This window comes from Bradyrhizobium sp. Ai1a-2 (genome assembly GCF_000426245.1).
GTDB lineage: Bacteria > Pseudomonadota > Alphaproteobacteria > Rhizobiales > Xanthobacteraceae > Bradyrhizobium.
In genome coordinates, this window is record NZ_AUEZ01000047.1 from 1 (window position 1) to 57,307 (window position 57,307).

52 protein-coding genes (1 of these 52 cut by a window edge) are annotated in these 57,307 nt (G+C 63.4%); 19 read left to right on the forward strand and 33 right to left on the reverse strand.

Translation table 11 applies throughout. The features are described 5' to 3' along the window. Positions 1 to 169 precede the first annotated feature (169 nt). Together K288_RS0126280 and K288_RS0126285 are read right to left on the reverse strand one after the other, a co-directional pair. On the reverse strand, positions 170 to 1,756 hold the full coding sequence (locus tag K288_RS0126280) for a DHA2 family efflux MFS transporter permease subunit (protein WP_027582254.1): 1,587 nt from the start codon (positions 1,754 to 1,756) through the stop codon (positions 170 to 172). Between the two features lie 43 nt (positions 1,757 to 1,799). Next, positions 1,800 to 3,095, reverse strand: coding sequence for an HlyD family secretion protein (locus tag K288_RS0126285; protein ID WP_027582255.1), 1,296 nt, complete (start codon positions 3,093 to 3,095; stop codon positions 1,800 to 1,802). A gap of 185 nt (positions 3,096 to 3,280) precedes the next feature. Here K288_RS0126285 and K288_RS0126290 point away from each other — a divergent pair, with 185 nt between their 5' ends. Beyond that, positions 3,281 to 3,919, forward strand: a complete 639-nt coding sequence (locus K288_RS0126290) for a TetR/AcrR family transcriptional regulator (protein WP_027582256.1) — start codon at positions 3,281 to 3,283, stop codon at positions 3,917 to 3,919. A 172-nt stretch (positions 3,920 to 4,091) separates the two neighbouring features. On the opposite strand, the gene K288_RS0126295 is transcribed toward K288_RS0126290, so the two are convergent. The 7 genes from K288_RS0126295 to K288_RS0126325 all read right to left on the reverse strand — a co-directional run bounded on the left by K288_RS0126295 (position 4,092) and on the right by K288_RS0126325 (position 9,668). After that, positions 4,092 to 4,322, reverse strand: coding sequence for a hypothetical protein (locus K288_RS0126295; RefSeq protein WP_027582257.1), 231 nt, complete (start codon positions 4,320 to 4,322; stop codon positions 4,092 to 4,094). A 154-nt stretch (positions 4,323 to 4,476) separates the two neighbouring features. Next, entirely contained in the window at positions 4,477 to 5,532 is a 1,056-nt protein-coding gene (locus tag K288_RS0126300) for an ABC transporter substrate-binding protein (protein WP_027582258.1), read from the reverse strand. Positions 5,533 to 5,536: 4 nt separating this feature from the next. Next, the gene (locus K288_RS0126305; RefSeq protein ID WP_027582259.1) at positions 5,537 to 5,869 is read right to left on the reverse strand and encodes a hypothetical protein; all 333 of its coding nucleotides are present in this window, start codon (positions 5,867 to 5,869) and stop codon (positions 5,537 to 5,539) included. Beyond that, positions 5,866 to 6,624, reverse strand: coding sequence for an ABC transporter ATP-binding protein (locus K288_RS0126310; RefSeq protein ID WP_027582260.1), 759 nt, complete (start codon positions 6,622 to 6,624; stop codon positions 5,866 to 5,868). Before K288_RS0126310 ends, K288_RS0126305 begins: the two co-directional genes overlap by 4 nt. Beyond that, entirely contained in the window at positions 6,621 to 7,427 is an 807-nt protein-coding gene (locus K288_RS0126315) for an ABC transporter permease (protein WP_027582261.1), read from the reverse strand. Before K288_RS0126315 ends, K288_RS0126310 begins: the two co-directional genes overlap by 4 nt. Then, positions 7,424 to 8,245, reverse strand: a complete 822-nt coding sequence (locus K288_RS0126320) for an ABC transporter permease (protein WP_043160746.1) — start codon at positions 8,243 to 8,245, stop codon at positions 7,424 to 7,426. Before K288_RS0126320 ends, K288_RS0126315 begins: the two co-directional genes overlap by 4 nt. Before the next feature lie 223 nt (positions 8,246 to 8,468). Beyond that, positions 8,469 to 9,668 (reverse strand): extensin family protein, encoded by a 1,200-nt coding sequence (locus tag K288_RS0126325; RefSeq protein WP_027582263.1) that lies wholly within the window; start codon positions 9,666 to 9,668, stop codon positions 8,469 to 8,471. A 403-nt stretch (positions 9,669 to 10,071) separates the two neighbouring features. Here K288_RS0126325 and K288_RS0126335 point away from each other — a divergent pair, with 403 nt between their 5' ends. Continuing rightward, positions 10,072 to 10,902 carry a tetratricopeptide repeat protein gene (locus K288_RS0126335; protein ID WP_244443260.1) on the forward strand — a complete coding sequence of 277 codons (831 nt, stop codon included), beginning with the start codon at positions 10,072 to 10,074 and terminating at the stop codon, positions 10,900 to 10,902. 110 nt (positions 10,903 to 11,012) lie between these two features. On the opposite strand, the gene K288_RS0126340 is transcribed toward K288_RS0126335, so the two are convergent. Then, positions 11,013 to 13,901, reverse strand: a complete 2,889-nt coding sequence (locus K288_RS0126340) for a winged helix-turn-helix domain-containing protein (RefSeq protein ID WP_244443261.1) — start codon at positions 13,899 to 13,901, stop codon at positions 11,013 to 11,015. A 209-nt stretch (positions 13,902 to 14,110) separates the two neighbouring features. On the opposite strand from K288_RS0126340, the gene K288_RS0126345 reads away from it, so the two are divergent. The 6 genes from K288_RS0126345 to K288_RS0126370 all read left to right on the forward strand — a co-directional run bounded on the left by K288_RS0126345 (position 14,111) and on the right by K288_RS0126370 (position 19,579). Then, the gene (locus tag K288_RS0126345) at positions 14,111 to 14,371 is read left to right on the forward strand and encodes a hypothetical protein (RefSeq protein ID WP_152535678.1); all 261 of its coding nucleotides are present in this window, start codon (positions 14,111 to 14,113) and stop codon (positions 14,369 to 14,371) included. Between the two features lie 218 nt (positions 14,372 to 14,589). Next, positions 14,590 to 15,573, forward strand: coding sequence for an MBL fold metallo-hydrolase (locus K288_RS0126350; RefSeq protein ID WP_027582267.1), 984 nt, complete (start codon positions 14,590 to 14,592; stop codon positions 15,571 to 15,573). An 82-nt stretch (positions 15,574 to 15,655) separates the two neighbouring features. Further along, positions 15,656 to 16,093, forward strand: coding sequence for a DsrE family protein (locus K288_RS0126355; RefSeq protein WP_027582268.1), 438 nt, complete (start codon positions 15,656 to 15,658; stop codon positions 16,091 to 16,093). Between the two features lie 275 nt (positions 16,094 to 16,368). Next, the gene (locus K288_RS0126360; RefSeq protein ID WP_027582269.1) at positions 16,369 to 18,717 is read left to right on the forward strand and encodes a TonB-dependent siderophore receptor; all 2,349 of its coding nucleotides are present in this window, start codon (positions 16,369 to 16,371) and stop codon (positions 18,715 to 18,717) included. A 123-nt stretch (positions 18,718 to 18,840) separates the two neighbouring features. After that, positions 18,841 to 19,101: a GlsB/YeaQ/YmgE family stress response membrane protein gene (locus K288_RS0126365; RefSeq protein WP_027582270.1), complete on the forward strand. Its 261-nt coding sequence runs from the start codon at positions 18,841 to 18,843 to the stop codon at positions 19,099 to 19,101. Between the two features lie 187 nt (positions 19,102 to 19,288). Next, positions 19,289 to 19,579, forward strand: coding sequence for a hypothetical protein (locus K288_RS0126370; protein WP_027582271.1), 291 nt, complete (start codon positions 19,289 to 19,291; stop codon positions 19,577 to 19,579). 19 nt (positions 19,580 to 19,598) lie between these two features. Here K288_RS0126370 and K288_RS0126375 read toward each other — a convergent pair whose 3' ends face one another. The 8 genes from K288_RS0126375 to K288_RS0126410 form a co-directional block, all read right to left on the reverse strand. Then, entirely contained in the window at positions 19,599 to 20,297 is a 699-nt protein-coding gene (locus tag K288_RS0126375) for a hypothetical protein (protein WP_043160762.1), read from the reverse strand. A gap of 78 nt (positions 20,298 to 20,375) precedes the next feature. Then, positions 20,376 to 20,564, reverse strand: a complete 189-nt coding sequence (locus K288_RS0126380) for a hypothetical protein (protein WP_027582273.1) — start codon at positions 20,562 to 20,564, stop codon at positions 20,376 to 20,378. Positions 20,565 to 20,720: 156 nt separating this feature from the next. Further along, positions 20,721 to 21,416, reverse strand: a complete 696-nt coding sequence (locus tag K288_RS0126385) for an ABC transporter ATP-binding protein (protein ID WP_027582274.1) — start codon at positions 21,414 to 21,416, stop codon at positions 20,721 to 20,723. Further along, positions 21,416 to 22,165, reverse strand: a complete 750-nt coding sequence (locus K288_RS0126390) for an ABC transporter ATP-binding protein (RefSeq protein ID WP_027582275.1) — start codon at positions 22,163 to 22,165, stop codon at positions 21,416 to 21,418. The genes K288_RS0126385 and K288_RS0126390 overlap by 1 nt, the downstream gene beginning before the upstream one ends. Next, positions 22,162 to 23,466, reverse strand: a complete 1,305-nt coding sequence (locus K288_RS0126395) for a branched-chain amino acid ABC transporter permease (RefSeq protein ID WP_027582276.1) — start codon at positions 23,464 to 23,466, stop codon at positions 22,162 to 22,164. The genes K288_RS0126390 and K288_RS0126395 overlap by 4 nt, the downstream gene beginning before the upstream one ends. After that, positions 23,463 to 24,410: a branched-chain amino acid ABC transporter permease gene (locus K288_RS0126400; RefSeq protein ID WP_027582277.1), complete on the reverse strand. Its 948-nt coding sequence runs from the start codon at positions 24,408 to 24,410 to the stop codon at positions 23,463 to 23,465. The genes K288_RS0126395 and K288_RS0126400 overlap by 4 nt, the downstream gene beginning before the upstream one ends. A 256-nt stretch (positions 24,411 to 24,666) precedes the next feature. Next, complete coding sequence (locus tag K288_RS0126405) at positions 24,667 to 25,899, reverse strand: branched-chain amino acid ABC transporter substrate-binding protein (protein WP_027582278.1); 1,233 nt, start codon at positions 25,897 to 25,899, stop codon at positions 24,667 to 24,669. A 238-nt stretch (positions 25,900 to 26,137) separates the two neighbouring features. Beyond that, positions 26,138 to 26,851, reverse strand: coding sequence for a hypothetical protein (locus K288_RS0126410; protein ID WP_027582279.1), 714 nt, complete (start codon positions 26,849 to 26,851; stop codon positions 26,138 to 26,140). A gap of 358 nt (positions 26,852 to 27,209) precedes the next feature. On the opposite strand from K288_RS0126410, the gene K288_RS0126415 reads away from it, so the two are divergent. Beyond that, positions 27,210 to 27,932: a DUF2147 domain-containing protein gene (locus K288_RS0126415; protein WP_027582280.1), complete on the forward strand. Its 723-nt coding sequence runs from the start codon at positions 27,210 to 27,212 to the stop codon at positions 27,930 to 27,932. A gap of 203 nt (positions 27,933 to 28,135) precedes the next feature. Continuing rightward, entirely contained in the window at positions 28,136 to 29,434 is a 1,299-nt protein-coding gene (locus K288_RS46595) for a FecR domain-containing protein (protein ID WP_043160751.1), read from the forward strand. A gap of 15 nt (positions 29,435 to 29,449) precedes the next feature. Here the strand turns inward: K288_RS46595 and K288_RS50210 are convergent, their stop codons facing one another. After that, entirely contained in the window at positions 29,450 to 30,187 is a 738-nt protein-coding gene (locus tag K288_RS50210) for an NUDIX hydrolase (protein ID WP_043160753.1), read from the reverse strand. A gap of 174 nt (positions 30,188 to 30,361) precedes the next feature. Beyond that, positions 30,362 to 31,231, reverse strand: coding sequence for an archaetidylserine decarboxylase (gene asd / locus K288_RS0126430; RefSeq protein WP_027582281.1), 870 nt, complete (start codon positions 31,229 to 31,231; stop codon positions 30,362 to 30,364). A gap of 34 nt (positions 31,232 to 31,265) precedes the next feature. Here asd and K288_RS0126435 point away from each other — a divergent pair, with 34 nt between their 5' ends. Further along, on the forward strand, positions 31,266 to 32,930 hold the full coding sequence (locus tag K288_RS0126435) for an aminotransferase class III-fold pyridoxal phosphate-dependent enzyme (RefSeq protein WP_027582282.1): 1,665 nt from the start codon (positions 31,266 to 31,268) through the stop codon (positions 32,928 to 32,930). A 263-nt stretch (positions 32,931 to 33,193) separates the two neighbouring features. On the opposite strand, the gene K288_RS0126440 is transcribed toward K288_RS0126435, so the two are convergent. From K288_RS0126440 to K288_RS0126450, 3 genes are all read right to left on the reverse strand, one after another. Beyond that, positions 33,194 to 33,823 carry a membrane protein gene (locus tag K288_RS0126440; protein WP_027582283.1) on the reverse strand — a complete coding sequence of 210 codons (630 nt, stop codon included), beginning with the start codon at positions 33,821 to 33,823 and terminating at the stop codon, positions 33,194 to 33,196. A gap of 281 nt (positions 33,824 to 34,104) precedes the next feature. Next, positions 34,105 to 34,797, reverse strand: coding sequence for a methyltransferase domain-containing protein (locus K288_RS0126445; RefSeq protein WP_027582284.1), 693 nt, complete (start codon positions 34,795 to 34,797; stop codon positions 34,105 to 34,107). Positions 34,798 to 34,924: 127 nt separating this feature from the next. Continuing rightward, positions 34,925 to 35,980, reverse strand: a complete 1,056-nt coding sequence (locus tag K288_RS0126450) for a glycosyltransferase family 1 protein (protein WP_027582285.1) — start codon at positions 35,978 to 35,980, stop codon at positions 34,925 to 34,927. A gap of 135 nt (positions 35,981 to 36,115) precedes the next feature. Between K288_RS0126450 and K288_RS46605 the strand changes: the two genes are divergently transcribed. Further along, a complete protein-coding gene (locus K288_RS46605) occupies positions 36,116 to 37,552 on the forward strand; it encodes a TAXI family TRAP transporter solute-binding subunit (protein ID WP_084799736.1) in 1,437 nt (478 codons plus the stop codon). A 97-nt stretch (positions 37,553 to 37,649) separates the two neighbouring features. On the opposite strand, the gene K288_RS0126460 is transcribed toward K288_RS46605, so the two are convergent. From K288_RS0126460 to K288_RS0126480, 5 genes are all read right to left on the reverse strand, one after another. Next, positions 37,650 to 38,357, reverse strand: a complete 708-nt coding sequence (locus K288_RS0126460) for an ABC transporter ATP-binding protein (protein WP_043160757.1) — start codon at positions 38,355 to 38,357, stop codon at positions 37,650 to 37,652. After that, positions 38,344 to 39,087 carry an ABC transporter ATP-binding protein gene (locus tag K288_RS0126465; protein ID WP_027582287.1) on the reverse strand — a complete coding sequence of 248 codons (744 nt, stop codon included), beginning with the start codon at positions 39,085 to 39,087 and terminating at the stop codon, positions 38,344 to 38,346. Before K288_RS0126465 ends, K288_RS0126460 begins: the two co-directional genes overlap by 14 nt. Further along, positions 39,084 to 40,013 carry a branched-chain amino acid ABC transporter permease gene (locus K288_RS0126470; RefSeq protein WP_027582288.1) on the reverse strand — a complete coding sequence of 310 codons (930 nt, stop codon included), beginning with the start codon at positions 40,011 to 40,013 and terminating at the stop codon, positions 39,084 to 39,086. The genes K288_RS0126465 and K288_RS0126470 overlap by 4 nt, the downstream gene beginning before the upstream one ends. Further along, on the reverse strand, positions 40,013 to 40,867 hold the full coding sequence (locus K288_RS0126475) for a branched-chain amino acid ABC transporter permease (RefSeq protein ID WP_027582289.1): 855 nt from the start codon (positions 40,865 to 40,867) through the stop codon (positions 40,013 to 40,015). Before K288_RS0126475 ends, K288_RS0126470 begins: the two co-directional genes overlap by 1 nt. Positions 40,868 to 40,961: 94 nt before the next feature. Beyond that, positions 40,962 to 42,176, reverse strand: coding sequence for an ABC transporter substrate-binding protein (locus tag K288_RS0126480; protein ID WP_027582290.1), 1,215 nt, complete (start codon positions 42,174 to 42,176; stop codon positions 40,962 to 40,964). 292 nt (positions 42,177 to 42,468) lie between these two features. Between K288_RS0126480 and K288_RS0126485 the strand changes: the two genes are divergently transcribed. The 3 genes from K288_RS0126485 to K288_RS0126495 all read left to right on the forward strand — a co-directional run bounded on the left by K288_RS0126485 (position 42,469) and on the right by K288_RS0126495 (position 46,470). Continuing rightward, entirely contained in the window at positions 42,469 to 43,155 is a 687-nt protein-coding gene (locus K288_RS0126485; RefSeq protein WP_027582291.1) for a L,D-transpeptidase, read from the forward strand. A 291-nt stretch (positions 43,156 to 43,446) separates the two neighbouring features. Next, complete coding sequence (locus tag K288_RS0126490; protein ID WP_027582292.1) at positions 43,447 to 45,015, forward strand: DUF4403 family protein; 1,569 nt, start codon at positions 43,447 to 43,449, stop codon at positions 45,013 to 45,015. Between the two features lie 243 nt (positions 45,016 to 45,258). After that, a complete protein-coding gene (locus tag K288_RS0126495) occupies positions 45,259 to 46,470 on the forward strand; it encodes an ABC transporter substrate-binding protein (RefSeq protein ID WP_027582293.1) in 1,212 nt (403 codons plus the stop codon). Positions 46,471 to 46,518: 48 nt separating this feature from the next. Here the strand turns inward: K288_RS0126495 and K288_RS0126500 are convergent, their stop codons facing one another. From K288_RS0126500 to K288_RS0126515, 4 genes are all read right to left on the reverse strand, one after another. After that, the gene (locus K288_RS0126500) at positions 46,519 to 47,436 is read right to left on the reverse strand and encodes an MBL fold metallo-hydrolase (protein ID WP_027582294.1); all 918 of its coding nucleotides are present in this window, start codon (positions 47,434 to 47,436) and stop codon (positions 46,519 to 46,521) included. 122 nt (positions 47,437 to 47,558) lie between these two features. Then, positions 47,559 to 48,773: an acyl-CoA dehydrogenase gene (locus tag K288_RS0126505; protein WP_027582295.1), complete on the reverse strand. Its 1,215-nt coding sequence runs from the start codon at positions 48,771 to 48,773 to the stop codon at positions 47,559 to 47,561. A 173-nt stretch (positions 48,774 to 48,946) separates the two neighbouring features. After that, entirely contained in the window at positions 48,947 to 50,023 is a 1,077-nt protein-coding gene (gene ribB, locus K288_RS0126510) for a 3,4-dihydroxy-2-butanone-4-phosphate synthase (protein WP_027582296.1), read from the reverse strand. A gap of 107 nt (positions 50,024 to 50,130) precedes the next feature. Further along, a complete protein-coding gene (locus K288_RS0126515; protein ID WP_027582297.1) occupies positions 50,131 to 51,861 on the reverse strand; it encodes a cation:proton antiporter in 1,731 nt (576 codons plus the stop codon). A gap of 88 nt (positions 51,862 to 51,949) precedes the next feature. Here K288_RS0126515 and K288_RS0126520 point away from each other — a divergent pair, with 88 nt between their 5' ends. From K288_RS0126520 to K288_RS0126530, 3 genes are all read left to right on the forward strand, one after another. Next, complete coding sequence (locus K288_RS0126520; protein ID WP_043160758.1) at positions 51,950 to 52,453, forward strand: DUF3124 domain-containing protein; 504 nt, start codon at positions 51,950 to 51,952, stop codon at positions 52,451 to 52,453. Positions 52,454 to 52,602: 149 nt separating this feature from the next. Next, positions 52,603 to 53,844 carry a PLP-dependent aminotransferase family protein gene (locus K288_RS0126525; protein WP_027582299.1) on the forward strand — a complete coding sequence of 414 codons (1,242 nt, stop codon included), beginning with the start codon at positions 52,603 to 52,605 and terminating at the stop codon, positions 53,842 to 53,844. Positions 53,845 to 54,084: 240 nt separating this feature from the next. Beyond that, positions 54,085 to 54,297: a hypothetical protein gene (locus tag K288_RS0126530; RefSeq protein ID WP_027582300.1), complete on the forward strand. Its 213-nt coding sequence runs from the start codon at positions 54,085 to 54,087 to the stop codon at positions 54,295 to 54,297. A gap of 222 nt (positions 54,298 to 54,519) precedes the next feature. Here K288_RS0126530 and K288_RS0126535 read toward each other — a convergent pair whose 3' ends face one another. Then, entirely contained in the window at positions 54,520 to 55,341 is an 822-nt protein-coding gene (locus tag K288_RS0126535) for an aldo/keto reductase (RefSeq protein ID WP_027582301.1), read from the reverse strand. A gap of 316 nt (positions 55,342 to 55,657) precedes the next feature. Here K288_RS0126535 and K288_RS0126540 point away from each other — a divergent pair, with 316 nt between their 5' ends. After that, on the forward strand, positions 55,658 to 57,307 hold the 5' portion of the coding sequence (locus K288_RS0126540; protein ID WP_160169001.1) for a hypothetical protein. Its footprint extends 69 nt past the window's final position; only the first 1,650 of its 1,719 coding nucleotides appear in the window; it begins with the start codon at positions 55,658 to 55,660; the stop codon falls past the right edge of the window.

Genomic DNA, 57,307 nt, shown 5'->3' on the forward strand with positions numbered 1-57,307 from the left:
GCGTCAAACCCCGAAAGCTTGCAATCTCAAACCCCCTCACGACCGAAAAATCGACTCCACATCAATGGCTTGGGCGATTCTTCACGGACGACAAATTCCGCTTATTTTTCAACGATGGGCAGCTGGGAAGGCGCAATCCGCCCCTGGACCACGCTACGCTTTTTGTACGCTAATGTCCGTCGCCCGCGGGTGCCGCCGCCGACGGCTTGTTCAGCAGGAGGACGAGAAGACTGAGCCCGACATAGAACACGGTCAGCATGAAGAAGGCGTCGCCATAGCCCATCACCGCGGCCTGGCGGTGCACGATCTGCGACAATTGCTTCAGCGCCATCATCGCGGAATCGCCCATGCCATGCATGCGCTGCGTGAACATGTTGAGCGTCTCGACCGCCGTCGCATTGCCCCAATGCACCCGATCGTGCAGACGCGAGATGTGCAGATCGGTGCGGTCGTTCAGCACCTGGTTGATGACCGCCAATCCCACCGCGCCGCCGAGGTTCCGCATCAGGTTGAACAGGCCGGAGGCGTTCTTGACCAGATGCGGCGCCAGCGTGCCGAGCGCGATGTTGTTGGTCGGCACCATCGCGCACATCATGCCGATGCCGCGCAGGATCTGCGGCACCAGGAGATCGTAGAAGTCAAAGTCGCGAGTGATCCAGGTCATCTGCCAGGAGCCGAGCGCGAAGGTGACGAGGCCGAAGGCGATGATGTAGCGCAGGTCGACCTTCTGCATCAGCTTGCCGACGACCGGCGCCATCAGGAACATCGTGATGCCGGAGACGAACATGGTCTCGCCGATCATCAGCGCGCTGTAGCCGCGGATCTCCGCCAGATAGCGCGGATAGATATAGGTCAGGCCGTAGAGGCCGATGCCGATGCAGAACTGCAGCACGCAGCCGATCGCGAAGTTGCGGTTACCGAACGTCCTGAGATCGACGATCGGCTCTTCAACGCTGAATACGCGCCAGAAGAAGGCGATCGCGGAGACGAAGCCGACCGCGGCGAAGATCGCAACCGACGTGTCCTGCAGCCACTCATACTGAGGCCCCTCCTCCAGCACATATTCCAGCGAGCCGAGGAAGCCCGCCATGAACAGGAGGCCCCACCAGTCGAAGCGCTCGAGCAATGCGAAATTCGGCTGGTCGAAATCGATCAGCGCGAGCACGCCGATGGTGATGCCGATGCCGGGCACGATATTGATGAAGAACAGCCAGTGCCACGACATCAGGTCCGTGATGTAGCCGCCCACCGTCGGACCAATCGTCGGCGCCAGCGTCGCGACGAGGCCGATGATCGGCGCGACGATGTGAAACTTGGAGCGTGGAAAGATCGTGTAGGCGGAGGCGAACACGGTCGGGATCATGCCGGCGCCCAGAAATCCCTGCAGCGCGCGCCAGAGGATCATCTGCTCGATCGAGGTGGCGAAGCCGCACAGGAAGCTCGAGACGGTGAAACCGAAGGCGGAGATCGCAAACAACAGCCGCGTGCCGAGCGCGCGCGACAGGAAGCCGGACAACGGAATGGCGATGACCTCGGCGATCAGATAGGCGGTCTGCACCCAGGAGACTTCGCTCGAGCTCGCCGAGAGGCCGGCCTGGATGTCCGAGAGCGACGCCGAAACGATCTGGATGTCCAGGATCGACATGAACATCCCGAACACCATGATGACGAAAGCGACCACCCGCTTCGGCTCGATACGCTCGCTGGCGGCCGCGGCGTTCATCATGTTCGGCGAAGCGGTGGTGGCGTCGGCCATATCTGCTCACCTGCGCCCGGGATTTTCTTCCGGACTCAAAATATCACTGCGGATGAATCATCATCGGTGCATCGAGATCGGCGTCATTGTCCGCGTCGTGTGCGCCTTCGCTTGTGTCCACGGTGGTGTAGACCGACATGCCGGCGCGCAGCAGATTTTGTCGCGCGACGTTCTTCGGCACGCGGATGCGGATCGGCAGCCGCTGCACGATCTTGGTGAAATTGCCGGTGGCGTTGTCCGGCGGCAGCAGGGTGAACACCGAGCCCGCGGCCGGTGAAATGCTGTCGACCACGCCCTTGAACTTGCGGTGGCCATAGGCGTCGACCGAAATCGTCACCGGCTGGCCCGGGCGGATGCGCTTGAGCTGGGTCTCTTTATAGTTGGCGTCGATGAAGACGTCGTCGAGCGGCACTACATTGCCGAGCCGTTGGCCGACCTGGATGAAGTCGCCGACATTGACGAGACGGTTGGAGAAGGTGCCATCGACCGGCGCGCGCACCGTGGCGAAATCGAGGTCACGCTCTGCCTTGGCGAGCTGGGTCTGCAGTTCAGCGAGGGTGGCGCGGGCTTCATTCTGCTGCGCCCTGGTCACCTCGACATTGTCGCGCGCGGCATCATACGCGGCCTGCGCCGACTTCACCGCGGCGACGCCCTGGTCACGGCTTGCCTCCGAGACTTCGAAAGTGGCGCGCGAAGCAAAGCCCTTGGTGCTCAGCGCCTGCTGGCGGTCGAAATCGAGGCCGGCGCGCTTCAGGTTCGCTTCGGAGGACGCGAGCTGTGCCTGCGCCTGCTCGACCGCGCTTTCAAGCGCGGTGACCTGGCGGCCGATGCGCTCGATGGTCGCCTGCTGGGTGGCGATCTTGCTGCGCGCCGCGTCGACCGCGATCCGGTAGTCGCCGTCGTCGATCCGGAAGATCACTTCGCCGGCACGGACGATCGTGTTGTCGGCAGGCAGGATCGCCGCCAGATGGCCGGAGACACGCGCGCCGAGCATGGAGTTGTTGGCGCGCACATAGGCGTCATCGGTCGATACGTAGAAACGTCCGGCCACGAACCAGTAGACGCCGTAGCCGACCGCGGCGAGCGCGAGCAGGCCCATCACTCCCATCATGACGAATTTGCGCTTGGCGGGCTTTGGTGCGGCAGCGGTTTGTGCTTGCGCCGCCGGCTGCTCCGGTGCGGGCGCGGCTGGCGTTTCGACAGGCCGGCGCTTGGCTTCTTCGGCAGCGGGGCCACGAAGCTGCTCTGCTGGCTGAGCTGATGTGTTGCGCACGGACTCGCCCTCGACCTCCGGATCAGAGCGAACGACGCGTGCAGCCTGATCTCTCGCCGCGGCCATAGCCGGACTCCTCATTTACCCCGTCACGACGCAAGCGAGGCCCTGCGGCCGGTGCGGCATCGTGTCTTTACATCTATCATTGACCGAACGGTTCGGTCAAGTTACATGAGTTTGGAGGAACCCTAAGGAGAAAATCGCTTCCGGACAGTACCCCGGATGGAAATGTTCTCCGAGAGGCTAAACCAATGGTTGCAGGTCAGACATTCCCTCTTCACATCGTCGCCGAGGAGGACTCCTCCAAGCGGCGGCAAATTCTCGACGGCGCCCGCAAGGTGTTCCTGGAATTGGGTTTCGACGGCGCCAGCATGGGCGAGATCGCCCGTGCCGCCGGGGTCTCCAAGGGCACGCTTTACGTCTACTTCGACGACAAGTGCCGGCTGTTCGAGGCGATCGTCGAGGAAGAGAAGATCGAGCAGAGCAAGACCGCGTTCACCTTCGATCCGGAGCGCGACGTCGATACAACCCTGCCGGAATTCGGACGCGCGTATGTGGCGCTGCTGTGCCGGCCGGGCGGCGGCTCGGCGATCCGCACGGTGATGGCGATCGCCGAACGGATGCCTGAGGTCGGCAGCCGATTTTACGAGCAGGTGATCGCGAGCAACGTCAAACGCTTTGCGACCTATCTCGAAGCTCGCGCCGACCACGGCGAGCTCGTGATCGACAATTTCGAGCTCGCCGCCTGGCAATTCATGCAGATGTGCCAGGCGACGCTGTTTCAGGCTTTCATCTTCCAGGCCAAGCCGTCACCCTCGCCCGAACAGATCGCCACGGTGGTGGACAGCGCGACGCGGGTGTTCTTGGCGGCGTATCGCGGGAAGAAGTGAGGCGCTTGCTCCCCTGTCGCAATGACGAAATCAATCGCCGCCTCCGGCGACAACAGCCGCAAGCTGGTCGTCTCCGACTGCAATTGATGAGACATGGCACATCCACGTCCGGCAAGATCAACGAGTGGCCCTGTCAGGGCCGCTCATCGCTTCGCTGATGACGCTTGGTTCCCTAATAGCGCTTGGCGGCACTGCCGGTGGTCTGGCCCGGCTCGGAGGCGCCCGGCGCCTTCGATTTCTTCGCGCTCTTCATCTTGTGTTTCGGTGCCGCCTGGGCCGTCGACTTGGTCGCCTTCTGCATCTGTTGCCCGGTCGTCTGGCCCGCAACACCCTGAGTGCCTTGCGCGAACGCGGGAACGGCAAACACAAGCAGCGCTGCTGTCATCGCTGACTTGAGGTACATGATTTTCCTCCTCTTCAGAGAAGGCATAACCACTACGATTGCAGCGCAGTTCCGAGGAACTGCCCTGCGATTGCATATTTTTCCCGAATTTACGACGGAGTCGTCATTCCGGGGCGAGACGGAGCATCGAGCCCGGAATGACATCAGAGGTGCCTCACGGCGCGAAGGTGTACCCCGGACCGATGGCCGCGGCCTCCGGGATTGGCGGCAGGTCGGAGAACAGCTCGGGGTGATTCTTCATCACCTTCAGGATGTATTTCGGCTCGATATGCTTGTTGACGTCGAAGGTCGCCTTGATGATCCCGAGCCGCGAGAGACGGTCTTCGGCACTGTAGAGCGCGCGATAATTGTTCGCCGACAGACGGCGGTCCGCCTGCTGGATGTTGAACTGCATCGCGGCTTCGGCGATTTCCTGCTTGAGGCCGGGGATCCAGCGGGTCGCGACCTGCCCCGCCTGCTTCGGGTTCTTGCGCATCCACTGATCGGCTTCGGAGACCGCAGCCAGGAATTTCTCGATGGTGTCGCCGTTGGCCTGCACCCACGGACGAAGCGCAACGTTGAAGCCGAGATAAGAGATCACGTCGCCACCGCGAACGAGCTCGACCGCGCCCGGCACGTCCTTGCCCGCCACGATCGGCCACGGATCCCAGCCGGAGAAGGCGTCGATACCCTTGGCGAGCAGCGCGACCGTCATGTCCGGCGGCGGCGTATTCACCAAGGTGACCTCCTCCGGCTTCAGCCCGGCCTTCTCCAGGATGGCGAGGATATAGAGGTGATTGATGGTGCCGAAGGACGCCGCGATCTTCTTGCCCTTCAGGCTCGCAAGGTCGCCCTTGGTGATCCCCGAGCCTTCGCGCGCGATGACCGCCATGGTCGCATCCGAGCCGGCCTTGGTGGCGTTGCCGCTATAATTGCCGAGCGCGACCAGATCCATGCCGCGCAGCACCGCGCCGATCATGGGCACGCCGACCTGCACGATCTCGCTCTCGCCGGCCTGCAGCGCGTTGAGGGCGTCGACGCCGGTTGCGTAGGGCCGCGCGATGGTGACATCGAGGCCGTATTTCTCGAAGAAGCCGCGCTCGAGCGCGATCGGCAATCCGATCTGATCGATGCCGGTGACCATGCCGGCCTTCAGCTTGGTCAGCGTCTGCGCGCCCGATGGCGTGCAGAGCAGCGCGAACGCCATCGCGAGCAGCAATAATCGTTTCATTCTCCTACCCTCCCGGTTTTATCGGCCCCACCGCCGTCACCCAGTACGGCCGGGCGACGGCGTTGAGGTCCGTTCGTTTGACGCCACGTAATTCAATGGAATGCTCGTCGGTGCCCGAGACGCGTCCATATTGCTGGAATGCGAGCACGTGAAAGCGCTCGGGCGTGAATGGCAGCTCGATCTGCACATTGACCTTCTCGGACGTGCCGGCGAGTTCCGGCGCGATCTTGCCAGGCGCGGCCAAGGTCAGCCAAAGCTGAAAGCCAGCCCAGGCGGCAATGACGCCGAGCACGATACGGCCCTTGGTCGATCGCAAGGCTTCCGTGACGAGGCTCATGCGGCGCGCACCATCTGCAGCACGCGCGCGGAGAGCTGCTTGAACTGGTCGTCCTTGACCAGATCATCCCACACCCGCGGGCGCGGCAGGTCGATCTCGATCTGGTCGAGGACCCGCCCCTTCGAAAGAACGACGACGCGGTTGGCGAGGAACACCGCCTCCGGCACGTCATGGGTGATGAACAGCACGGTCGGCTTGCGCTCCTGCCAGATCCGCGTCAGCTCTTCCTGCAAGGTCATGCGCGTCTGCGCATCGACGCTGGCGAAGGGCTCATCCATCAGCAGCACATCCGGATTGTTGGCGAGCGCGCGCACCACGCCGACGCGCTGCTGCATGCCGCCGGACAATTCGTTGGGATAGCGGTGCGCCGCGTGCGAAAGGCCGGCGAGTGCGAGATATTCGCGCGCGATGCGGTCGCGCTCGGCCTTCGGCACGCCGCGCATCTTCGGGCCGAAGCCGACATTGTCGAGCACGGTCTTCCAGGGAAACAGCGCAAACGACTGGAACACGACGCCGCGCTCCGGGCCGGGTCCCTTGACCGGCTTGCCGTCGAGCAGGATCTCGCCGCCGGTATAGGGGATGAAGCCCGCGATCATGTTGAGGATGGTGGTCTTGCCGCAGCCGGACGGGCCGACCACCGAGACGAACTCGCCCTGCTCGACCTCGATCGAGACGTCGTGGACGGCGTTGACATGCGAGCCGGCATACGGATCGAAATAGGTCTTTGCGAGGTTCTTGAGCGAAAGCGTCTTCATGATGTCACCAATCCCCAGCGCTGGCCGGTCGCGCGCTCGAGCGGCGCGAGGATCCAGGCGTCCACGATGTACCAGAGCAATCCGAGAATGATCATGCCGAGCAGGATCTCGACGGTGGAGCCGGAGCGGCGCGCATCGAACATCATGAAGCCGATGCCGCTGGTGCCGACGATCATCTCGACCGCAATCAGCGCGCGCCAGCCATAGCCGAGGCCGTTGCGCAGGCCGGTGATGATGTTGGGCAGCGCACCCGGCAGCGTCACCTCCCACAGCACGCGCGCCGGCGATGCGCCGAGACTGCGGGCAGCACGCGCGAGATCGCGCGGCACGGATTCGACGCCGAGCACGGTGTTGAGCACCACCGGGAACAGCACGGTATAGACGATGACGAAGGTCATCGTCGTGAGCCCGAAGCCGAACCAGATCAGGAGGATCGGCAACCACGCGATGTCGCCGATCGCCTGGAAGAACAAAAGGATCGGCCAGCAGATGCGATGCGCCCAGCGGCTGGTGCCGATCAACACGCCTAAGGGAATGCCGAGCGCCATGCCGACGGCGGCGCCGGTGAACAGGCGGATCAGGCTGTCGCCGAGATAATCAGGCAGGATGCCTTTGTAGGTCAGCGTGAAGAAGGAGTTCACGACATCGACCGGGCCGGGGAAGAACGCGCGCGGGAAGATGCCGGCGGCGGCAACCGCGCTCCACAACGCCACCACCGGAATGAACGGGATGATGGCCGCCAGCGACGGCCAGCGCCGCGTCATCCGTGCGTAGCCGCTCCAGAACTGCAAGAGAACATTCATGCGCGCCTCACCATGCCCCAGCGCTCGATGGTCGCGCGCTCCAGCGGGACCAGCAGCAGACGGTCGATCAGAAGCCACAGCACGCCGATCACGATCATGCCGAACACGATGACCTCGGTGCGATAGAAATCGCGGGCGACGAACAGCATGTAGCCGAGCCCGACATTGGTCGCGATCATCTCGGCCGCAATCAGGCCGCGCCAGGCGAAACCGAGCCCGGTACGGACGCCGGTGACGATGTTCGGCAGCGCGCCCGGCAACAGCACTTCCGTCAAGAGCGCCCAGCGGCCGGCGCCGAGCGAGCTTGCGGCGTTGCGCAGCGTGTGCGGGATGGTTTTGACGCCGAGCAGCGTGTTGTAGGCGACGACGAAGAACACGGCGTTGAAGATCACGAAGACGATGGCGCCGAAGCCATAGCCGAACCAGAGCGTGGCGATCGGAATCCAGGCGATGCCGGCGAGCACGGAGAAGAAGCGGAACAGCGGCGTCAGGAACGCTGCGACTGTCGGGCTCACGCCCATCGCGATCCCGAGCGGCACGGCGGTGATGATGCCGATCAGCGTGCCGAGACCGACGCGCAGCAGGCTCGCGCCGATATGGGCAAACAGCGTGCCGTCACGGATGGAATCCATTGCAGCCGTGCCGACCGCGCCGACCGAGGGGAAGACGCGCGGATTGATATCGAACAGCGGGACGACGATGGCCCAGATCGCAACCAGAGCAAGCAGCGGGGCGACGAACATCGCGGCCCCCGCGAGCGAACTGACGCTGCGCGTGAGCCACGGCGATCGCCGCTTGAGACTGCGCGTCACCTCCATGTCGCCTCCCCGATATCGACGCTGCCTTTGCCGGCATTTATTGTCGTTTATCGCGTCCGTGCCTGCTTAGACACGCGACGCCATGCCTCATGTTGCGCAAATTATACGCTCACGCAATCGCCTATCGCGGAGTTGTTCGTTGTCCAGACAATCAAAAGATGTGCCTGACGCCAGAATACCTGCAAGATGACGACGCGCGCGCTGCCAGATAACAACGCCGACGCTACTCGTCGGTGAACTCGTCTTCCTCGTTGACCTTGGCCTTGCGGCTGAACCAGGAGGACTTCTTGCCGCCGAGCGAGCCCGTCACATTCGGGTCACGCGAGGCGTAGGGGTTGCGCGAATTGGCGCGCGCGGCGATCTCCTCGCCGGAGACGGCGGCGGGCTCGCAGATGACGCGGCGGCTGGCGCGGCGCATCAGGTCAACGTGAATGTGATCGTAGTGGAAGCGGTTGGAGCCCGGCGCCAGCACGGTGTTGAACTGCTGGCAGGCCGCACCCTGGACGTCGCGCAAGAAGCCCTGCTCTTCCGGCAGTCCGCGCCAGCCATCCTTCACCGAGATGCGGCGGCCATCGGCGAGCGTGAAGCCGGCGATGTCGAGCGCATTGCCGAAGGCGTGCTCGGAAATATGCGCGCTCGGATTGCCGTTCATGCCGCGGCAGGAATAGGCGGAGATCTGCTTGATCTCGACCACGCGCGCGCCGAACCAGCGCATGGCCGCGGGCTGCACGGAATCGGCAAGCCAGCGGTCGAGCACAGAGACGATCGGACAAGCCAGCGTCGCGGTCGGCTTCAGCGCGACCGGGCCGACCGCGGTGACAGGATTGCCGCGCTCCGGCCCAAGCCGCGGCAGCGGCGCGGCTGCGCCCTGCGATGGCGAATAAGGTGCGGAACCACGGTCGCGCTGCGGATAGCCTTGCGGTGCGCCATAGGCCGGGCCGCCCGGTGGCTCCGGCGTCCCCTCCGCCGGCAAATCGATGTCGTCCTGGTGCGGCGCGACGCCCGGAGCGCTCAGCGAGATCGGCCCGTTCGACGGCGCACCATAGCCGGGCTGGCTTGCCGCCGGATTCGGATAAGGGGCCGGCCGCGGCGCCGGTTGCGGCGCGATCGGCCAGCGCGGCTGGCTGCGGGTTGAGCCGATATCGGCCGGCGGACGCAAATCGTCGGCAAAGCCAAAACTCTGGCTGCTCTCGCCGAGCGCTGCGACCTTGAGCGGGAATTGCGCACCGCACGCGCCGGGACCCGTGATCGGGTCGATGCGCACGAGGTCCGGCCCTTCCCTGACCGCGCCGGATTTCAGGCAAGCGACTTCGGCCTCGGCCCGCCAGGGTTCACGCTCGGCCTGGAAGAAACCGCGACCGCAACCTGCCAGCGAAACAAGGACGACGGAGCCGACGAGATACAAACGAACTCCACGCGTCATGCGCGGCAGAGTCGGCGAATTTATTTAAAGACTCTTCAACGCGTTGTTTTTACTTATCTTTAACCATACGGCCGCCGGCTCGGGACGGGCGCGCGCCGGACGGACAGCATCGCTGGCTTTTTCGGCGGGGAACGGTTTGGTAAATTCACGCGTTCTGTGCGGGCAGGCGCAAACGCTGGGAGCGTTCTGATGGCTATGAGTCTTCTCGTCAGCCGGCTGAGCGTCGTCGCCGCCTATGTTGCGCTCGCCTTTGTCGGCGCGATCGTGCTTGGCCTGTTGTAGGCTTCCCCTGATAAGCTGGATTGGACTTGCGCCCGGCGGTTCTTCCGCCGGGCGCTCAGTTTGATAACAGCGCGTTTGTGTGCAAGACCTGCGCTGCAATTGCAACGAGCGAACATCTCACTTGTCTTCGAAGCCTGAACGACCCGGCGTCGCCGACCAGACATTGCAACGCGCCGCGTTGGCGCTGCAGATGCAGCGGCCAGACGAGGCCGAGCGATTAGCGGCGGCGGTGCTCAAGGCGAACCGCGGCAACGTCGCGGCTGCGGCGCTGTTTGGCCGCGCGTTGATGCTGCAGAACCGCTTCGACGAGGCGATTGCGCCGTTACAGAAGGCCTCGCGCCGCGGCGACGACCCCGCCGCCGAGACCCTGCTCGCGACCGCGCTCGCGGCCACCGGCCGGCGCGACGACGCACTCGATCTCCTGCGCCGCGTGATCACACGACGGCCCACCTTCCCGCCGGCTTTCCTTGAATATGCCGGCCAGCTCGCATCGGGCGGAAAGATCGACGAGGCGATCGCCGCGCTCGAGCAGGGTCTTGCGCTAACGCCTGGAATCATCGAGCTGCAACTTCGTTTGGCGACGCTTTATATCGGCCGCAACAAGCGCGCCGAGGCGCGCGCGTTGCTGCAGCAGGCAGCAACTGCCGCGCCTGCGCGCCCCGACGTGCTGGCTGAACTTGCCCGCGTGATGGTGCTGGACGGCGACTACGCCGCGGCCGTCGCCATCTTCCGCCGCGCGCTTGCGCTGCGGCCGGACGATCCGCCAACGCGCGCCAATCTCGGCATCTGCCTGATGGAGATGGGCGAGCGCGCCGCGGGCGAGGCAAGCGTTCGTGAAGCCGCGCGCGGCAGGCCCGAGATGACGGGTCGCGCCATCATGTCGCTCGCTGCCGCCTCGCGCGGCCGCTTCTTCCTGCGCCCAAGCGCCGCGGTGAAATTTTTGACCGGCTAGAGCATTTTCGGTCCTGATTGAATCAGAACCGAAGCTCTAGATTCTTGTTTTGGCGCGTTTTCTTCACGCGAACCGGTATCCACTTCGCTCGAAAACGCTCTAGCGTCCAGTCAACGACTTGAGTCCTGCGCTTCGTCGGCTGATACAGTTTCGAGTATCGCGCGCGCAGACCGCAAATCCGCTGTCTCGAATCCCTCGGTGAACCGGCTATAGACCGGTGCGAGGACCTGCCTTGATTGTTCATGACGGCCTTGCGTTGCCATCAAGCGCGCGAGGCTGGTAGCGGCGCGCAATTCCCAGGCAGGAGCGCCCTGTTGCCTTGCCAACGCCAGGGCTCGCGAGAAGATCCGCGCGGCGGGCTCAGCTGCTGCACCCCCACTGTCCTGCAGCGTCAGCTCGCCCTTGATGCGAAGGAGCTCGGCAAAGCACCACAATTCCTCATCTCGCTCCGACTTGGCGAGCGCCAGCTCTATCGTGCCCGCTGCTTCCGCCATCTGGCCCGAATTCGCCAGCCCTTCAGCCAATATCCCGAGAAACTCGGGCGTGCGCATTGCCCAGCCCATCTCGATCAATGCGTCGATCGACGCGCGCAGGAGCCTGGAGCCGCTCCGGGCGTCGCCGCGTCTGATCAGCAGCACTCCGTTTAGACAACGGCCCCAATTGCTCCAGAACGTCAGCGCGCGGCTCCCCGCGAGATTGATCAGCGTTGCGATATGCCGTTCTGCAAGGGCCAGATCGCCAGACATCAGCGCGATCGGACATGATGCCTCGGCAAGGGCGTAGCAGAGCGACAATGTGTGACCACCTGCGCTGGCTTCGTCGAGGTTGGCTTGCGCTGCGGCCATTGCGTGTTCGGAAAGGCCCTGCACCCAGAGCACTCGCGCCAACATCGCGCGCGCAAGCACGCGCTGATCGAAATGAAATCGGCGGATGTGCTCCTGGCTCCGCGCAGGAGCATAGTTCTTCAATACATTCTCAAGGCAACTGCGCGCATTTGCCTGCTCGCCAAGATAGTGCAGCGCCGTTCCCATCAGCCTTTCGCCCACGAGCCGGTCGGCTGGCGCCGAGGCGCGGTCGGCCAGGTTCAGGAAGCGCTCGGCAAGCGCTCGCGCAATCCGGTTCTCGCCATTGTTGAATCGTTGCGTCCACATGCCCCAGAGCACGCGCAGTTGGTAATCGACATCGCCGAGCTGCTCGGCGATTGCCAATGCATTCGTGAATGCCGCATCGGTCTCCTGCTTCGGGCCGGCGGTGTTGAGAAGCGCGAAACCAAGCGCGGCGTGCAGTTGCATTGCTGCGCGCGACGCCGGAGGCAAGCCGGCGCGCAGGCTGGCAAGGGCAACGTTGACGCGACGACGGCACTCGGCGAGCAGCGACAATTGGAACCAAAGCCGTAAAAAGGCGACCGTAAGCGCCACTCCGATCGGAGCATCGCCTTCCGACGAGAAGGCCCAGTCCAACGCTGCACGTATGTTGTCGATTTCCTGAGCGTGCTGGGGCACGTCTTCAGCCGGCTCCGACAGCGCGGTCGATGTGGTCCCAGCCAGCAAGTCCCGAAAATACTCCGCATGGTGACGTGCCACCCTTTTGGCTTCACCACTTTCGGCCAGTTTTTCGAGCGCGTAAGTCCGTGTTGTCTCAAGAAGGCGCCACCGGCCGGAAGGCTCCGACGCTTCCAAAACCACGAGGGACTTCAAGACCAGGCTTGCAATACCTTCGAGCACAACAGACGCGGTCGCGTCGGTGTCCCCCATAACGGCGGTCGCGGCCTCGACTGTGAAGCCGCCTGCGAAAACAGACAACCGCCGCAGCAGGGTTCGTTCCCAATCCGGCAGGAGCTCGTAGCTCCAGTCGAAGGTGGCACGCAAGGTTTGATGTCGCGGAAGAGCTGTTCGTCGACCGGCAGTCAGCAGACTGAAGCAATCATTCAGCCCGTCCGCGATCTGCCGGATTCCGAGCGTCGCGGCGCGCGCCGCGGCAAACTCGATCGCAAGAGGGATCCCGTCGAGATGCCGGCAGATCGATGCAATGAGCGGAAGGCTCTCTGTGCACGCCAGAAAGCCGGAGCCGAGGGCCATCAACCTGGCAACGAAAAGTCGAACGGCGCTGTACTCATTGATATCGGCCGCCTCTTCCGGAGGCGGCACATCCAGTGGCGGAACGCGGTAGACGTACTCACCTTCGATCCGCAGGATCTCCCGGCTAGTCGCCACTACGCATACATTCGGACACATGCGGATCATCGCTTCGGCGAAGCCGGCGGCGGCGGCAGCGAGATGCTCGCAGTTGTCGAGAACAAGAAGCAGTCGTTCTTCGTTGATGGCACGGGCAATGGACTCGACCGAAATCTCACGGCCCCCCAGCTCAAGGCCGAGGACGGACGCGACGGTAGATGGCACGAGTGCGGGATCTGCCAGCGAGGCCAGTTCGACAAACCAGCAGTCGCCCGCCAAAGTCGGGAAAAGGCTACGCGCGACCTCCAGGGCCAGGACGCTTTTTCCAATCCCGCCCGGCCCGATCAAGGTCACCATCCGATAGGCGGACAAGACGTCCAGCAAGTGCTGCTTTGATGAGCTTCGGCCGATCAGGGCTGATCCCGCTACAGGCACATTGGTTCGATATGGCTGCTCCGGCTTCCGCTTCGACAGACCGTGCGGATGCGAAATTTCGGGCGCCTCCCGAACGGTCCAGGCGCCGAGCAGGCGATAGCCGCGACCGGAGACCGTCTTCAGCAAGCCTCTGTCGGCGCCAAGCGCCTTACGGATAGCAGAGATATGAAATTGGAGTGTGTTTTCCTCGACGACAGCGCCGGGCCACACATGATCCATGAGGTGGTATTTGCTGACGAGCTCCCCGCCTGCCCGAACCAGAACCTCGAGGATCTCGAACGCGCGGCTGCCGATCGGAACGGAGACACCTCGGGATCGCAACTCACGCCGGGCGAGATCAATCTCCCATCCATTCGATGCATAGACGGCTCGTGGGTGCTGTCCTGCCACCTCACGGGTCTCCATTAGTCAAACAACTTTTCAGAAATTCTCAGCACTGGCTCAGGGAATGGCACGCGAAAACACCTTAGACGCTTGTGCTGGCGGCGCGCAAGCGCTGGCCCTGAGCAGCTAGCAAGCGATCACGGATAAGGCAACGAGGACAGTCTCTCATGCCGTGCATTCAGAGAATCGCAACGTTCACTCTCGGAGCAATCATGATGACCCAAGCTGCCGTTGCGAGCCCAAATGTCGCCACTGACCCAAATCTCGATCCGCGCGTCCGGGAATTCCTGATCCAGATCGACAAGGATCCGAGCCCGTTCTGGCAGCTTCCACAACCAAAGCCGCAGCAGATACTGACCGCTCTACAGAACCAGACGCCGGTCGATGTGTCAGGCGCCACAATCACCGAGCGTATGATCACGCAGGGTGGCACCTACGTCTCGCCGCTGCGGGCGAGCCTCGACCAGCTCAAATGATTGCGCCGGCTGGTGCCGCGAGCTGTAGGAAGACAATCCCTACATCTTCTCAACCGAAGGCCCGCGCTGTCGAGGACAATCCCTACAAGTCGCACGGTCACCCAACGCATTGGATGCTGGATTCCGAATTTTGGTCTTGTGATTGGCGAGCTTCGTTCCAACTACGCCGATGTAATCGCGCCACCTTGAAAGCCCATCCAATACATGAGGAATCTCCGATGCCCTTGCGTACCCCGCTGTCACGCCGCGGCTTCTGCACCTGCTGCGCCGTCGTCGCCACCGCCTTCGCAACCAACCGTGGTTGGCTGAAGCCTGATGAGGCCTACGCCGAGTCACGCAACATCGTCGATACGATCCGCGACGCCGCCGCGACGATGCCCCTCCAGGTCCACAAGCTGCGTGGCAATGTGACGGTGCTCGAAGGCTCCGGCGGTAATATCGCGGTTCTCACCGGCGACGACGGCAAGCTGTTCGTCGATGCCGGCATTACCCCGACACGGCCGCGCATCCTGGAGGCGGTCAACAGCCTTAGCCGCGATCCGATCAAGCACCTGATCAACACCCACTGGCACTTCGACCATACGGACGGCAATCAGTGGCTAAACGAGGAAGGCGCTGCCATTCTGGCGCACGAGAACACGCATAAGCATTTGCTGACTGCCCAGAGGGTTGAGGACTGGGACTACAATTTTCCTTCGCCGCCCTTGGCCGCGGTGCCGACCGAGGTGTTCGCTTCGGAAAAACGCCTCAGCCTCAATCGCTCCACCCTCGATCTGAAGCACTATAGCCCCGCGCATACGGACAGCGACATCTCGGTCCGCTTCGCTGAGGCTGATATCCTCCATTGCGGAGACACCTATTGGAACGGCTTCTATCCGTTCATCGACTATTCGACCGGTGGCAACATCGACGGGATGATCCGGGCGACCGAGCAGAACATCGCCGCCACCAGCGGCGAGACCATCGTCATTCCCGGCCACAACATGCCGGGCCAAGCCAGCGCCGTGAGCAACAAGGACGAGTTGATCGGCTATCGCGATATGCTCGTCTCCATCAGGGAGAAGGTCACAACGCTCAAGCGTTCGGGCCGCTCGCTCGATGAGACCATCGCAGCCAAGCCAACCGAGCAGTTCGACGCGAAATGGGGCCAGTTCCTGATCACGCCGGCCTTGTTCACCAGGCTGGTCTACGAGGGCGTCTGATATCCCTCAGCGCCAGGACCATTGCTAGCACGCTTGGCTTCCCTGGAAGCACGGCAAGCCCAAACCCGGTAGGAGCCTTGACATGTCCGCGCTCGAAAAGCCGCTTCACATCGACATCCCCGTAAAGCTGTCGGATGTGAAGATCGTATTCAGTATCGGCGCCCTGCAGTTCGAGGGAGACCTTCCGGCATCGATCTTCCACATGCAGCTTATCAAGGGTGACATCGCGGATTGGAATGCCCGGTCCGAAGTGATCGCTGTGTTTCACACCAACGCCGGTCACGTCACGTTGCATGACGGTGCGTACAACACCGACCGGAACATCGCGACCGGAAATCCCTACAAGGAGCTCGTCGCCGACCTTCAGAAGCGCGGCGTTCAGATCGAGCTATGCGGCGCGACCGCGCGCGCTCATAACTGGGGCAACGCCGATCTCTTGCCCGACATCAGGGTCAATACGGATGCCATGGCGCGCCTCACGCAGCTCGTCCAGGCAGGGTACGTGAAGATCACTGAGTAGGCAGGAAGGCAGAGCACACTTGCTCTGCCTTCCTCAACGCGGTTGGTTTGGACCAGAAGGCGATTTCAGGCAGCCTGTGATGCGCAAGACACAGCTGCTTCTTAGAATAATTCCAATCAATACTGATTTCCCTTCGCTCTCCCCCTGCCAGAGCAAATTCGAACTATTCAAAATTTCAGAGGTGGAATTGCACCGCTCTCATCGTGTTCAAGTGTTGGTCGCCGCGCGCCTCGAGGCGCGCGGCCAACAACGTTCTTGGGGCACAGAAAAAAATGATGAGAGTATCACAGGCGAGCCTTCGCCTATTTGCCTCGGCAAGCTATGTCGCGCTGTGCCTGTCCATCGGGGAAACGGACGCACAAGCGCAGACAGCACCGAGCCAAGGGGGTGCATCTTCTCTGCCCGCGGTCACAGTCAACCCGCCAGAGACGCGACGACGTCCAGCGCCGCCGGCTACGCGCACGTCCACGAACGCGGGACGGGCGCGGCGGACCCAGGCCGCACGCCGAAATGAAACAGCCCCGGCCGCAAGCCCGCCCGCGGCGCCCAGTTTCGGCCCGAGCCAGGCCGCGCAGACGGGAACGGTCGGCGTCTATGCCAACAGCGCGTCGGTCGCCACGAAGACGAACACACCTCTGATCGACATCCCGCAGTCCGTCAGCGTCCTGACCAAGGAGTTCATCCAGGACCAGGGCTTTCAGACCCTGACCGATGTGACGCGCTACGTTCCCGGCGTGGCCATCCACCAGGGCGAAGGCAATCGCGACGAGCTTGTCATTCGCGGCGTGGACTCCAGCGCGAACTTTTTCGTCAACGGCTTCCGCGATGACGTGCAGTATTTCCGCGACCTCTACAACGCCCAGAGCGTCGAGGTGCTGAAGGGGCCGAGCGCATTGACCTTCGGACGCGGCGCCGGCGGTGGTCTCGTGAACCGAACACTGAAGGAAGCGGACGGCACGAGAATTTACCAAGCGACGGCGCAGACCGGTTCCTACAACGACAGGCGCGTGTCGCTCGATGCGGGACAGGCCGTGAACGAGAACGTCGCGGTGCGGCTGAACACCTTCTACGAGAACAGCAATACGTTCCGCGACTATGGTCACTTCGAGCGATACGGTTTCAATCCCACCGTGACGCTGAAGCCGACCGACGACACAAAAATCAAGCTGAGCTACGAATATTACCACGATGAGCGCCTCGCGGATCGCGGTAACCCGTCGCTCGGTCTTCCAGGCGGCGCCACGCGCTTCAACCCGACGGCACCGTTCGCGCCCAATGGCGATCTGACGACGTTCTACGGCAGCCCAATTTACAACCAGGCAAGGGTCGACGTGCAGACCGGCATGGCCGTGATCGAGCACGATTTCGGCAACGGACTGACGGCAAAGAATTCCACGCTCTATGCCGACTACAACCGTGGCTATCGCAACGTCTATCCCGGCGGCACGGGCGGCGGTCCAGGCGGCGGCGCGGTGACGCCGGATCTCACGCAGGTGTCGCTCAACGCGTACCAGAACGATACCCCCCGCGAGAACGTCTTCAACCAAACTGACTTCGTGTACAAGACCGCGACGGGACCGGTCCTTCATACGGTCGCGTTCGGCACAGAATTCGGTCGAGAGACCGGCTTGTCCAGGCGCGACTCCGGCATCTTCCCCGACAACGGGAACAGGGCTTTCGATGTCGTCAATCCGTTCAACCCGACCTATTTCGGACCAGTGCTGTTCACCCACCTTCCGAGCGATGCCAACAGCAAATACCGGCTGAATATCGCCTCAGGCTATGTGCAGGACCAGATCGAGGCGACCCGCTGGCTGCAATTCTTCCTCGGCGCCCGCTACGACAGCTTTGATCTGTCGGCGTTCGATTTCAATACCAACATCAACCGCAGCAGGGTCGATGAGAAGGTCTCTCCGCGCGTCGCGATCATCGTGAAGCCGCTCGACAACCTTTCCGTCTACACCGCCTACAGCACCTCGTTTTTGCCCGCGTCTGGAGACCAGTTCAGCGCGCTGAGCCCGGGGACGCTGATCCTGCAGCCGCAGAAATTCGAGAACACCGAGGTTGGGGTCAAATGGAACATCCAGCCCAAGCTTCTGTTCACGGCGGCCATCTATGAGCTCAACCGTACGAATGTGCCGATTGCCGATCCCAACAATCCGGGCTTCTTCTTCCCCAGCGGCGCCAACCAGATCCGCGGCTTCGAGACGGCGGTCACGGGTTACGTAACACCTGATTGGCAAACAGTCTTTGGCTACGCTTATACCGACGCGCGCATCACCAGCGCGACGTCGCCGACGATCGTGCCCGGCAATCGCGTTCAGCTCGTGCCCTTCAATCAGTTCGCGTGGTGGAACAAGTATCAGATCGATCAGCGATGGGCTGCTTCTCTCGGCATCATTTACTTCTCGGATTCCTTTGCCTCGTCCGACGACACCGTGCGGCTCCCGGGCTTCTGGCGTTTTGATGCGGGCCTGTTTGCAAAGATCGACGAGACATGGAGCGCCCAGCTCAATGTCGAGAACATCTTCAACACCGGCTACTGGGCGACCGCCGATGGCAACAACAACATCTCGCCGGGTCAGGGTCGCACGTTCCGCGTGCTGGCACGGGCGAGGTTCTAGGTTCGCTGCTGGCCGGACGGTCGGCAAGATGTCCACCGCTCCTGTGCAACGCACATACGTTTGTACCAGCGAATCGGCGCGACGTTGTGATAGTATTCCCGTACAATCACGGGGAGTATCCAGATGCCCGAAGCGGAGATTGGCTGGATTGCTGCAATCGTAATTGGTGGTTTGGCAGGCTGGTTTGCCGAGATGTTCATGAAGTCCGGCACCGGCATTCTGATGAACATCATCCTTGGTATCGTCGGCGCTGCGTTGGCAAATTGGCTGCTCAGCCTGTTTGGCGTCGCGCTCGGCGGATGGATCGGTTACTTGATCGCCGGATTCATCGGCGCCTGCATCATCATCTTCCTGTGGCGGGCGATCAGGGGCCGCACCGCTTAGGCGCCGAGGTTAGGCGCCAGGGCTAAGCGCAAAGGCTCCGGTTCTGCTTGAATCAGAACCGAGCTCCGGATTTGTCTTTTGACGCGTTTCCTTTACGCGAACGGGCATCCACTTCGCTCGAAAGCGCTCTAGCTCTGCATCTGAACAACTAAAAGTCGTTCTACGCGGCACTTAAGGGGAGGATTTCGTGGAGCAGATTCTTATCAATCTGGTAGCGGGTGCACTCGGCGGAAACGCGGTGGGAAAGGCGTCCCCGAACTTTGATTTGGGCACGCTGGGCAACACGATTGCCGGCCTCGTCGGCGGCGGTGTTCTCGGTCAGATCATCACTCTGGTGTGGCCGGCGATCGCCACATCGATCCAGAGCGGCAATTTCGACATTGGGTCAATCATTGCCCAGGTGGTCGGTGGCGGCGCAGGTGGCGCGATCCTCACGGCCATCGTCGGAGCGATCAAGAACCGTTCGGCCTCGGCGTAACGCCGACGACCAACGCGCGCTACTCTTCCGGCGACAGACGGACGATCTGCCGCCCGCCATTCATCGCCTTGAGATTGTTGACGTACTCCTCAGGCCGCTGCCAGCGGTGAGGAACCTTCAATCCCATGAAGCTCGCGATCTCGCCGATAAACCCGGTGCAATTGAACGTTTCGGCGTTCCAGACTGGTGAATTTGCCTGAAGCTTCTTGATGTACGCGAAAACGCGCTGTGCGTCCGCCTCATTCAAATAAACGCGATAGTTGGCGGTCAGGTACTCCGGATCGAGATCCCCATAGCTAGCCCCAGTCTCGGACGGCACCAACGTCATATGACCGATCACATAGGCAGCAGTGTCTCCCGCAGGGGTGAGGCCCGCGACGTTAACCGCCTGCTCGCTTGTCTTACCGTACCAGACGAAAGCGTGTCCCCAGCTCGCCGCGGTTCTGGCTCTGAAATCGACGTAGTACGGACCCTTTGCGGGTGCCGACGTCGACGCCGACTTTCGGGTCGACCGTGGCGCCGGCTGCGACTCAACGGCCGTGTCATTGGAGACAAGCGCATTCGCATTGGCGATGCGCTTGTTCACCTCCCGATTCTGGGAAACGACACGCTCCAAACGGGTGCGAGCGCCAGCTTCCTGAGCGGAAGCCGACTGGACGATGGCCGGGAGCAAAACCGCGAGCGTCAATCCCGCGAGTAGGTATCGTCCTGATCTCATCAGGCTGTTTGCCACGCTTTGCCCCCTTACACCGTCAACGATAAAGCTCAGATTCGGCGAGAGCCGAGTCAGTATCGGTCAGTAACGCGGCGCTACGAGGGGCGTCTTGCCGATGGGCGCCTTCCCGACCGGGCTCTTGCCAATCGGCATCTTGCCGACCGGAGCCGCCGGATAGGCGGGCACGGGCTCCCGGCGCGGCAGATCGGCCGCGCTGGCGGCAGTCACCATCACAAGGGTCACCCCAACTGCAATCACGATTTTCTTCACGGTACTTCTTCTCCCCAACTTAGACGGAACAAGGCGATCACCTATGCTCCCTCCGACCATGAACGTCGGAATGCGACCACAGTGCGGCAGATGGACCCATTCAAGGAATAGGTCCACAGTGCGACAGATATGACACACAGGGGACCTCTCGGGCCTCTAAACTTCGAGCCATTCCTTGCGGATGGCCTCGTTGGCCTTGAGTTCGTCGGGCGTGCCTTCGAACACGATGCGGCCATGGCCCATGATGTAAACTCGATGTGAAATCCGAAGCGCGATGGACAGCTTCTGCTCGACCAGCAGGATCGCCACGCCCGCCTTCGCGATATGCGCGATCAGGTCGCCCACCTGGTGCACGATCAGCGGGGCCAATCCTTCCGTGGGCTCATCGATCATGATGAGTTCGGGATCTCCCATCAGCGTCCGGCAGGTGGTCAGCATCTGCTTTTCGCCGCCAGACAGCACGCCGGCGGGCGTATCGGCGCGTGCCGCAAGGTTGGGGAACATGTCAAGCATGTCCTGCAGCCGCCATTTGCCGGGCCGGCGCGTGTTCTTGATGCCGAGCAGGAGATTCTGACGGACCGTCAGCCCGGGGAAGATATCGCGATGCTCGGGCACATAACCTAGCCCCAGGCGGGCGATCTTGTGGCTCGGCAGCCCGGCGATGTCCTGCCCCTTGAAGCGGATGGTGCCCTGGGGCGGCACCTCGCCCATGATCGCCTTGACGGTGGTGGAGCGGCCGACGCCGTTGCGGCCAAGCAGGCTCACCACTTCGCCGGCGGAGATCGAAAGGTCGACTCCCTGGAGGATGTGGCTCTTGCCGTAATAGGCGTGCAGATCCCTGACTTCGAGCATCAGTGCGCCTCTTCGCCGAGATAGGCTTCCTTGACCTTCGGGTCGGCCCGGATCTCCTCGGGCGTGCCGGAGGCGATGATGTGGCCGTAGACCAGGACCGAGATGCGGTCGGCAAGGCCGAACACCACGCTCATGTCGTGTTCGACGATCACGAGCGTGCGCCCCTCGGTGAGGCGACGAATCAGGGCGACGGCGCGCTCGGTTTCCGCGTGGCTCATGCCCGCGGTCGGCTCGTCCAGTATGATGACATTGGCGCCGCCTGCGATGGTGATGCCGATCTCGAGTTCGCGCTGTTCGGCGTAAGTGAGAAGTCCCGCCGGCACGTCGCGGCGGTGGCTCAGGTGAATATCCTCCAGGATCTCGGCGGTGCGCCGCCGCACCTCCGGCAGGCCGTCCACGTTCTTCCAGAACGCATAGCGGTGGCCGGTAGCCCAGAGCACGGCGCAGCGGACATTCTCCCACACCGTCATACGGGCGAATACGTTGGTCACCTGGAACGAGCGCGACAGGCCGCGCCGATTGATCTCGAACGGGCGCAGTCCCGAGATCACATCGCCATTCAGCCGGATCTCACCCGAGCTCGGGCTGAGATACCCGCTGATCAGGTTGAATGTCGTGGACTTGCCGGCGCCGTTGGGCCCGATGATGGCGTGGCGCTCACCCTGCGCGACGCTCAGATTCAGGTCCTGGATGATGCTCACATTGCCGAAGCGCTTTTCGACGGCACGAACTTCGATGGCTTGAGTCACGCGAGATACCCCCGGTCACGGGCGATGCCGGCGGCACGGTCCCAGGCCTCGGCGATGCGCCGCCAGGTGATGCGGGCAACGATGAAGCCGCCGACCACCAGCACGGCCGCTATGGCCCAGGTGGTGGGCGCGGTGGTGTTGAAGGGGATCCCGAGCAGCTTGACGATGTTGCCCTCGCCGCCGGTGACCGTGTAGCGCGCCACGGTCTCGATCGACAGGATGACACCGCAGGCCAGCGCCAGCGTCGGCAGCGCTGCGACCAGATAGGATGGGATCACCATGCCCAGCGTCCTGGCGCGGATCAGCGGCCGGTGCATCATCAGCAGGCCGGCAATGCCGCCCGGGGCGAACATCACGATGCCGATGAAGATGACGCCGAAATAGAGCTGCCACACGCTGGTCACGCTGGTCAGCCCGAGTTGCAGATAGGTCACGAGGATGGCACCCAGGATCGGACCGAAGAAGTAGGAGGCGCCGCCGATGAAAGTCGCGAACAGCACCATGCCTGACTGCACCGCGCCGAGATAGGCGGAGTTCGCGATCTCGAAATTGATGGCGGCGAGACCACCCGCGATGCCGGCAAAGAAGCCGGCAAAGCAGTAGGCGAGATAGCGGACGACGTGAGGATCGTAGCCGATGAACTCGACCCGCCCGGGGTTGTCGCGGACCGCGTTGCAGATGCGCCCCAGCGGCGTGCGGGTGAGCGCGTACATCGCGATCGCCGAGACCAGCACCCAGAACGCGATCAGATAATAGACCTGGATTTGCGGCCCGAAGGTCCAGCCGAAGATATGTGGCAGCGCCGTGCGGTCGGTGCTGATTCCGGATTCGCCACCGAACACGCTGCGCAGGATCAGCGAGGAGGATGCGACCAGTTCGCCGATGCCGAGCGAGATCATCGCGAACACCGTGCCGGCGCGCCGGGTCATGACCCAGCCGATCAGGAGCGCGAGAGCAAGCCCGCCGAGGCCGCCGAGCAGCGGGATCACGGGCAGCGGGATCAGCCAGCCGTGCGCGGTGACCGCATTCATGACATGGACGGCGGCAAAGCCGCCGAGGCCGTAATGAACCGCATGGCCGAACGACAGCAGCCCGGTCTCGCCAAGCAGGATGTTATAGGACAACGCGAAGATGATCGCGATGCCGATCAGGCTGAACGAGGTGAGCGAGCCGCCCGAGGAGAAGATCAGGGGCAAGGCGACGAGTGCGATCGCGGCGACCACCCACAGCCCATAGAAGCGCAGGTTCTGGCCGGACGACTTCGCGGCGATATCGGACGCGGAGGTGACGGTGCTGGTCATGTTTCGCGCGTCCCGAGAAGGCCCATGGGACGGACGATCAGGATCACCACCAGCAGCACATAGGGCAGAACCGGCGCGATCTGGGCGATCGTGACATTCCAGATATCGCTGAGGACCGAGGGCCCGATGCTCGGATCCAGCGGCCCGAATGTGCTGGCGAGCGAGCCGTTCAGCGCGACCGCGAAGGTCTGCACCAGCCCGATGAAGAGCGAAGCGATGAATGCGCCCGGCAGAGAACCAAGCCCGCCGAATACGATGACGACGAAGAGGATAGGGCCGAGCAAGGCGGCCATGTCGGATTGCGTCACCAGCGCGGGACCCGCGATGACGCCGGCGAGACCGGCCAGCGCGCTGCCGACGCCGAACACCAGCATGAACACCTGCCCGACATTATGGCCGAGATGCCCGACCATGTGGGGGTGCGTCAGCGCAGCCTCCACGATGAGTCCCACCCGGGTGCGCTTGAGCACAATCAACAGCGCGATGAAGATCAACACCGAGATCGCCAGCATGAAAATCTTGTAGGCGGGATAGTTGGTGGAGAAAATCGTGAAGGCCGGAAAATCGAGCGCCGCCGGCACCCGATAGTCCACCGGGCTCTTGCCCCAGATCATCGAGACGATTTCCTCGATGGCGAAAGCGAGTCCGAACGTCAGAAGCAATTCGGCGACATGTCCGTGCTTGTGGGTGTTGCGCAGTCCGTAACGCTCGACCGCCATGCCGACCGCGCCCACAAGCAGCGGCGCCAGCACCAGCGCAGGCCAGAATCCGATCCACTTCGTGAGCTGGTAGCCGAAGAACGCGCCCAGCATGTAAAAACTGGCGTGGGCGAAATTCAGCACGCCCATCATGCTGAAGATCACGGTCAGTCCGCTGGACAACAGGAACAACAGCATCCCGAACAGGACGCCATTGAGCGTAGAAATTACGATCAACTCAAGCACGGTTCATCCATTAGAGCGCGATGCTCTTAGATTCTTACCTCTCCCGCTTGCGGGGGAGGTCGGCGCGCCAGCGCCGGGTGGGGGCTCTCTCCCCACGGTCGGACAGTGTGAATCGCGGAGACACCCCCACCCCAGCCCTCCCCCGCAAGCGGGAGAGGGAGCGCAGCGGTCCCGCAGATGCATTTCGCAGCAACAGCCGGTGACGCTAACGTCCGTCCCGCTCCGGATATCCGGACCGGGACAGACGCCGCGCGCATCATGGCCGCGTCATCTTGCAGGTGGTCGGCAGCATGGTCTGTGGCGTGTCGATCTTTGCCACCATACGCCAGCCCCAGCCGGTGTTCTCCTCGTCGAACGGCTCCTTCTCGCTGCGGGCACCGAACGAGGAGATATAGATCGGCTGGAAGAACTGATGATCGTCCTTGCGCATCACGCCGCTGCCGCCATCGAGAACGTCGAACTTCAGGTCCTCGAGCGCGGCGGCGACCTTCACCGGATCGATCGAGTTGGCTTTTTCAGCGGCGGCCTTGAACATGCGCATCTCGTTCACCGCGCGCGGATACCAGAGCGACAGGCCGACCTTGGCGCGGAACGCCTTCTCGAATTCCATTGCCGCCGGGTTGTCCGAGTTCGGGATGCCTTCGCTGATCTGGAATACCTGATGATCGAGACCGGTCTGCTTGATCGCGGTCGGGCCGCCGGCGCCGCCGGCGTAGTAGGTGTACCAGTTGACCTTGAGCCCGGCGTCGGCGGCAGCCTTGAGCAGCAGCGCGAAATCCTGTCCCCAATTGCCGGTGACCACGCTATCGGCGCCTGACGCCTTGATCTTGGCGATATAGGGCGAGAAGTCGGTGATCTTGAGCAGCGGGTGCAGTTCGTCGCCGACGATCTGGACGTCGGGCCGCTTCTCTCCCAGCATCTTGCGTGCCTGAGTCCGCACCGACTGGCCGAACGAATAGTCCTGGTTGATCAGGTAGACTTTCTTGATGGCCGCGTTGCCCTTCATGTAGTTGGTGAGCGCTTCCATCTTGATGTCGGAGTTGGCATCCCAGCGGAAGTGCCAGAAGCTGCACTTCTCGTTGGTCATGCTCGGATCGACCGCGGCGTAGTTGAAGTAGAGCACTTCCTTGCCGGGGTTGCGCGTGTTGTGCTTGGTAACGAAGTCCTCCAATGCCGCGCCGACCGAGGAGCCGTTGCCCTGGGTGATGTAATGGGCGCCTGCATCGATCGCCTTCTGGGCCTGGATCAGGCTTTCCTGCGGATTGGTCTTATTGTCGAGCGGTATGATCTCGACTTTATGGCCGAGAATACCGCCCTTGGCGTTCAACTCATCGGCCAGATACTGGAATGTCTTCAGCCCGCCTTCACCAACACTGGCGCCACCTCCGGAGAGAGGATCGATGTAGCCGATCTTGACGGTCTCCTGTGCGTAGGCAGCACCACTGAGCATCGGCAGGGCCACGGCGATGACCCTCGTTAGTTTGAGCATTTTTCGTTTCCTCGCTTGCGTGTCGACTCTGGCGCCGGCATCTGTTGCACAGCACAATTTCGGTCATACTGAGCAGATTGATCCAGCGTTGACAAGTCCAGCGCCAAGCAGATTCGGCTACCGCGGCAGAATGGCTCGCGCGAGATGTTAGTGGCGCAACTCTATCGGTAGTTCGCTTGCCCTGATCTCGCAATCGCAAGGTGCGAGCCTGGCATTCCAGGGGAATGGGCGCGCGATCTCACGCGCGAAACTCACGTCGGTAGAGGCCGGGTTCGCCACCGATGCGGTTGGTGAGGTCGTGCGCCCGCTGCGTCTCCTCGGCGGTGAACGGCACGATGCGCGCCGTCCAGCTCTCGCGCTTGATCGGAATGCATTGCGCGATCGGCGTGCCCTTCGGCAGCACGCCGCAGAAATTCACGTCGTGCCAATAGGCAGGAAAGTGAATCCAGTTGTCGTGATAGCGGTCGCAATCAACGAGGCCCGTTAGCGTGGTGAATGGCAGGTCGGGGCGATTGAAGGGATGCGTGAACAGCACCGCATAGCCCTCAGGCGCTTCGATCGTCCATAGATTGTGGAATTTGATCAGGAAGCGATCGGCCTCGAACAAGGGCGTCCCGGTCACCTGGCTGGCATCATGAAAGCCGATCGGCGAACGCGTGAAGCTGGCCGAGCCGCCCGGCGGCAGCTCGTTGTCCCAGGTGATCTCGCCGTTCTCGAATTTGAGATCGCACATCAGCGGGATCAGGAAGCCTGATGTCATGGCGTCGACAAAGGGCGGACAGCGCTTGACGGTGTTTTCTTCGCGCAGGTTGATCGCGTTGAACGCCTGCGCCGGCATCGTCCGAAGCCAGTCCGGCAACCCAAGGCCGGCTCGGATCGGCGGTGGCAACACGCCCTCCAATTCGGCGGGGCAGCGGAAGGTCAGTGTCTGGGAGAGATCGGGGTCGGGCACTTTTCTTGGTTATCAATGCATGCGCTGTCGCCAGCTCGGCGCGCGACCAGGCTGCGCATTTCCAGAATCCGCGACATACTGCCACATGCACGATCGGACAGAAGATGGCGAGGCATGAAGCCTGCCATGCGTTTGGCACGCCGAACATGAACTGTCGGTAATGCGACGGTGCCCACCGACCGCGTCGTTTCGGTAGCGCCGCGATCGGCCTCCTCGCGCGGCTGTGATGAGAGTGACCAATGCAACGCCCGATGGGTGCCCGGACGACTCTGTGACATCAGTCACAGAGCCTTGTCATCGCAGCACATAGGGTGCGGACACGTTCGGCTCACCGTTTACGCCGCCCGAGGAGGCTCTCATGAAGAAGCTCGTTACGATCGCCGCGCTGCTGATGGCCACCACCGCCGCCCATGCCGGCAACGGCGTCACCTTCCAGCTCAACGGCGAACGCATCCACATCGAAGCGCCGCGCAATTGCGACTCGCTGTCCTGCATCAAGATCACCGCCCCGGGCTTCAAGGGCTCTCTCGGCAACATCGACCTCAAGGGTCTTGGCTCCAGTAAGGGCGATGATGAGGACGTCGCCGGCTCGACGCCTGCGCCCGCCCGCGCTCCAGTCCAGGTGGCGGCTCCTGCGCCTGTGCCGACCACGCCAGCTGCAACGACGACTACCGCGCCGAACACCACTGTCGCGACCGCCGCGCCATCGCATTCCGTCGGGTTCGACCAGCCGACGCCCGTCCCCGCTCCGGCTCCCGTCCCGGCCGCGCCCGCTCCAGTTGCCGCCGCGCCGGCACCGACAACGCCGATCGGCATCTGGGCCACCGAAGAGAACAAGGGCAACGTTCGCATCGAGCAATGCGGCCAGAACCTCTGCGGCTACGCCGTGAACACCGGCGAAAGGATCCTGATCAACATGAAGCCGGAAGGCGCGAAGTGGACCGGCCGCATCCATGATCCCGACAGCGGCCGCAACTACGACTCGACGATCGCGATGAAGGGCGTGAACGCACTGCGCGTCCAGGGCTGCGCCTTCGGCGGCATGTTCTGCGGCGGCCAGACCTGGAAGCGCGTGAGCTGATCGCTGCCCACATCGTCATTGCGAGCCAACGGGTCGCGCCCGTTGGCTCGCAATGACGGCGTAGAGCGCCGTGTTATTCCGGGTTCGTGCTTCGCACGCCCCGGAATGACGGCTGAAGGATGGCGCACCCATTCATACGGTGTTCAGCACGGCGCAGCTGATATTGCCGCCCTCGCCTGTCTTGATCTCTCCGGGAATCTCTTGTGACGCGGCGCCGCCACTCTTTCGCACTTCTGTTTGCGATCGGATTGTTGTTGAGCGGCGCGCCCAATTCGCCGGCCGCAGCCGACTCGATGCAACTCGCGCAGGCGCAGCCTTTGCCAGTTCCGTCGCAGGCTCCGGCCGCACCGGCCGCTCCGACTCCCGCAGCGCCGACGCAAGATGCGCAGCAAGCCGCCGCCGAGCCGATCGGCAATGTCGCCGATCTCACCGGCAGCGCCAGCGTTATCAGAAACAACGCGACGACGGCGCTGCAGATCAGGGACGACATCTTTGCCGGCGACGTCGTGGAGACACAGGCCAAGTCGGCACTCGGCATCACCTTCAACGATGCCACCACGTTCAAGCTGTCGGCGAGCGCCAGGATCACGATCGACAAATATGTCTACGACGAAGGCGGCAAAAGCAACGCCGCGCTGTTCGACGTCGTCAAGGGCACGCTCGCCTTCGTTGCCGCCAGCGTCGCCAAGACCGGCGACATGCGGATATCAACGCCGACCGCAACGCTCGGCATTCGCGGCACCACCGGTCTGGTCGAGGTGCCCGAAGGCGCGACCGCGACATCCAACAACGTCGCCATCAAGCTTTATCCCGATGCCGACGGCCGCGTTGGCCGGATCGAGATCAACGACCGCGGCGGCGCGCAGCTGGGAACACTGACGCGCGGCGCCAGCGGCTTCACGATCCGGCCGGACGGTGTCGGCGGAGCGCGCTTCACCGCGGTGCCGCTGACGATATCTGCGCTGCAGATCCAGCGCGACCGCGGCTTCGTCCGCCAGCTTCACACCACGCAGAATTTCGGCCGGCAGCTCGTGGGCGAGCAGCGCGCGTTCCGCCGCGCCAATCCGGGCGTGCCCTATCCGAACCGCGGCCAGCCGTTCCGGCCGGGCCCGCAGCGGCAGAATATGTTGCCGGGCCAGCAGAACCGTCCGGGCCAACGGCAACCGGGCGCGCCTGACCGGCAGGGCTTGCAGCAGCGTCCCGGCGGACCGCAGCAGGCGGGTCCGTCGCGCACCGATCAGCACACGCTACCCGGACAACCCGGCGGCACTCCGCTCCCGCGTACCGGACAGCAGGGTGCCCCGCGGCAAAGCGCAGAGCCGTCACGCGCGCCGCAGCGGATTGGGCAGCCGCCCTCGATCCGCGAGGGACAACCGCGACAGGGTGGATTCAGGCAAGGTGCCCCCGGCGTGCAACGACCCGGATTGCTGAATCGCCCAACGGTGCAACCGCGACGGCAACTTCCATTGAGGGACGGCAGGAGAGAGCGGCGCGGCGATTGAACAGTTCGCGCGCGCTCAGGCCGCGCGGCCGAACCAGTCTCTGACGCGCTGGATCAGGTTCCTGCGAGGTGCATGTGACGGCCGCATCGGTACCGCGTCGATCACGACAGGCTCAATCTCCGGAGCAAACGGCGGCGGGATCTCGCTCTCCGGCGCAGGAGCAGAGATCGCAGGCTCCACCGCCTCGGTGATAGAGAGCGGCTCCTCCTGCGCGACGGGCGCATCGAGCTGGGCGGGCTCGGGCGCAGTGGTCGGTTCGCTGACCGATGGCGGCGGCGTGACCGTACGGCGGGGCCGCCGCGTTGCCGGCTTGGCCGCCTTCCGCCGCGTGGCTCCGCTGAGGGCCGCGGCCTGCAGCGCGATCGGGCCGACGTTCTCAAGGAAGGCGCGCTCGTGATCGCGCGACAGCCGTTCAAGCGCGTCCTCAAGCGGCAGCCAATCGACCGCCTTGATGTCGTACATCAATTCGTAAGCCTGCTCGTCGCCCGCTTCCATGCGCCAGTAGTGCACGACCTTGAAGCGGCCGCCGGAGTCGTAGACCAGCGTGCCCAGGAATTCGTGCACGGACACCTCCTGCCCGGTCTCTTCCAGCACCTCGCGCTCGGCGGCCGCGCGCGGCGTCTCGCCGTCGTCGAGCTTGCCTTTGGGCAGCACCCATTCGTTCCGCTTGCGCAGGCGCACGACCGCTATCAGCGGCGTCGCTTGCCGCCGCAGCACAATGCCTCCCGCCGCCAGAACGGGCGTCCGCGCCATCTTTGCTCCCGAATTGCCCGAATGCCGAATCGTGTCGGGAGCATATAGGAGCTTCCGGCAGCAAAATCGAGATTGGATCTTCCGTCATTGCGAGGAGCGACAGCGACGAAGCAATCCACGTTTCAGCAAGTGGCAGCATGGATTGCTTCGCTCCGGGGAGCCGCGTGCGTGGCTCTACGCTGATGGTTTCCTGAGCAGCGGCTCGCCGGCGCGGATGCGGGCGCCGTCGGTAACATTGTCGCAAAACTCGAAATGATCGGGGGTGAGCACGATGATGGTGGAGCCGTGCTCGAACCAGCCGAGTTCGTCGCCCTTGTGCGCGCTGGCGTCGCAGGGGAACGTGACCGGGCCCTTGGTCTGCGCATTCAGCGTGCGATCGAGGAAATGCAGCCGGATGCTCGCGACCAGGATCGCTGCGACCGGCACCAGCGTCAGCGGCTCGCCGGTGGAGAGCCGAGCTTCAAGCACCGCACGCTCGTTCTTGCAGAACAGCCGCTCGACCCGCTTCAGCGCGATCGGATTGACGTTCCAGACGTCGCCATGGATGAAGGTGACCTTCTCGATCCGGCAATCCGCGGGCGCATGGAACCTGTGATACATGCTCGAGGTCAGCCGCAAGGTGACGAAGCGCCCGTTACGGTGCTGCTCGACCAGCGCGGGATCGCCGAGCAGGTCGAGGAGCGCATAGGGCGCGCCCTTGATTTGGAACAGCCTAGTGTCCTCGATCCGCCCATGCGCGCCGATGATGGCATCCGACGGGCTGGCGATGACGGCGGGGGCGGGATCGAACGGGCGCAGCCCGGGCCGGAGTTCGCGCGTGAAACAATCATGCAGGCTCTTGAATTCGGTCTTCCTGGCCTCCGACAAATCGAGGTCGGAGAACAGCCGCCAGCAGGCGATCGAGAGGTCCCGCACCACCGGGTTCTCGATCTTGGAGAACCAACCCATGAAGCGGGTCACGGCCGCCCGCGGGATGCGGTTGGTCAGCAGGAAATTCAGGTCCTCCTGCTGGGTTATCGACGAAATCAGGCCGCGGACTGTCATGAATCTGTTAGCTGGCGACGTTAGCGCTTCTGGCATGGAAACATCCCTTCCGATTCTCTCGCTGTCCGCCGCCGCGATCGCCGGCGCCGCCGCAGCCTTCCCCAAGATTCAGGCCCGCCTGGCGCTGTCGCGCGCCAAGCATCGCTCGCTGACCGGACATTCCAAAATGTCCAAGATGGTCGCGCGGCTGGTACCCCACTACGAATTCGATATCGACAAATTCTTCGCCGTCGACGGCGCGCCGCGCGAAATCGCGATGCAGCGGCAGGACGGCTTCTTCCGCCTCGCCGGCCTCTACGCCCAGCGCTATGCCAGGGGCCGGCAGATGACGGCGGAGGCCGCGCAGCACATCTCCGACCTGCAGTTCACCGAGAGCTACCGCGTGCCGTTCCAGTTCAGCCGGCTGGTGCGCGAGCATCTGAGCACCAGCTCCTTCATGGAGTCGTCCTCGGGCGTCACCGTTACCGATGTCGACGGCAATGTGTCTTACGACCTCACCGGCTCCTACGGCGTCAACATCTTCGGCAACGACTTCTACAAGGAGTGCATCGCCGAGGGTGAGAAGCGCGCGCACGCGCTCGGCCCGGTGCTCGGCCCCTACCACCCTGTTATCCTCGACAACGTCAAACGGCTGTGCGCGATCTCGGGCCTCGACGAGGTCTCGTTCCACATGTCCGGCACCGAAGCGGTGATGCAGGCCGTGCGGCTGGCGCGCTACCACACCCGCCGCACGCATCTCGTCCGCTTCGCCGGCGCCTATCACGGCTGGTGGGGCGACGTGCAGCCCGGCGTCGGCAACCCGGTCTCGCCGCACGAGACCTATACGCTCGCGGACATGTCGGAAAAGACGCTGCACGTGCTGCGCACGCGGCGCGACATCGCCTGCGTGCTGGTCAATCCGCTGCAGGCGTTGCATCCGAATGCCAATGCACCCGGCGATTCCGCCCTGGTGGACAGCTCCCGCGGCAGCAAGTTCGATCGCGCCGCCTATACCGAATGGCTGAAGAAGCTGCGCGAGGTCTGCACCGAGCGCGGCATCGTGCTGATCTTCGACGAGGTGTTCGTCGGCTTCCGGATCGCGGCCGGCGGCGCGCAGGAATATTTCGGCGTGCGCGCCGACATGGTGACCTACGGCAAGAGCCTGGCCGGCGGCCTGCCCGTCGGCGTGGTCTGCGGCCGCAAGGACCTGATGCGGCGCTTCCGCGACGACAAGCCCGCCGACGTCTGCTTCGCCCGCGGCACCTTCAATTCGCATCCCTACGTGATGACGGCGATGGACGAGTTCCTGAGCCGGCTCGCCAGCCCGAATTTCCGTTCGGTCTATAACGGGCTGGACGAGACCTGGAACGGCCGTGCCAAGCAGCTCAACGACCGGCTGACTGCGGCGGAGCTCCCGGTCCGCGTCGCCAATTTCTCGTCGATCTGGACCGTCCATTACACCGAGCCGTCCCGGTACAATTGGATGCTGCAATATTACCTGCGCGCCGAAGGGCTGGCGCTGAGCTGGGTCGGCACCGGGCGCCTGATCTTCGGCCTGAACACCAGCGACGCCGATTTCACGGAGGTCGCCGATCGCTTCGTTGCCGCTTGCGAGAAGATGAAGCGCGACAGCTGGTGGTGGCAGAAGCCCGGCGTCACCAACAAGGACATCAAGCGGCAGATCCTGCGCGAGATGCTCGCCGGGAAGTTCGGGCGGTAGAGCGAGATGCTTCACCTCTCCCGCTTGCGGGAGAGGTCGGCGCGTAGCGCCGGGTGAGGGCTCTCTCCCCACGATCGAACAGCGCGAATCGCGGTGGCACCCCCACCCCGGCCCTCCCCCGCAAGCGGGAGAGGGGGAGCAGCGTCGATCGCGGATGCCCGGAATGACGGCGCCAGTGACAGGGCCAGAGACAAGGATGCCCGGGACGAGCCCGGGCATGACGCAAGTGAACACAGCGAAGTCAATCTTTTGGCAGCAGGCGCTCAGGCGTGCTTCTCTTCCAATTCGCCGGCGAGGTGAAGGCCGGGATCGATCAGCTCGCCCTTGAGGAGCGCGAGCGGCGCCTTGTGGTAGAGCTTCAGGTCGTGGAAGGGGTCGGTGATGATCTTGGTCATCCAGACGAGGCCGGTCTCGATGTCGCGGATGAAGAACAGGTGCACGGTGCGGAACAGGAGCCCGCCGATGCCGACCGCGAGCCAGATCTTGGCGACCTGACGGGTGAAGTCAGCAACCGTCTCCCAGGGGGCGAACAGGCCGAACAGGGTCGGATCGGCGAGGAGCACCAGCGGCGAGAAGCCCCAGATCGCCATCAGCACCACCTTGCGCTGCAGGTTGTAGCCGACCTTGATCTCTTCCTTGTGCTCGTGGGTTGCCTGGTTGATGTGGTCGTAGCCACGGGGCTCGAAGAAGAAGTGACCGGCCTGGCGCGAGGTCATGGAGACCAGCCAGCCGACCAGCGCCGAGATCGCCGGATCGAAGAACAGCATCACATAGGCGAACACGAAGCTCAGGGCGCTGACGAAGTGCAGGCTCTGATTGATCCGGCTGTGATGATAGTAGCGGTGGTCGTCCCAGCGCTGGGTACGCAGTTCCTGCAGAAAATTCTTGATCATTCGTTCCCCCAAAAAGGCTTTCGGGACGTTGGTTACAGGGATTCGATGTACGCCGTGTGACATCATCATAATGACATATGACAGTGCGCAGCGACGCGGTGACGCAACGAGGCGAGGCGATCGTCTTCCCTCATCCTGAGGAGCTTGCGCGAGCCAAGCGTCTCGAAGGATGAGGCGCGGACGAGCACCGCGGCCTCATGGTTCTCCAGGCGAGGCGAAGCTTCGTCCGGAGACGGCGCCAAGGCGCCCCCTCACCATGAGGGTCGGCAGATGCAGGCGAGTTAGGCGGCCTTGGCCACCTCAGCCTTGCGGAAGCGGACCAGCGAGAAATGGCCGAGCGGCGGGATCAGGCGACGCTCCGCCAGCTCAATGCCCTTGGCGCCGGCAAGCCACTTGGTGTAGCGCGACCAGGCGAACTCCGCGGTGCGGAAGCCGAGCGGACGCACGACCGGCTGCAGCCTCTGCTCGATGAAGCGGCGCACGCCGGCATCGGCGCTGACGCGGGTCAGGATGATGAGCTCGCCGCCCGGGCGCAGCACGCGTGCGAATTCATCGAGCGCGGCTTCCGGATTCGGCACTGCGGTGACGACATATTGCGCCATCACCACGTCAAACGAGTTGTCGGGAAATTCGAGCTTCTCGGCGTCCATCACCGCGAGCCCTTCGATATTCTTCAGGCCGAGCTCGGCCACGCGCTTCTTCGCCTTGTCCAGCATCGCTTCCGAAATATCGGTGCCGAAGATGCGGACATGCGGCGCGTAAAGCGGCAGCGAGATGCCGGTGCCGACGCCGACCTCGAGCACACGGCCGCCGATCTTGTTGGTGGCCTGGATCGCCGCGGCCCGGCCCTTCTTGAACACGCCGCCGAACACGAGGTCGTAGACCGGAGCCCAGCGGTCGTAAGCCTGCTCGACCGTCTCACGATCAAAATCCAACTGGCTGCTTCCGTCGAGTTTGATGATGTTATCTGCCATCGAAGATACGCCTTCTAGTTCCAGAGCGGGGACGACCCTTCGGCGAAGCGTCGTCCCGCTCTCTCCTCTTGTTTAAGCATGATCTCTTCGGAAAACCGGTTCCCGGTTTTCCGGATCATGCTTCAATTTAACCTTGCACCGCACTGCGGCTCGCGACGTGGCGGGCCGGACGTAGCACCCGAGTCGGCTGCAACGCGGAGAGATTGCCGATGAACTGCCGCGCACTGTTCTCCCAGGAACGCTGCAGCGCGAAGTTCCGGCACGCCTCTCGCGACATCGTGAGCGCGCGCAGGCATGCGCTGCGCAGATCGTCATCGATCGCGCCGATCGGATGATCCGATATGACGTCCTTCGGGCCGGTGACCGGAAATGCCGCGACCGGCGTGCCGCAGGCCAGCGCTTCGAGCTGAACCACGCCAAAGGTGTCAGTCAGGCTCGGGAACGCGAACACGTCAGCGGCAGCGAGATGCGAGGTGAGGTCCTGCCCGGTCTTCTCGCCGAGGAAGACGGCGTTCGGGTATTTCCGCTCGAGTTCCGCCTTCTGCGGGCCGTCGCCAACCACGACCTTGGTGCCCGGCAGATCCAGCGACAGGAACGCTTCGAGATTCTTCTCCACCGCCACGCGGCCCATGGTCATGAAGATCGGCCGCGGCAGATCGAGCTTGGCCGGATGATCGGGATTGAACAGCTCGGTATCGACGCCGCGCGTCCAGAAACCGAGCTTGCGAAAACCGCGTTCGGCCAGTTCCTGGCGAAGCGAGACGGTCGCGACCATCGTCATGGCGCCAGCGGCATGGAAGCGGCGCAGGATCCAGTAGCCGACGCTGGCCGGAAGCCCCGTGCGGACCGACACATATTCCGGGAAGCGCGTCGTGTAGGACGTCGTGAAGGCAAGCTTGTGCCGCAGGCAATAGCCGCGCACCGCCCAGCCGATCGGACCTTCGGTCGCGATGTGGATCGCCTCCGGATCCGCCACCTCGATCCGCCGCGCGATCTCGCGCCGGTTCGGCAGCGCGACGCGCAGCCCCGGATAGGTCGGCACGCCGATGGAAGGAAACCCTTCCGGTGTCAGGAAAGTGATCTCGGCGCCGAGCGCCGCCGCGCTACGCTGCAGCGACGTTAGCGTGCGCACCACGCCATTGACCTGCGGATGCCAGGCGTCGGTTGCAACTATTATCCGCATCTCGAAAACCCGAAGCGTTAATGATTCTTCGGAAGGGAAGTTCTGACATTGATATTTCAGGCGTATGACGTCATCGATATGTAAGGAAGGTTTTTCGGCCTGCTCACACGCTTTTTCGGCTAACATGACAGAACGATGTCAGAGACGCGCGAAGATCCCGCTGCAAAGCGTCCCCGGCGGAAGCGAAAAAACTATTCGCTGCTGATTCTCGCGGCCGGCCTGCTCCTGTTCGGCATCGCCGCCAGCACGCTCTATTATTTCCTGCGGCCCGTTACGCTGACGATCGCGGTCGCCCCTCCCGGCAGCGACGACCAGAAGCTGATCCAGGCGCTGGCGCAGACCTTCGCCCGCGATCAGAGCCAGGTGCGCCTGTCACCGGTGCCGACGGAAAACGCCGCGGAAAGCATTGCGGCATTGACCAGCTCGAAAGTGGACATGGCGGTGGCGCGCGCCGACCTCAACCTGCCCGCCAACGCCGATGCGGTCGCGATCCTGCGCAAGAATGTCGTGGTGCTGTGGGCGCCCTCCGGCCTGCGCGCGAAAGGAGCGAAGCGACCGCCAACGCCAAAGATCAAGAGCATCGACGATCTCGACGGCCACCGCATCGGCGTAATCGGGCGGTCGGACGCCAACGTCACGTTGCTGCGTGTGATCCTGAGCGAGTCCGGCGTCAATCCGGACAAGGTCGCGGTGAGCCAATTCGCCGTCAACCAGACCGCCGAAATGGCGCGCGATATGACGCTCGATGCCTACATGGCGGTCGGCCCGCTCGACAGCAAGATCACCGCGGGCGCGATCGCCGCGACGGCCGCCGCACGCGGCGAGCCGAAGTTCTTGCCGATCGACGTCTCCGAGGCGATCGCTGCGAAGCATCCGCTCTATGAATCGGCGGAGATCGCGGGAAGCATCTTTTCATCCTCGCCGGCCTGGCCCGACGACAAGGTCGAAACCGTCAGCGTCGATCATCTCATCATCGCGCTGCATTCGTTCTCGGACACCGCGATCGGGACTTTCGTCCGCCAGCTCTTCAATGTGCGCCAGCAGCTCGCGCGGGAAGTCCCGGCGGCGGCGAACATCGAGAAACCCGACACCGACAAGGACGCAGCACTGCCGGCGCATCCGGGCGCAGCCGCCTATATCGACGGCACCGAACGCACCTTCATGGACAAATATAGCGACTACATCTGGTTCGCGATCCTGGGCCTGTCAGGCCTCGGATCGGTCGGCGCCTGGCTGCGGCATGCTTGGCGCCGCGATGAGCGCGATCGCTATCTGGACCATCGCGACAGCCTGCTCGAATTGATCAGCAGGGTGCGGCAGGCCGAGACGCCGGAAGCGCTCGAGAAGATGCAGGCCGAGGCCGATGGCGTGCTGCGCGAGGCGCTCGACTGCTACGACGACGGGGCGATCGAGGAAGGCGACCTCTCCGCGATCGGGCTCGCGCTCGACCAGCTCCACCACGCCGTCGCCGACCGCCGCGCCATGCTCGGCATTGCTCCGCCAGATGCGCCGCGCGCGCCCGAGTTGGCGTTGCCTCCTCTCCCCCTCCTTACGGGGAGAGGGTCGGGGTGAGCCGTAGCCCGGGTGGAGCGAAGCGCAACCCGGGATATCTGCTTCAACGGTTACCAGCGGCCCCGGGTTACGCTTGCGCTCCACCCGGGCTACAAACTCAAACACCCAGATACACCTGACGGATATATTCGTCGCCGGCCAAATCCTTCGCGCGGCCTTCGCGGACGGTGCGGCCGTGCTCGAGCACGTAGACGCGGTCGGCGATGCGCAAGGTCGCGGTAGCGTCCTGCTCGACGATCAGGATCGCGGTGCCGTCCTTCCTGATCTTCTCGATGGCGTCGAAGATCAGCCCCTTCAGCCGAGGCGCGATGCCGACCGAGGGCTCGTCGAGCAGCAGCAATTCCGGACGCCCCATCATGGCGCGGCCGATCGCCACCATCTGCTGCTCGCCGCCCGACAGCGTGCTCGACTGCTGCTGCTGGCGCTCCTTCAACACCGGAAACAGCGAGAACACGCGTTCGAGGTCCTCGCCGATCTCGGCCTTGTTGCTCCTGAGATAGGCGCCGAGCTGCAGGTTCTTCAGGACAGACAATTCCGGGAACAGCCGCCGCCCCTCCGGGCAGTGGCAGATGCCGCGGGCGACGACGTCATAGGGCGGCAGCCGCTCCAGCGTCTGGCCCTTGAATTTCAGCGTGCCGGTCGAGCCGATGGCGCGCGAGATCGCTTTCAACAGCGTGGTCTTGCCGGCGCCGTTCGGGCCGAGCACGCCGACCAGCTCACCCTTGTCGACGGTGACGCTGACCTGCTCGACGGCCAGCGCCTTGCCGTAGCGCACGCTGAGATCTTTGACTTCAAGCAGAGGCATGCGCGGCCTCCGTCTTGCCGATATAGGCCTCGATCACCCGCGGGTTGCGCACGATCTCGGACGGCGGTGCAATCGCGATGATCTCGCCGAAATCGATCGCGATGACGCGGGAGACCAGCGCCATGAACTCACGCAGCTTGTGCTCGATCAACAGGATCGTCAGCTTCTGCTCGCGATGCAGCCGCTTGATCAATTGCGCCAGCGGTTCGATCTCGCTGCTGCCGAGCCCGGCGAAGGGTTCGTCGAGCAGCAACAGGTTCGGTTTGGTCGCAAGCGCACGCGCGATCTCCAGCCGCCGCAGGTCGCCATAGGGCAGCGTCTCGACCGGCTCACGCGCCTTGGACCCGAGGCCGACGTGGTCGAGCAGCTCCTGCGCACGCGCCTCCTTGTCATGCGCGTCGCGCGCCCGCGGCGACAGGCAGGCGACGACAACGTTCTCCAGCACCGTCATGCCAAGGAAAGGCCGCGTGAGCTGGAACGTGCGGGCGACGCCGCGGTTGACGATCTTGTGCGGCGCCAATCCTCGCAGCTCCTGCCCCTCGAACAGGACGCTGCCGGTGTCGGCGGCGATGAAGCCGGTGAGCAGGTTGAACAACGTGGTCTTGCCGGCGCCGTTCGGCCCGAGAATGCCGGTGAGCTCGCCGGGCTCAAGCGAGAAGCTGACGTTCCTGGTCGCCGTGAGGCCGCCGAAGCGCTTGGAGAGGTCCTTCACTTCAAGAATGGCGCTCATCGGAAGCGCTCCGTCAGCCGCCGCCACAGCGGTGCGATCAGCCCGTTGGGCAGGAAGAACAGGATCAGCATCAAGGTCAGCGTATAGACCCAGAGCCGATATTCGCCGAACGAGCGCAGGAGCTCGGTCAAGAGCGTCAGCATGATCGCCCCGAGCGCCGGGCCATAGATCGATCCGATGCCGCCGACATAGACCATGATGATCACCGTGATCGACACCACGACCGAGAACAGCGGCGGGCTGACCTGCAACTGGTAGTGCGCGTACAGCGCGCCTCCGAGGCCGGCGAAGGCCGCGCTGATCGTCAGCGAGGCGATCTTGTAGAAGGTGACGTTGATGCCGGCGGCCTGGCAGGTCGCTTCGTCGCCGCGGATCGCGCGCAGCAAGAGGCCCCAATGCGATTGCGCCAGCGCGGTGAGAATCGCGACCGCCGCGACCAGGACCGCCAGCACGAACCAGTAGTAGTGCAGCGGCGACTGGATCAGCGGATCGAGGCCGTAGAGCCCCTCCTCGCCGCCGCTATACTCCCAGAAGATCAGGCAGAGCCGCTGCATGATGGCGGAGGCCGACAGCATGGCGAGCGCGAAATATGGCCCGCGCAGCCGCAGCGTCGGGAAGCCGACGATCAGGCTGAAGGCGACCGCGACCACCACCGCCGTCGGCAGGCTGTACCAGGGGTTGGCGTACCAGACGGTGGCGAGGAAGCCCGCGGTGTAGGCGCCGGCGCCGATGAACAGCGAGTGACCGAAATTCTCGCGGCCGGTGAGCCCGGACATGAAGTCCCAGCTCGCCGCCCAGATCGCATAGATCACGCAGACGGTGAGGACGCCGGTGAAATAGTTGCTGTTGAGCAGCACCGGCGCGAGGGCCAGCAACGCCACGACGGCGATGGCGCCGGAAAGGTCGACGATGGAAAGCTGCTTCATCAGAACGCCGCCCGCCGGCCGAGCAATCCGGACGGCTTGATCATCAATGTAATGACCACGGCGACCAGCGACACCAGTTCGGTCCATGAGGACGAAATGAGGTAGGCGACGATGGTCTCGGAATAGCCGAGCAGGAGCGCGGCCAGGATGCTGCCGGGGATCGATCCGAGCCCGCCGACGATGACGATGGCAAACGCCTTCACCATCGGCAGCAATCCCATGGTCGGCTGCACCGTGAGGAATGGCGAGACCAGGACGCCCGCGAGCGCCGCGGTGCCGGCCGAGATCGCCATCACCACCGAGAAGATGCGGTTGGTGGGAATGCCCATATATTGCGCGGCCTCCGGATCCTGCGACACCGCGAGGATCGCGGCCCCGAGCCGCGTGCGCTGGATGAACAGCCACAACAGGAGGAGCACGAGCACGCCGGCGATCAGTGCGAGCAGACGCTGCCCGCCGATGTCGACGCCGCCGATCGAAACTTTCTCAGCCACGAAGGACGGCACGTTGCGGTATTCAGAACCGAAGGTGATGAACAGCCCCTGCTCGACCGCGAGCGACACCGAGAGCGTGATCATCAGGACCGCGAGCTGCGAATAGCGCAGCGGCCGGACCAGGAACCGCTCCATCAACACGCCGAACAGCGCCACCGAAAGCACCGCCAGCGGTGCCGCGATGAACAATGGCCAGTGCAACAGGCTGGTGAAAACATAGGCCGCGTAAGCGCCGAGCGCGTAGAACGCGCCATGCGCGAGGTTGAGAATCCGCGCCACACCGAAGATCAGCGTGAAGCCGACCGCGAGCATGGCGTAGATCGCGCTCGACACCGCGCCATAGATCAGAATTTCAAGCATGCTATCCCTGTCGAACGTCGCGAGAGCCCACTTTCCCACGCTGACGCGACCGGCCACACGGAGCGGGCCGGTCGCCCAGCGGGAACAGACGCGATCAGTTGCTCATCCAGGGCGGAGCGATCATCTTGCCGGTGGCCGCTTCCTTCGGCCAGACCACGACGCGTTCGCCGTTCGGCTGCCACTGCACGAACAAGAGGTTCTGCAGGCCGGGGCCGGTCTTGACGTCATGCAGCTCGTCAAACACCATCTTGCCGGCGATGCCGACATGGTCGGTCTTCTCGAGCTCCTTGATGACGGCGTCGGCTTCGGTCGACTTGGCGCGGGCAACCGCGTCGGCATAGACGTAGACCGCATCATAGGCGCCGATGCCGGTGTAGACAGGCGCGGTGCCGTAGCGTTTCACGAACTCATCCCAGAACGGAATGGTCTTGGGCGTCAGCGGCGCGCGGATCGCGAACATGCCCACCGTCTCGCTATTGGCCTTGCCACCGACACGGCTGAAGAAGTCGGCGTCCTGGCTCTTGACGTCGATGCCGCCGATCGGGATTGGAACCTGCGCGTCATGCCACTGCTTGACGAACACGTCCGACGACGCGTGCGACAGGATCACGATCAGGTACTGCGCGCCGCTGTCCTTGACCTTGGCAAACAGCGGCGAGAAGTCCGCGGTCGAAGTATCGAAGAATTCGGCGAGCTTGACCTCGGAACCGCCGTCGATCGCCCCCTTCTTGAGGATCGGCACCAGATCCTGCACCCATTTCGCGTTCTCGCCGACGATCGCGATCTTGGTGAACTTCATGTCGTCCTTGAGCTTGCCGTTGATGAAGTCGACAAGCGCGCGGGCCTGGTGCGCCGCGTTGATCGGGAAGGCGCGGAAAATATATTTGTAATTGTCGTAGTCGCCCTTCACCTTCGCGGTGATCGCGGGCGAAGCGGCGCCGACGCCGATATAGATGGTCTTGGCGCGGGAGATGTGCGGCAATTGTGCGAGCGTGACGCCAGAGGTGTAACCGCCGATCAGGACGTCGGCCTTGTCGTCGGCGGTGAGCTTCTTAATCGCGGCGATCCCCTGCTCGGGGTTCTCGGTCTCATCGGCGACGACGATCTCGAGCTTGCGGCCGAGCACGCCACCCTTGGCGTTGATCTCGTCGGCCGCCAGCTTCGCTGCATTCTGGGTGTCGCGCCCGACCTGGAGCTGGATGGCGGTCGGCACACCTATGCGGATGGGCTGCTGGGCTAAAGCGGTTTGGGTGGAAATACCGAGACCGAGAATGCTCGCGGCTGCGAGCCATTTCAAGAATGGCTTCATTTCTAAACTCCCTGCCGCAACAGGCCTTTTCGCCTGATGCGTTTGTTTTTCTTTTAATTTCACCAACACTTTGCCCGTGACGCAAACGGCGAGTCAAGAACGTAGGTTGGGCAGCCTCCGCGCAGTGACGCAATGCGGCGACGAAATCTTAACGAAACAATTCCTTACCCCCACGAAACCATTTTGGCGATTTCGTGCAAACGTCCCGAAACGCTCGACCTGTACTGGATTGATCCAACGAGGCGCCAGACCACAAACGGTGCCACAGGGTGTAGTCAGACAGGGGTCGACAATGTTCAATTCCATCAAGCGAAACTCGCGCCTTGCCGCCGTCGCTTTGGGCGCACTTGCGATTGGCACCATTAGCTTTTCGACGTCGAGCGCGGCCGCTCCGCTGCCGTTCTTCCCGTTCATCATGGCGCCGCCGACCGAAGGGGCCCCGCCGCCCCCGGTTGAAGCTACGCCGCCGCAGGGTGAAGGCCGGTTCGAACTGCCCGCGCGCCTGCGCCGCCAGGTCGTCAATTACACGACGCGTGAGGCGCCGGGCACAATCATCATCGATACCCCGCACACCTATCTCTATTATGTGCTCGGCAACGGCCAGGCGATCCGTTATGGCATCGGCGTCGGCCGCGATGGCTTCACCTGGTCCGGCGTCCAGACCATCACCAAGAAGGCGGAATGGCCGGATTGGACCCCGCCGCCGGAAATGATCGCCCGCCAGCCCTATCTGCCGCGCTACATGGCCGGCGGTCCCGGCAACCCGCTCGGCGCCCGTGCCATGTATCTCGGCGGCACCGTCTATCGCATCCACGGCACCAATGCACCGGGAACAATCGGCACCCACGTTTCGTCCGGCTGCCTGCGGCTGATCAATGAAGACGTGATCGACCTCTATTCCCGGGTCAACGTCGGAACCAAGGTGATCGTGCTGCCAATGACCGACCGCCGCGCCGATCTCGGTGCGACCATCCGCTGATCCCTCCGAGATCCAATCGAAAATGGCTCCGGCCTCGCGCCGGGGCCGTTTTTCATTTCGCGGGCTCTCGTAGCCCGGGTGGAGCGTAGCGCAACCCGGGACGCCTGCCTGAACGATGTCGAGTGGTCCCGGGTTACGCTGACGCTTCACCCGGGGCTACGCACAGAGCAGGTTCGGCCAAACCGTGCCCAGCCCAGAAACGCCGCAGAGCGGACACCGCTTCGCCTCACTGGCGTATCTTTCCCCTTCCCTATAATAAGCGAATCGAGAGCTTCTTGATCCGGGGGAATGATGCGTCTGCAGATGCATCCGAAGACGATAGTGATTGGCGTCGTGGTGGTTGCGGCGTCGTTTCTGTTCAGCCTGAAGGCCATGGACTGGCTGTCGCCGCCCGCCGCGGTGCCGGCACCGCCGCTGGCCGAATTGCCGCCGCTGCCGCCTGCGCCGCGCAGCTCGGTGGTGATGGCGCCGATCGCTGTGGCGTTGTCAGCGATCCGCGACGTCGCCGACCGCGGTACGCCGAAGACTTTCAGCGGCAAGGCCGACAATCCGGTGCCGCAGATCCTGCAGAATGCCGATATCGGCTGGACTGCCTCGCGTGGGCCGATCGCGGCGACCGGGGCTGAGGACGTGCTGTCGCTCACCACGCCGCTGACAGGCGCGCTCAACGTCACAGGCTCGCTGTCGGCGAAGGCGACGGGCGCGATCGGCGACGTGCTCGGCAGCCTGCTCGGCGCCAATGCCGCCAAGCAGATCGGTGACGTCAACATCAAGCAGATCAATGCCAATGCCGAGATCAAAGGCAATGTGGTCGTCACCTCGCGGCCCCGGCTGGCCGCGGCCTGGCGCATCGAGCCGAATCTCCAGGCGCAGGTCAATCTCGGCGACACCGGCCTGTCGGTCGCAGGCGTCCGCGTCAACGTGCCGGCGCAGGTCAAGCCGCTGATCGACAAGACCGTCGCTGACCAATTGACCGCCGTGCAGACGCGGATGCGCAACGATCCGACCTTCGAGCAGAATGCACGCGCGCAATGGACGAAAGCCTGCCGCTCGATCCCGCTGCAAGGCGCAGGCGCCATCCCCAATATGCCGCCATTGTGGCTGGAGCTTCGCCCGATCCGTGCGCTGGCGGCGCAGCCGCGCGTCGACGCATCCGCGGTGACGCTGACGCTCGGCATCGAAGCCGAGACCCGGATCACGGAGGCGCCGACCAAGCCGGACTGCCCGTTCCCGGCGACGATCCTGATCGGACCTCAGACGCCGGGCCATGTCAGCATCGGCATGCCCGTCGACATGTCCTTTGTGTCGCTGACAAAGCTTTTGGAAGCGCAGCTCGCCGGCAAGACCTTCCCCGAGGATGGCTCCGGTCCGGTCGACGTCACGGTGAAGCACGCGAGCGTGGCGGCCTCCGGCGATCGCCTGTTGATCTCGCTGTTGGTGAACGCAAAGGAGAAGAAGAGCTTCTTCGGCTTCGGCGCCGAGGCCACCGTGCACATCTGGGGACGGCCGGTGCTGGACCAGGCGCAGCAGATCGTGCGGCTGACCGATATCGAGCTGGCCGTCGAATCCGAAGCCGCCTTCGGCCTGCTGGGTGCTGCAGCGCGCGCGGCGGTGCCGCAACTGCAACGCGCCCTCGCGGAGAAGATGACCATCGACCTGAAGCCGTTCGCGAGCAACGCCCGCGAGAAGCTCGCCGCCGCGATCGCCGATTACCAGAAGAATGACGACGGCGTGAAGGTTTCGACCGAGATCACGAGCCTGCGACTTGCCGGCATCGCCTTCGATTCGAAGACGCTGCGCGTGATCGTGGAAACCGAGGGCGCGATCGACGTTGCCATCAGCAAGCTGCCGGCGCTTTAATTGTCCCTCGCCCTGCGGGGATTGCCGTAGCCCGGGTGGAGCGAAAGCGTAACCCGGGGCCGCTCGTCAGTGCTGATACAGGCGTCCCGGGTTGCGCTGCGCTCCACCCGGGCTACGGACCGCGCGCGCAGACCTCCCCTGCGGCCGCACCGTCGTGTTGGGGGGCTTTGCTGGCCTGTTGGCACCGGATAGAACTGGCGGCGTTAATCAAAGCCCTCAACAAGAAGCCAGGGAGAAGAAACAATGAAACCGCTTGCGGCCGCCCTTGCGGCGGGTCTCGCGCTTGCTGCCTCCGGCGGCGCCGCCAATGCCCAGATTTCCGACGACGTGGTCAAGATCGGCGTGCTCACCGACATGTCCAGCCTCTATGCCGATGCCACCGGCAAGGGCTCGGTCGCCGCAGTGCAGATGGCGGTCGCCGATTACGGCGGCAAGGTGAAGGGCAAGCCGGTCGAGGTGGTCTTCGCCGACCACCAGAATAAGCCGGATGTCGGCGTTGCCATCGCCAGGAACTGGTACGACAACGAGAAGGTCGATGCGATCTTCGACGTGCCGACCTCCTCGGTCGCGTTGCCGATCTCGGCGCTGACGCGCGAGAAGAACAAGATCAACATCAATTCCGGCGGCGGCTCGTCCGACCTCACCGGCGTCGCCTGCTCGCCCAACACCGTGCACTGGACCTACGACACCTATGCGCTGTCGAACGTCGCCGGCAAGGCGATGGTCAAGCGCGGCGAGGATACCTGGTTCTTCGTCACCGCCGACTATGCCTTCGGCATGGCGCTGCAGCGTGATGCCGCCAACGTCGTCAAGGAAAGCGGCGGCAAGGTGCTTGGCGAGGTCCGCCACCCGCTCAACACCTCCGACTTCTCCTCCTTCCTGCTGCAGGCGCAGGCCTCGAAGGCCAAGGTCGTGGCGCTCGCGAACGCCGGCGGCGATACCACCAACGCGCTGAAGCAGGCCTCTGAATTCGGCCTCACCCAGGGCGGCCAGAAGATGATCGCGCTGTTGCAGGAGATCACCGACACGCATTCGCTTGGCATCCAGGCGACCCAGGGCCTGATCGTCACCGACGCGTTCTACTGGGACATGAACGACGAGACGCGGGCTTTCTCGAAGTGCTTCAACGAGAAGGTCGGGCACATGCCGACCATGATCCAGGCCGGGCTCTATTCGGCGACGATGCATTACCTGAAGGCGATCGAAGCCATCGGCACGGACGAGGCGCCAAAGGTGATGGCGCAGATGCGGGCCACGCCGGTGAACGATTTCTTCGCCAAGAACGGCAAGATCCGCGTCGACGGGCGCATGGTGCACGACATGTACCTGTTCGAGGTCAAGAAGCCCTCGGAATCCAAGGGCGAATGGGACCTCTACAAGCTGCTCGCCACCGTGCCGGGCGACGAAGCGTTCCGTCCGCTTGACAAGGGCGGCTGCCCGCTGGCGACACACTGACGCGCACGACACAAGCGAATGGCGGACGGACCGTCCGCCATTTGCGCGTCACGCCAACCGGTACGTTCCCCCAATCACGGGATCGCCGTCGGTTTCGACGATGCCTCGGGCGACGAGATCCTCCAGATGCGCCAGCACCGAATAGCCGGCAGCACCGGTTAGCCGCGGATCGAGGCCGATATAGATCGCGCGCACCATGGTCGGGATGTCGGCCTCCCCCTTGGCGAGGCGATGCAGGATCGAGGCTTCGCGCGCCTTCCGATGTCGCGCCAGGAAGCGGACGTAACGCGGACCTTCGGTGATTTCGGGGCCATGGCCGGAGAAATAGAGTTCCTCGGGCCGCTGCTCGAGCCGTTCCAGCGAAGCCATGTAGTCGATCATCGAGCCGTCCGGCGGGGCCACGATCGAGGTCGACCAGCCCATCACGTGATCGCCGACGAAATTGATGCCGCGCTCCGGCCAGGCGAATGCCAAATGATTGGCGGTATGGCCCGGCGTCGCCACCGCCTCCAGCGCCCAGCCGGAACCTTCGATCACGTCGCCATTCTTGACCTCGACGTCCGGCCTGAAGTCGCGGTCGGCACCGGACTCCGGATTATGCTTCTCGCTCTCGAACCGCGGCCGCGAGGCGCGGTGCGGGCCCTCGGCATAGACGGGCGCGCCGGTCGCCTGCTTGATCCGCGCGGTGTTCGGCGAATGGTCGCGATGGGTATGGGTGACCAGGATATGCGTCACGGTCTCGCCGCGCACCGCATCCAGGAGCGCCTTGGCATGCGCTTCATCGTCCGGACCTGGATCGATGATCGCGACATTGCCCTTGCCCACGATGTAGCTGACCGTGCCGGTGAAGGTGAACGCGCTCGGATTGTTGCAGAGGACGCGCCGCACGCCGGGGCGGACTTCGTCGACCACGCCGGGCAGAAGCGGAAAATCGCGGTTGAACGGGATGTCGTCGTTGTCGGCCATGCGGGTGCCCGGAATGCGGTCCTGTAGGATGGGTAGAGCGCAGCGAAACCCATCACGCGGCGCGTGAAGCGCTAAGATGGGTTTCGCTGCGCTCTACCCATCCTACGCTATCGACGTGTGGCTTACGAAAACGCCTGGATGCCGGTGATCGCGCGGCCCAGCATCAGCGCGTGCACGTCGTGGGTGCCCTCGTAGGTGTTCACGGTCTCCAAATTCGCGGTATGGCGCATCACGTGATACTCGATCTGGATGCCGTTGCCGCCGTGCATGTCGCGCGCCATGCGGGCGATGTCGAGCGCCTTGCCGCAATTGTTGCGCTTGACGATGGAGATCATCTCCGGCGCCATCTTGCCCTCGTCCATCAGCCGGCCGACCCGAAGCGAGGCCTGCAGGCCAAGCGCGATCTCGGTTTCCATGTCGGCGAGCTTCTTCTGCACCAGTTGCGTAGCGGCGAGCGGGCGGCCGAACTGCTTGCGGTCGAGCGTATATTGCCGCGCGCGGTGCATGCAGTCCTCCGCGGCGCCCATCGCGCCCCAGGAGATGCCGTAGCGGGCGCGGTTGAGGCAGCCAAACGGACCCTTGAGGCCGGAAACGTTGGGCAGCAGCGCGCTCTCCGGCACCACCACGCCGTCCATCACGATCTCGCCGGTGATCGAGGCACGCAGCGACAGCTTGCCGCCGACCTTCGGCGCAGAGAGGCCCTTCATGCCCTTCTCCAGGACGAAGCCGCGGATCTGGTTGTCGTGCGCGGCCGACTTGGCCCACACCACGAAGACGTCGGCGATCGGCGCATTCGAGATCCACATCTTGCTGCCGGTCAGCCGGTAGCCGTCGGACACCTTCTCGGCGCGGGTTTTCATGCCGCCGGGATCGGAACCCGCATCCGGCTCGGTCAGGCCGAAACAGCCGACCCATTCTCCAGTGGCGAGCTTGGGTAGATATTTCTTGCGCTGGTTCTCATCGCCATAGGCATAGATCGGGTACATCACCAGCGAGGACTGCACCGAGTTCATCGAGCGATAGCCGGAATCGACCCGCTCGATCTCGCGAGCCACGAGGCCATAGGCGACGTAGCTCGCATTCGCGCAGCCATATTCCTCCGGCAGCGTGACGCCGATCAGGCCGAGTTCCCCCATCTCGCTGAAGATCTCGCGATCCGTCTTCTCTTCCAGATAGGCGGTGATGACGCGCGGCAAGAGCTTGTCCTGCGCATAGGCGCGCGCGGTGTCGCGGATCATGCGTTCGTCTTCGGTGAGCTGGTCATCGAGCAGGAACGGATCATCCCACTGGAAAGAAGCCGCTGCCGGCTTGTCCTTGGCCTGGGGGCGCACGCTCATGAAAATCCCTTTCGCGTCGTCGTTTCGGAATTGACCGATAAACTAAAGCGCCGTGAGTGGAAGCGCAATTGCATTGGATTCCCTCACTGTCATTCCGGGATGGTGTGTAAGCACCAGACCCGGAATATCGAGATTCCGAGTTCGCGCTATCGCGTGCCCCGGAATGACGGCATCTAACACTCGAGTTTCTCGTTGGAGACAATCTCGATGCCGAAACCTGACAATCCCTTGTAGTCGTGCACGGATGAGGTGAGGTTGCGGATCGAGGTGACGCCGAGATCGCGCAGGATCTGCGCGCCGACGCCGACCTCGCGCCATTGCCGGTTGCGATCGGCTTCCGCGGTCTGCTGCGCGCCGACGGGTTCGACGGGAACACCGGCGGCGCCGTCGCGCAAATAGACCAGCACACCGCGGCCGGCCTTCTTGAACTGCCGCAGAACGGCTTCCATGCGAGCCCCGCCGGTGAAGATGTCCTTGACGATGTTCGGCTTATGTAGCCGCGTCAGCACGTTCTTGCCATCGCCGATGCCGTTATAGACGAAGGCGGCGTGCATGATCTCGTCGAACGGCGAGCGGTAGGCGTAGCCCTGTAGCGGGCCGATCGGGCTGTCGGTCGTGAACGTCGCGACCCGCTCGATCAGCTTCTCGCGGGCCTGGCGATAGGCGATCAGGTCGGCGATGGTGACGTGCTTGAGGTTGTTGGCGGCGGCAAAGCGGGCGACCTGCTGGCCCTTCATCACTGTGCCATCGTCGTTCATCAATTCGCTGATGACGCCGACTGGCGGCAGGCCGGAGAGCTTGCAGAGGTCGACCGCGGCTTCCGTATGCCCGGAGCGAAGGAGCACGCCGCCGTCGCGGGCGATCAGCGGGAAGATGTGCCCGGGACGGGCAAAGTCATTGGCGCCGGCGTTGGGATTGGCGAGCGCGCGGCAGCAGGAGGCGCGTTCGTCGGCCGAAATGCCGGTGCCGCCATCGGGCTTGTAGTCGATCGAGACGGTGAAGGCGGTGGTGTGGCTGGAATCGTTGTGTGCGACCATCGGGTCGAGCCGCAGCCGCTTAGCATCGTCGGTGGTGATCGGCGCGCAGACGATGCCGGAGGTGTGGCGGATGATGAACGCCATCTTGTCGGCGGTACAGAGCGACGCCGCGACGATCAGATCGCCCTCGCCTTCCCGGTCGTCGTCATCGGTGACGACGACGAGCTCGCCCCTCGCAAAGGCTTGCAACACTTCCTGAATGGTATCGGCCATGTCTCAAAATCTCGCTTTTTGCTGGCAGTGCATTAGCCGGAACCGGCAGCCCGCGCCAGCATCAATCCGCAGGCCAGAACAGCGTCGGCAGGCATACCTGGCGTATCTCAAGGCAACACCTCGCGCCGTTCGCCGAGCTGCGCATCCATTTCGGCGCGCTTCTCTTGCAACAGGCCGGCATCTGCCGCTTCGATCACCGAGAACAGCTCCTTCGCGTCGCTGAGCCGCGTCACCATCGCATAGTCGGCTCCGGCGGCGTAGAGATCGTTCACGTCGACCAGCAAATCGGCGGTCGCGACGATCTTGGCGGTCGGATTGAGGCTCCGGACATGGCGGACCAGCTTCTCATTGTTGGCGCCGACCAGGAGCGAATCCGGCACGCTCAGGATGATGATCTCGGCCTTTCCGATGCCGGCATGCACCAGCGTATCGACATTGCTGATGTCACCATAGATCACGTGCAGGCCGCGATCTTTCAAGGTCCTGAACACCAGCGGGTTGAAATCGATGACACTGATCTGCTCCAGCAGCGCTTCATTGTCGCGCTCGATCTGGCTGAGCAGGGCGCTCGCGGCACGGAAAAAGCCGAGGATGACGATCCGGCGGGTCTCGCCGTGGCCGGCCTCCTGGCCCCCTTCCGCGGGCTGCGCCTGGTCGAGGTCGTGGAGCCCGAGCCGCTTCAACGGCCCAATCAGGGAACGGGTGATCTCCCCGCTCCTGGTGATGGCGAAGGTGCTCAATACCGCCAGCACGACGAAAGCGAAGGAGGCCGCGCTCGATGTCGCGGTGGAGATATGCCCGGCGGCGACGCCGGTCTGGATCACCACCAGGGAGAATTCCGAGATCTGCGCCAGGTTGATCGCCGGCAGCAGGCTGGCCCTCAAGCCCTGTTTCATCAGATAGAGCGGGGTAAACGTCGTGACCAGACGGCTCGCCACGGTGAACGCCGCGATCAATAGCGCAAGCCCGATCACCGAGAGGCCGGGAACCGGGATCGTCATCCCGAGCGCGACGAAGAACAGCGTGATGAAGAAATCGCGGAGGGTGGTGACCTTGGCGGTGACGTCGAGCGCATATGGGAAGGTCGACAGCGACACCCCGGCGACCAGCGAGCCCATCTCGCGCGACAGGTGCAATCGTTCGGCGACCTCGCCGATCAGGAAGCACCAGGCGAGCGCACCAAGGAGGATCAGTTCGGGGCGGCGTGCGATCTGCTGGAACAGCCGCGGCAGCACATAGCGGCTCAGCACCAGCGCTGTCGCCACCAGCACGCCGACGCGCAGGATCGAAAGCAGGATGACGCTGACCTGGAGGTTGTCGAGGCTCGGCTGCACCGCGAGGAACAGGATCGCGAAGATGTCCTGCAGCACCAGCACGCCCAGCGTGATGCGGCCGGGCAGCGTATCGAGCTCGCGCTTCTCGTAGAGCACCTTGACGATGATCACGGTCGAGGAGAGCGCGCAGGCGACGCAGAGATAAAGCGCGTCGAACTTGCCGCCGCCGCCCATCGACAGCCCGATACCGACGAAAAACAGGATGCCGAGCAGGCAACCGCCCAAAAGCTGGCCGCCGGCCGCGAACAGGATAACCTTGCCGGCGCGGACGATCTTCTTCAGGTCGATCTCGAGCCCGATCATGAACAGCATGAAGATCAGGCCGAGCTCGGATATGACGCTGATCGATTCCTGGGACTTGACCAGTCCGGTGCCGAATGGACCAATCAAAAACCCGGCGATAAGGTAGGCGAGGATCAGGGGTTGCCGGGAGAAATGAGCTAACAGGCCGAGCACCCAGGCGAACAGGATGCTTAAAGTAATATCACCTATAAGTTCATGCATGTCTTGGGGCTTCTCCTCATCGCAACCTAGAGACCCAAGCACGGGGGTCAAACGAGCAATCTGTCACATCCGCGCCCTTGGCCTGTCTATGGCGATTCTGGCATCGCTGATCGCCTCCCGCCCCTCCGTGGCGCAAAGCGGCAGCATCGAGCAGGTTTTTGCGAGTTCGCTGACGGTTGTTCCCGCCGAGAACCTCGCCGTCTCCGGCTCGTTCTATGTCCCAGTCTATTCCAGTGTCTCGATGAGCCAAGGCAGGCTCAGGGCCGATTTCTCGGTGACATTGAGTGTCCACAACACCTCCGAGACCAAGCCCCTCGTATTGAAGCGGATCGCCTATTTCGACACCGAAGGCAAGCCGGTTGAAAGCTATCTCAATGCGCCGGTTGCGCTGAAGCCCCTCGCCACCGTCGAGGTCTTCATCGCCATTTCCGACGTGCGCGGCGGCACCGGCGCCAATTTCGTGGTGGACTGGGCCGCAACCGGCGAGATCGCCGAACCCGCGGTCGAAGCGCTGATGGTTGGCAGCGTTGGCCCGGGGCATTATGCCTTCATCAGCCAGGGGCGACCGATCAGGATCGTCGGCAAGAACTAGGGCATGATCCGGAAAAGTGGGCACCGGTTTTCCCTCGCGACAAACGCGCGTTTGCGCGGAGATCATGCTCAAAATAAAAGACCAGGAAGGCCTTTGCCTTGGGCCTCTCAACGACAACAACACGGGAGTGAATGTCCATGTCTTCGTCGATGTCCGCCTCGACCCAATTCGATTTCGCGCCGCTGTTGCCCGCCGGCCTGCCAGCGCCGGCCGCCAAGTGGACCGGGCTTGCCAAGTACAGCTTTGTCGGCGGCAACAACGATCCGGACGGGGTTCCGCTCGACGGGCTGATCGAGGCGGTCAATGCGGTGCTCAAGCGCGAGGGCAAGGCGCTCGCGACCTACAACCTCGCCCACGGCCCGCAGGGCTATCGGCCGTTGCGGGAATTCCTCACTGGCAAGCTCAAGCGCGATGCCGGTATCGACTGCACGGCCGATGACATATTGATCGTCTCCGGCTCGCTGCAGGCGCTCGACCTCGTCAACCACACCCTGCTTGCGCGGGGCGACACCGTGCTGATCGAGCAAGAGACCTATCAGGGCTCGCTGAACCGGCTGACGCGGCTCGGCGTCAATGCGGTCGGCATTCCCCTCGACCAGGACGGCATCCGGATCGATGCGCTGGCTGCCGCGCTCGCCGACCACAAGCGGCGGGGCATCACGCCGAAATACATCTACACCATCCCGACCGTGCAGAACCCGACCGGCACGATCCTGCCCGAGAGCCGCCGCGCCGAGATGCTGAAGCTGTCGCGCGACTATGGCGTGCCGATCTTCGAGGACGACTGCTACGCCGACCTCACCTGGAGCGGCGAGCGCCCGCCCGCGATCTACGCCATGAGCCGGCAGGGCGGCGTGATCCATATCGGTTCGTTCTCGAAATCGATCGCTCCCGCCCTGCGCGTCGGCTTCATGGTCGCGCCCTGGGAGGTGATGTCGCGGATGCTGGCGCTGAAGACCGATGCAGGCTCCGGCGCGCTGGAACAGATGGTGCTCGCCGAATATTGCGCACCGCATTTTGCGACCCATGTGCCGGAGCTGACGCGCGGCCTGCGCGCCAAGCTCGATACGCTGATGGAGGCGCTCAACGAGCAGTTCGGCACCGTGGCGGAATTCGCGGAGCCGAAGGGCGGCATCTTTCTCTGGGTCAAGCTCCCCGATCATGTCGATACGCTGAAACTTTACCAGGCGGCGCTCGCTGCCGGCGTCTCCATCAATCCGGGACCGGAATGGTCGACCAACAAGGCGTGGTCCGGCAGCCGGCTGCGGCTGTGCTTTGCGAGCCCCTCGCATCAGCAGATCCGCGAAGGCGTGGCTGTTCTCGCCGACGTCTGCAGGCGCGAGTTCGGCGTGCCGACGCGCAGCGGCAATATCGAGCGCGCGCAGGGCTGAACGCAGCCCCGTAGCGATGGGACCATCGGCTTTTGCCTCCGTCATTGCGAGGAGCGAAGCGACGAAGCAATCCATGCATGCGCTAACTGGATCGATGGATTGCTTCGCTCCGCTCGCAATGACGGCTAGAGGGCTCGGCATAAGCGTTAACTGAACATCTGTTCAGGATTCTCCTCAAATTCCTGCGGAACGTTTCTGCGGGAAGTGCCGTTTAGTCTCGGCACCATTGAGGAGAACATCATGAAGAAGCTTGCTTATGTCTTTGCAGCGCTCGGCGCGATTGCCGTCGCAGTTCCGTCGATCGCCAGTGCAGAGACGGTCGTGGTCAAGCGTGGCGACCATCATCGTCACTGGCGCGGCGCTCACGCCGAGATGCGCGGCCCCGGCTGGCATCATCGCCATCACGACAAGGTGGTGATCATCAAGAAGCATCATCACCATCGCGGCTACTGAGGCGTGAACAGGAATGGCTCCGCAAGGGGCCATTCCTTTTTTGCAGGCATGCGATGCGACGTAGGATGGGTAGAGCGCAGCGAAACCCATCGCGATGGAGCAAGCCGCGCGATGATGGGTTTCGCTGCGCTCTACCCCATCCTACGACTGCGCGGGTCATCACTGTGGAGTGTGGTGAGAAGATAGTCGACTTGTCTTGCGCTTGCTGTCTTGGGTGCAGCCTTATCGATCCCACGCCGGGGCGAAGCTGGGGTTGACGCAGCGGCGGTCCTTCGGCAACGCGGCTATCGCCTTGCGGTCTTCGTCATCGAGGTTGATCGTCAGCGCGTCGAGATTGGCTTTCTGGCTCTCGCGGCGCGAGGCCTTTGGTATCGCGGCGACACCGGGCTGATCGAGCAGCCATTTCAGCGCGACCTGTGCGGCACTTGCACCGTGCTTGGCGCCGATCTTCGCCAACGTCTCGTCGGAGGCCACCCGCCCCTGCGCAAGCGGGCAATAGGCGACCAGCGGAATCGACTTGGCAGCGAGATATTTCAGCACCGCGCCCTGATCGAGCATCACGTGATACTCAAGCTGATTGCAGGCGATCGGCGCCTTGATCTCCTCGACCACCGTCTTCAGCAGCGCCGTGGTGAAGTTGGCAACGCCGATGGCGCGGGTCCGCCCCTCCTCCTTCAGTCTCATCAGAGTCTCGAAGATTGCTGATAGCCTCATGTTCCGCGACGGCCAGTGCACGAGATAGAGATCGACATGGTCAACGCGCAATTTCTTCAGGCTGGCATCGAACGCCCGCTGGATCGCATCCGGCGCCAGATTGTCGTGCCAGACCTTCGTGGTGATGTGCAGATCGTTGCGGGCGATGGCGGCGCTCGACAGGGCCGCACCGATCGCTTCTTCGTTGCCGTACATCTCGGCGGTATCGATGTGGCGGTAGCCGAGCGCGAGCGCGCTTTCGACCGCCGCGCGACAGGTGTCACCCTGCATGCGAAAAGTACCGAGCCCTAGCCGGGGCAGACTGATGCCCTGAGTTTGCAGATTGTCCATGATAACTCCTGAGGCGCCGACCGCCGGCAAACGGAGATCGCGCGTAACGCATTGGTTCGAAGAAAAGCAGTGCCGGTGGGATGCATACCAAGCTTGGCCGATAGATGCCCCGGCAACAAGTTGGGTTGGAACAACCCAGCCATCGGGATGTAGCGACCCTTGCGGCTGCCTAAAAATACAGCGCTCAGATGTGCCTCTAACGGACGAGGCGGCATTGCTCGCCGGTCGTTCGAGAGTGTGACTAAAAGTCCTATCGATTTCCGCGATCGCTCCAGTCAACCGCCTTTCATCTCGCGCGCAAATTGATATAATTGCAATGTTTGGTTGTTTAACTGATTTCAGAAAAAAGGCGATATCAATGGCTGTTTTCGAACGCTATTCGTGCGCCACAGCTGTGGGCGCCGGGCTCCTGCTTTCTCTGAGTCTCCCCGCCGTGGGACAGGGCGTTTCCACCTGGTGCTCCAAATTCGACCAGACGTCTGAAGACCAGAGACTCAAGACGATGGTCATTCAAGTCAAGTCGTCCGACGGCACGGTGGATGCCGATCTGGCGGCCAAGTTCAAATTCGCCAATACGTTGCAGGCGATATTGACCAAAGCCAACAGCAAGCAAAAGCCGGAAGCGCTCGTCACCACCATGGTCGACAGCTTCCGCACGGTCGACGGTGATGAGCGACAACCGAAGAGCCATCTCCGGATGAAGGTCAGCGCGCGGCCCGGCGAGGCCCAACTGCGCCCCGCGGATCTGGTCGCCGATCAAGGCGACGATTCCATCGTTCCCGTCGGATTCTTCAACCGCTTCGATCTTTCCAATTTTCCGGCAGGACATTGCGGGGAAGCCCGAATTGTATTCGCGAAAAAGCCGCAGGCAGGCAGGCGCCTATTGATCATCTTTGAGGGCAAGGTGACGCCCAAAGAGCTCAAGAATGAAAACGAGCAGCTTACCGAAAGCGACTGCCGACCTGTGGCCGAGTTTTGGGCCAGCCTGATCGACAAATCGGCCCAGCAACGAGCGGATGCGCTGCAGAAGTTCTACTTCGACGGTGACATGGGAACGTTCGGACGGCTCCCAATCCCGCCGATGAGCTTCGAAAACCTGGGAGGCTCAAATCGCGGACAGGTTCGAGCGAACCTCTTCATCAACGGTCCCGCAAACCCCTGGCAGCTACGCGAATGGCTGCTGCGCAAGCACGGCGATCGCCTTGCGTTCGACGTCGTGACCGTCAAGGACAACCCGCTTACGGAATTCTACGACACCACAAAGGCGTCCACGCTACCCGAGCCCAATCGTGGCGCGGCTGAACTCGCAGATTTCCAGGACCGCTTCAAGAAGGAGATGCTGAAGAGTCTGGTCTCCAACAATGCGGTCGGCAGTGGCGACGCCGTGCGCGCGTTATCGACCGAAATCCAGATGGCGCACGGCTTCGGTTTCGGCCAGGGACTGACGGCGGAATTCGACGAGTTCGAGAGCACCTCGCAAGGCGACGCGGATATTCCAAAGCCGGACAGCGGATTTCAAAACGGTATCGACCAGGCCAAGAAGCCACTCGGCTCCGACCTCACGATCCAGCAGGTCATCAACCGCGCGACAGCTCTCACGTGCCACGGCTGCCATCAACCCGAAGGCGTTACACGTCCGGCAGGATTCCGCCTAGAGATCGCGCCGAACGTCTTCTGGCCGAAGACGTTGAACTTCGTGCACATCGACGAAGACAGCAAGCTCTCCGAGGCGCTTTCGAGAAGCTTCATCCCGTTCCGTGCCGCTCTCCTCAAGGACCATCTGTGCCGCGACCTTGAAGGAGCGCCTGCCGGGCAACCGGTGACAGCCGAGTTGTTTGCCCTGCGCAAGGCCGCGCCCGCACCGCTGGCGCTCGGCACCTCCTCTCTGCAAAGCCTGCGACAGGAACTTGCTACGGCGGCGTCGCCCTCGCAGCGCGCGGCAATCCAGGAGATCATCAACGACGAG

Coding starts and splice junctions, on each gene's coding strand:
- K288_RS0126535 (WP_027582301.1), bottom strand. CDS start 55,341: ATGGACAATCTGCAAACTCAGGGCATCAGTCTGCCCCGGCTAGGGCTC.
- K288_RS46605 (WP_084799736.1), top strand. CDS start 36,116: ATGTCAGAGACGCGCGAAGATCCCGCTGCAAAGCGTCCCCGGCGGAAG.
- K288_RS0126315 (WP_027582261.1), bottom strand. CDS start 7,427: ATGAATGTTCTCTTGCAGTTCTGGAGCGGCTACGCACGGATGACGCGG.
- K288_RS0126305 (WP_027582259.1), bottom strand. CDS start 5,869: ATGAGCCTCGTCACGGAAGCCTTGCGATCGACCAAGGGCCGTATCGTG.
- K288_RS0126505 (WP_027582295.1), bottom strand. CDS start 48,773: ATGAGCGTGCGCCCCCAGGCCAAGGACAAGCCGGCAGCGGCTTCTTTC.
- K288_RS0126360 (WP_027582269.1), top strand. CDS start 16,369: ATGAGAGTATCACAGGCGAGCCTTCGCCTATTTGCCTCGGCAAGCTAT.
- K288_RS0126385 (WP_027582274.1), bottom strand. CDS start 21,416: ATGCTCGAAGTCAGGGATCTGCACGCCTATTACGGCAAGAGCCACATC.
- K288_RS0126395 (WP_027582276.1), bottom strand. CDS start 23,466: ATGACCAGCACCGTCACCTCCGCGTCCGATATCGCCGCGAAGTCGTCC.
- K288_RS0126320 (WP_043160746.1), bottom strand. CDS start 8,245: ATGGAGGTGACGCGCAGTCTCAAGCGGCGATCGCCGTGGCTCACGCGC.
- K288_RS0126500 (WP_027582294.1), bottom strand. CDS start 47,436: ATGGCCGACAACGACGACATCCCGTTCAACCGCGATTTTCCGCTTCTG.
- K288_RS0126325 (WP_027582263.1), bottom strand. CDS start 9,668: ATGACGCGTGGAGTTCGTTTGTATCTCGTCGGCTCCGTCGTCCTTGTT.
- K288_RS0126295 (WP_027582257.1), bottom strand. CDS start 4,322: ATGTACCTCAAGTCAGCGATGACAGCAGCGCTGCTTGTGTTTGCCGTT.
- K288_RS0126490 (WP_027582292.1), top strand. CDS start 43,447: ATGCGTCTGCAGATGCATCCGAAGACGATAGTGATTGGCGTCGTGGTG.
- K288_RS0126440 (WP_027582283.1), bottom strand. CDS start 33,823: ATGATCAAGAATTTTCTGCAGGAACTGCGTACCCAGCGCTGGGACGAC.
- K288_RS0126460 (WP_043160757.1), bottom strand. CDS start 38,357: ATGCCTCTGCTTGAAGTCAAAGATCTCAGCGTGCGCTACGGCAAGGCG.
- K288_RS0126365 (WP_027582270.1), top strand. CDS start 18,841: ATGCCCGAAGCGGAGATTGGCTGGATTGCTGCAATCGTAATTGGTGGT.
- K288_RS0126375 (WP_043160762.1), bottom strand. CDS start 20,297: ATGAGATCAGGACGATACCTACTCGCGGGATTGACGCTCGCGGTTTTG.
- K288_RS0126310 (WP_027582260.1), bottom strand. CDS start 6,624: ATGAAGACGCTTTCGCTCAAGAACCTCGCAAAGACCTATTTCGATCCG.
- asd (WP_027582281.1), bottom strand. CDS start 31,231: ATGACAGTCCGCGGCCTGATTTCGTCGATAACCCAGCAGGAGGACCTG.
- K288_RS0126415 (WP_027582280.1), top strand. CDS start 27,210: ATGAAGAAGCTCGTTACGATCGCCGCGCTGCTGATGGCCACCACCGCC.
- K288_RS0126525 (WP_027582299.1), top strand. CDS start 52,603: ATGTCCGCCTCGACCCAATTCGATTTCGCGCCGCTGTTGCCCGCCGGC.
- K288_RS0126355 (WP_027582268.1), top strand. CDS start 15,656: ATGTCCGCGCTCGAAAAGCCGCTTCACATCGACATCCCCGTAAAGCTG.
- K288_RS0126515 (WP_027582297.1), bottom strand. CDS start 51,861: ATGCATGAACTTATAGGTGATATTACTTTAAGCATCCTGTTCGCCTGG.
- K288_RS0126465 (WP_027582287.1), bottom strand. CDS start 39,087: ATGAGCGCCATTCTTGAAGTGAAGGACCTCTCCAAGCGCTTCGGCGGC.
- K288_RS0126530 (WP_027582300.1), top strand. CDS start 54,085: ATGAAGAAGCTTGCTTATGTCTTTGCAGCGCTCGGCGCGATTGCCGTC.
- K288_RS0126285 (WP_027582255.1), bottom strand. CDS start 3,095: ATGGCCGCGGCGAGAGATCAGGCTGCACGCGTCGTTCGCTCTGATCCG.
- K288_RS50210 (WP_043160753.1), bottom strand. CDS start 30,187: ATGGCGCGGACGCCCGTTCTGGCGGCGGGAGGCATTGTGCTGCGGCGG.
- K288_RS0126350 (WP_027582267.1), top strand. CDS start 14,590: ATGCCCTTGCGTACCCCGCTGTCACGCCGCGGCTTCTGCACCTGCTGC.
- K288_RS0126480 (WP_027582290.1), bottom strand. CDS start 42,176: ATGAAGCCATTCTTGAAATGGCTCGCAGCCGCGAGCATTCTCGGTCTC.
- K288_RS0126445 (WP_027582284.1), bottom strand. CDS start 34,797: ATGGCAGATAACATCATCAAACTCGACGGAAGCAGCCAGTTGGATTTT.
- K288_RS0126290 (WP_027582256.1), top strand. CDS start 3,281: ATGGTTGCAGGTCAGACATTCCCTCTTCACATCGTCGCCGAGGAGGAC.
- K288_RS0126475 (WP_027582289.1), bottom strand. CDS start 40,867: ATGCTTGAAATTCTGATCTATGGCGCGGTGTCGAGCGCGATCTACGCC.
- K288_RS0126345 (WP_152535678.1), top strand. CDS start 14,111: ATGACCCAAGCTGCCGTTGCGAGCCCAAATGTCGCCACTGACCCAAAT.
- K288_RS0126495 (WP_027582293.1), top strand. CDS start 45,259: ATGAAACCGCTTGCGGCCGCCCTTGCGGCGGGTCTCGCGCTTGCTGCC.
- K288_RS0126435 (WP_027582282.1), top strand. CDS start 31,266: ATGGAAACATCCCTTCCGATTCTCTCGCTGTCCGCCGCCGCGATCGCC.
- K288_RS0126300 (WP_027582258.1), bottom strand. CDS start 5,532: ATGAAACGATTATTGCTGCTCGCGATGGCGTTCGCGCTGCTCTGCACG.
- K288_RS0126280 (WP_027582254.1), bottom strand. CDS start 1,756: ATGGCCGACGCCACCACCGCTTCGCCGAACATGATGAACGCCGCGGCC.
- ribB (WP_027582296.1), bottom strand. CDS start 50,023: ATGGCCGATACCATTCAGGAAGTGTTGCAAGCCTTTGCGAGGGGCGAG.
- K288_RS0126450 (WP_027582285.1), bottom strand. CDS start 35,980: ATGCGGATAATAGTTGCAACCGACGCCTGGCATCCGCAGGTCAATGGC.
- K288_RS0126485 (WP_027582291.1), top strand. CDS start 42,469: ATGTTCAATTCCATCAAGCGAAACTCGCGCCTTGCCGCCGTCGCTTTG.
- K288_RS0126520 (WP_043160758.1), top strand. CDS start 51,950: ATGGCGATTCTGGCATCGCTGATCGCCTCCCGCCCCTCCGTGGCGCAA.
- K288_RS0126405 (WP_027582278.1), bottom strand. CDS start 25,899: ATGCTCAAACTAACGAGGGTCATCGCCGTGGCCCTGCCGATGCTCAGT.
- K288_RS0126470 (WP_027582288.1), bottom strand. CDS start 40,013: ATGAAGCAGCTTTCCATCGTCGACCTTTCCGGCGCCATCGCCGTCGTG.